The sequence below is a fragment of the Azospirillum terrae genome (genome assembly GCF_053470425.1).
This window is the reverse complement of sequence record NZ_JBPXMR010000005.1, coordinates 273,678-326,306: the sequence shown is the minus strand read 5'-3', so window position 1 is coordinate 326,306 and position 52,629 is coordinate 273,678. Positions and strand designations below refer to the sequence as shown.

The 52,629-nt window shown below is 68.9% G+C and carries 62 protein-coding genes (2 of these 62 running past the window's edge); 26 read left to right on the top strand and 36 right to left on the bottom strand.

The genetic code is table 11. The features are described from left to right. Nucleotides 1-24, bottom strand: the beginning of a protein-coding gene (locus ACSVDD_RS16185) for an SH3 domain-containing protein (protein WP_448190400.1). The gene continues 900 nt to the left of window position 1, outside the view; only the first 24 of its 924 coding nucleotides appear in the window; its start codon is at nt 22-24; its stop codon lies beyond the left edge, outside the window. A gap of 67 nt (nt 25-91) precedes the next feature. Continuing rightward, nucleotides 92-949 (bottom strand): LysR substrate-binding domain-containing protein, encoded by an 858-nt coding sequence (locus tag ACSVDD_RS16180; RefSeq protein ID WP_448190399.1) that lies wholly within the window; start codon nt 947-949, stop codon nt 92-94. 132 nt (nt 950-1,081) lie between these two features. On the opposite strand from ACSVDD_RS16180, the gene ACSVDD_RS16175 reads away from it, so the two are divergent. After that, nucleotides 1,082-1,237 carry a hypothetical protein gene (locus tag ACSVDD_RS16175; protein ID WP_448190398.1) on the top strand — a complete coding sequence of 52 codons (156 nt, stop codon included), beginning with the start codon at nt 1,082-1,084 and terminating at the stop codon, nt 1,235-1,237. 265 nt (nt 1,238-1,502) lie between these two features. Continuing rightward, complete coding sequence (locus ACSVDD_RS16170) at nt 1,503-3,122, top strand: calcium-binding protein (protein ID WP_448190397.1); 1,620 nt, start codon at nt 1,503-1,505, stop codon at nt 3,120-3,122. Between the two features lie 89 nt (nt 3,123-3,211). Here ACSVDD_RS16170 and ACSVDD_RS16165 read toward each other — a convergent pair whose 3' ends face one another. From ACSVDD_RS16165 to glgC, 5 genes are all read right to left on the bottom strand, one after another. After that, nucleotides 3,212-3,448 (bottom strand): hypothetical protein, encoded by a 237-nt coding sequence (locus tag ACSVDD_RS16165; RefSeq protein ID WP_448190396.1) that lies wholly within the window; start codon nt 3,446-3,448, stop codon nt 3,212-3,214. Next, nucleotides 3,438-3,674: a colicin E3/pyocin S6 family cytotoxin gene (locus tag ACSVDD_RS16160; protein WP_448190395.1), complete on the bottom strand. Its 237-nt coding sequence runs from the start codon at nt 3,672-3,674 to the stop codon at nt 3,438-3,440. Before ACSVDD_RS16160 ends, ACSVDD_RS16165 begins: the two co-directional genes overlap by 11 nt. Nucleotides 3,675-3,768: 94 nt before the next feature. Next, nucleotides 3,769-5,571, bottom strand: a complete 1,803-nt coding sequence (lepA, locus tag ACSVDD_RS16155; protein WP_448190394.1) for a translation elongation factor 4 — start codon at nt 5,569-5,571, stop codon at nt 3,769-3,771. A 207-nt stretch (nt 5,572-5,778) separates the two neighbouring features. Continuing rightward, nucleotides 5,779-7,245, bottom strand: a complete 1,467-nt coding sequence (gene glgA / locus ACSVDD_RS16150) for a glycogen synthase GlgA (RefSeq protein WP_448190393.1) — start codon at nt 7,243-7,245, stop codon at nt 5,779-5,781. Between the two features lie 5 nt (nt 7,246-7,250). Continuing rightward, on the bottom strand, nt 7,251-8,516 hold the full coding sequence (glgC, locus tag ACSVDD_RS16145; protein ID WP_448190392.1) for a glucose-1-phosphate adenylyltransferase: 1,266 nt from the start codon (nt 8,514-8,516) through the stop codon (nt 7,251-7,253). A 467-nt stretch (nt 8,517-8,983) separates the two neighbouring features. On the opposite strand from glgC, the gene ACSVDD_RS16140 reads away from it, so the two are divergent. Beyond that, entirely contained in the window at nt 8,984-10,426 is a 1,443-nt protein-coding gene (locus ACSVDD_RS16140; protein WP_448190391.1) for an ammonium transporter, read from the top strand. 75 nt (nt 10,427-10,501) lie between these two features. On the opposite strand, the gene ACSVDD_RS16135 is transcribed toward ACSVDD_RS16140, so the two are convergent. Beyond that, the gene (locus ACSVDD_RS16135) at nt 10,502-11,740 is read right to left on the bottom strand and encodes a class I SAM-dependent methyltransferase (protein ID WP_448190390.1); all 1,239 of its coding nucleotides are present in this window, start codon (nt 11,738-11,740) and stop codon (nt 10,502-10,504) included. A gap of 67 nt (nt 11,741-11,807) precedes the next feature. Next, nucleotides 11,808-12,905 carry an asparaginase gene (locus ACSVDD_RS16130; RefSeq protein WP_448190389.1) on the bottom strand — a complete coding sequence of 366 codons (1,098 nt, stop codon included), beginning with the start codon at nt 12,903-12,905 and terminating at the stop codon, nt 11,808-11,810. Nucleotides 12,906-12,981: 76 nt separating this feature from the next. Between ACSVDD_RS16130 and ACSVDD_RS16125 the strand changes: the two genes are divergently transcribed. Continuing rightward, nucleotides 12,982-13,581 (top strand): RNA methyltransferase, encoded by a 600-nt coding sequence (locus tag ACSVDD_RS16125; RefSeq protein ID WP_448190388.1) that lies wholly within the window; start codon nt 12,982-12,984, stop codon nt 13,579-13,581. On the opposite strand, the gene ACSVDD_RS16120 is transcribed toward ACSVDD_RS16125, so the two are convergent. The 3 genes from ACSVDD_RS16120 to ACSVDD_RS16110 are packed head-to-tail and all read right to left on the bottom strand — an operon-like array spanning nt 13,578 to nt 15,689. Continuing rightward, nucleotides 13,578-14,495: a queuosine salvage family protein gene (locus tag ACSVDD_RS16120; RefSeq protein WP_448190387.1), complete on the bottom strand. Its 918-nt coding sequence runs from the start codon at nt 14,493-14,495 to the stop codon at nt 13,578-13,580. The two genes, ACSVDD_RS16125 and ACSVDD_RS16120, sit on opposite strands and share 4 nt — an antisense overlap. Nucleotides 14,496-14,499: 4 nt before the next feature. Further along, nucleotides 14,500-15,153 carry a ChrR family anti-sigma-E factor gene (locus ACSVDD_RS16115; RefSeq protein WP_448190386.1) on the bottom strand — a complete coding sequence of 218 codons (654 nt, stop codon included), beginning with the start codon at nt 15,151-15,153 and terminating at the stop codon, nt 14,500-14,502. Next, nucleotides 15,150-15,689 carry a sigma-70 family RNA polymerase sigma factor gene (locus ACSVDD_RS16110; protein WP_448190385.1) on the bottom strand — a complete coding sequence of 180 codons (540 nt, stop codon included), beginning with the start codon at nt 15,687-15,689 and terminating at the stop codon, nt 15,150-15,152. Before ACSVDD_RS16110 ends, ACSVDD_RS16115 begins: the two co-directional genes overlap by 4 nt. A 282-nt stretch (nt 15,690-15,971) precedes the next feature. Between ACSVDD_RS16110 and ACSVDD_RS16105 the strand changes: the two genes are divergently transcribed. Both ACSVDD_RS16105 and rlmN read left to right on the top strand, forming a co-directional pair. After that, nucleotides 15,972-16,520 (top strand): invasion associated locus B family protein, encoded by a 549-nt coding sequence (locus tag ACSVDD_RS16105; RefSeq protein ID WP_448190384.1) that lies wholly within the window; start codon nt 15,972-15,974, stop codon nt 16,518-16,520. A gap of 144 nt (nt 16,521-16,664) precedes the next feature. Next, nucleotides 16,665-17,834 (top strand): dual-specificity RNA methyltransferase RlmN, encoded by a 1,170-nt coding sequence (rlmN, locus tag ACSVDD_RS16100; protein WP_448190383.1) that lies wholly within the window; start codon nt 16,665-16,667, stop codon nt 17,832-17,834. Nucleotides 17,835-17,838: 4 nt separating this feature from the next. Here rlmN and ACSVDD_RS16095 read toward each other — a convergent pair whose 3' ends face one another. The 3 genes from ACSVDD_RS16095 to ACSVDD_RS16085 are packed head-to-tail and all read right to left on the bottom strand — an operon-like array spanning nt 17,839 to nt 21,463. Continuing rightward, a complete protein-coding gene (locus ACSVDD_RS16095) occupies nt 17,839-18,255 on the bottom strand; it encodes a type II toxin-antitoxin system VapC family toxin (protein WP_448190382.1) in 417 nt (138 codons plus the stop codon). Then, entirely contained in the window at nt 18,252-18,485 is a 234-nt protein-coding gene (locus ACSVDD_RS16090; protein WP_448190381.1) for a FitA-like ribbon-helix-helix domain-containing protein, read from the bottom strand. Before ACSVDD_RS16090 ends, ACSVDD_RS16095 begins: the two co-directional genes overlap by 4 nt. Before the next feature lie 29 nt (nt 18,486-18,514). Further along, nucleotides 18,515-21,463 (bottom strand): PAS domain S-box protein, encoded by a 2,949-nt coding sequence (locus tag ACSVDD_RS16085; RefSeq protein ID WP_448190380.1) that lies wholly within the window; start codon nt 21,461-21,463, stop codon nt 18,515-18,517. Between the two features lie 294 nt (nt 21,464-21,757). Here ACSVDD_RS16085 and ACSVDD_RS16080 point away from each other — a divergent pair, with 294 nt between their 5' ends. From ACSVDD_RS16080 to ACSVDD_RS16070, 3 genes are all read left to right on the top strand, one after another. Next, nucleotides 21,758-21,991, top strand: coding sequence for a hypothetical protein (locus ACSVDD_RS16080; RefSeq protein ID WP_448190379.1), 234 nt, complete (start codon nt 21,758-21,760; stop codon nt 21,989-21,991). Beyond that, the gene (locus ACSVDD_RS16075) at nt 21,988-22,233 is read left to right on the top strand and encodes a hypothetical protein (RefSeq protein ID WP_448190378.1); all 246 of its coding nucleotides are present in this window, start codon (nt 21,988-21,990) and stop codon (nt 22,231-22,233) included. The genes ACSVDD_RS16080 and ACSVDD_RS16075 overlap by 4 nt, the downstream gene beginning before the upstream one ends. A 64-nt stretch (nt 22,234-22,297) precedes the next feature. Next, nucleotides 22,298-23,533 carry an argininosuccinate synthase gene (locus ACSVDD_RS16070; protein ID WP_448190377.1) on the top strand — a complete coding sequence of 412 codons (1,236 nt, stop codon included), beginning with the start codon at nt 22,298-22,300 and terminating at the stop codon, nt 23,531-23,533. Between the two features lie 305 nt (nt 23,534-23,838). On the opposite strand, the gene ACSVDD_RS16065 is transcribed toward ACSVDD_RS16070, so the two are convergent. Then, the gene (locus ACSVDD_RS16065; protein ID WP_448190376.1) at nt 23,839-24,243 is read right to left on the bottom strand and encodes an antitoxin Xre/MbcA/ParS toxin-binding domain-containing protein; all 405 of its coding nucleotides are present in this window, start codon (nt 24,241-24,243) and stop codon (nt 23,839-23,841) included. A 92-nt stretch (nt 24,244-24,335) separates the two neighbouring features. Then, entirely contained in the window at nt 24,336-25,097 is a 762-nt protein-coding gene (locus tag ACSVDD_RS16060) for an SDR family NAD(P)-dependent oxidoreductase (protein ID WP_448190375.1), read from the bottom strand. A 177-nt stretch (nt 25,098-25,274) separates the two neighbouring features. On the opposite strand from ACSVDD_RS16060, the gene ACSVDD_RS16055 reads away from it, so the two are divergent. Continuing rightward, nucleotides 25,275-25,721, top strand: coding sequence for a hypothetical protein (locus ACSVDD_RS16055; protein WP_448190374.1), 447 nt, complete (start codon nt 25,275-25,277; stop codon nt 25,719-25,721). A gap of 3 nt (nt 25,722-25,724) precedes the next feature. On the opposite strand, the gene ACSVDD_RS16050 is transcribed toward ACSVDD_RS16055, so the two are convergent. The 9 genes from ACSVDD_RS16050 to ACSVDD_RS16010 form a co-directional block, all read right to left on the bottom strand. Then, complete coding sequence (locus tag ACSVDD_RS16050; RefSeq protein WP_448190373.1) at nt 25,725-26,006, bottom strand: GNAT family N-acetyltransferase; 282 nt, start codon at nt 26,004-26,006, stop codon at nt 25,725-25,727. Beyond that, nucleotides 26,003-26,269, bottom strand: coding sequence for a hypothetical protein (locus ACSVDD_RS16045; protein ID WP_448190372.1), 267 nt, complete (start codon nt 26,267-26,269; stop codon nt 26,003-26,005). Before ACSVDD_RS16045 ends, ACSVDD_RS16050 begins: the two co-directional genes overlap by 4 nt. Before the next feature lie 116 nt (nt 26,270-26,385). After that, nucleotides 26,386-27,780, bottom strand: coding sequence for a c-type cytochrome biogenesis protein CcmI (gene ccmI, locus ACSVDD_RS16040; RefSeq protein WP_448190371.1), 1,395 nt, complete (start codon nt 27,778-27,780; stop codon nt 26,386-26,388). After that, on the bottom strand, nt 27,780-28,253 hold the full coding sequence (locus tag ACSVDD_RS16035) for a cytochrome c-type biogenesis protein (RefSeq protein WP_448190370.1): 474 nt from the start codon (nt 28,251-28,253) through the stop codon (nt 27,780-27,782). Before ACSVDD_RS16035 ends, ccmI begins: the two co-directional genes overlap by 1 nt. Then, nucleotides 28,250-28,783, bottom strand: coding sequence for a DsbE family thiol:disulfide interchange protein (locus ACSVDD_RS16030; protein WP_448190369.1), 534 nt, complete (start codon nt 28,781-28,783; stop codon nt 28,250-28,252). The genes ACSVDD_RS16035 and ACSVDD_RS16030 overlap by 4 nt, the downstream gene beginning before the upstream one ends. A 16-nt stretch (nt 28,784-28,799) precedes the next feature. After that, nucleotides 28,800-30,785, bottom strand: a complete 1,986-nt coding sequence (locus tag ACSVDD_RS16025) for a heme lyase CcmF/NrfE family subunit (RefSeq protein ID WP_448190368.1) — start codon at nt 30,783-30,785, stop codon at nt 28,800-28,802. 7 nt (nt 30,786-30,792) lie between these two features. Then, the gene (ccmE, locus tag ACSVDD_RS16020) at nt 30,793-31,251 is read right to left on the bottom strand and encodes a cytochrome c maturation protein CcmE (RefSeq protein WP_448190367.1); all 459 of its coding nucleotides are present in this window, start codon (nt 31,249-31,251) and stop codon (nt 30,793-30,795) included. After that, complete coding sequence (ccmD, locus tag ACSVDD_RS16015) at nt 31,248-31,466, bottom strand: heme exporter protein CcmD (protein ID WP_448190366.1); 219 nt, start codon at nt 31,464-31,466, stop codon at nt 31,248-31,250. The genes ccmE and ccmD overlap by 4 nt, the downstream gene beginning before the upstream one ends. A 100-nt stretch (nt 31,467-31,566) precedes the next feature. After that, complete coding sequence (locus ACSVDD_RS16010) at nt 31,567-32,286, bottom strand: heme ABC transporter permease (protein WP_448190365.1); 720 nt, start codon at nt 32,284-32,286, stop codon at nt 31,567-31,569. Nucleotides 32,287-32,436: 150 nt separating this feature from the next. Between ACSVDD_RS16010 and ACSVDD_RS16005 the strand changes: the two genes are divergently transcribed. Continuing rightward, the gene (locus ACSVDD_RS16005; RefSeq protein WP_448190364.1) at nt 32,437-32,703 is read left to right on the top strand and encodes a FitA-like ribbon-helix-helix domain-containing protein; all 267 of its coding nucleotides are present in this window, start codon (nt 32,437-32,439) and stop codon (nt 32,701-32,703) included. Continuing rightward, nucleotides 32,700-33,134 (top strand): type II toxin-antitoxin system VapC family toxin, encoded by a 435-nt coding sequence (locus tag ACSVDD_RS16000; RefSeq protein ID WP_448190363.1) that lies wholly within the window; start codon nt 32,700-32,702, stop codon nt 33,132-33,134. Before ACSVDD_RS16005 ends, ACSVDD_RS16000 begins: the two co-directional genes overlap by 4 nt. 4 nt (nt 33,135-33,138) lie before the next feature. On the opposite strand, the gene ccmB is transcribed toward ACSVDD_RS16000, so the two are convergent. Then, nucleotides 33,139-33,804 carry a heme exporter protein CcmB gene (gene ccmB / locus ACSVDD_RS15995; RefSeq protein ID WP_448190362.1) on the bottom strand — a complete coding sequence of 222 codons (666 nt, stop codon included), beginning with the start codon at nt 33,802-33,804 and terminating at the stop codon, nt 33,139-33,141. Next, complete coding sequence (gene ccmA, locus ACSVDD_RS15990; RefSeq protein WP_448190361.1) at nt 33,801-34,493, bottom strand: heme ABC exporter ATP-binding protein CcmA; 693 nt, start codon at nt 34,491-34,493, stop codon at nt 33,801-33,803. The genes ccmB and ccmA overlap by 4 nt, the downstream gene beginning before the upstream one ends. 153 nt (nt 34,494-34,646) lie before the next feature. Between ccmA and ACSVDD_RS15985 the strand changes: the two genes are divergently transcribed. The 8 genes from ACSVDD_RS15985 to ACSVDD_RS15950 all read left to right on the top strand — a co-directional run bounded on the left by ACSVDD_RS15985 (nt 34,647) and on the right by ACSVDD_RS15950 (nt 43,161). Beyond that, on the top strand, nt 34,647-35,081 hold the full coding sequence (locus ACSVDD_RS15985; RefSeq protein ID WP_448190360.1) for an SH3 domain-containing protein: 435 nt from the start codon (nt 34,647-34,649) through the stop codon (nt 35,079-35,081). A gap of 339 nt (nt 35,082-35,420) precedes the next feature. Further along, nucleotides 35,421-37,091, top strand: coding sequence for a putative transporter (locus ACSVDD_RS15980; RefSeq protein ID WP_448190359.1), 1,671 nt, complete (start codon nt 35,421-35,423; stop codon nt 37,089-37,091). Between the two features lie 136 nt (nt 37,092-37,227). Continuing rightward, a complete protein-coding gene (locus tag ACSVDD_RS15975) occupies nt 37,228-38,910 on the top strand; it encodes a putative transporter (RefSeq protein WP_448190358.1) in 1,683 nt (560 codons plus the stop codon). 74 nt (nt 38,911-38,984) lie between these two features. Further along, a complete protein-coding gene (locus tag ACSVDD_RS15970) occupies nt 38,985-39,791 on the top strand; it encodes an ABC transporter ATP-binding protein (RefSeq protein WP_448190357.1) in 807 nt (268 codons plus the stop codon). Nucleotides 39,792-39,869: 78 nt separating this feature from the next. Continuing rightward, nucleotides 39,870-40,703: a lysine/arginine/ornithine ABC transporter substrate-binding protein gene (locus tag ACSVDD_RS15965; RefSeq protein ID WP_448190356.1), complete on the top strand. Its 834-nt coding sequence runs from the start codon at nt 39,870-39,872 to the stop codon at nt 40,701-40,703. Between the two features lie 59 nt (nt 40,704-40,762). Next, the gene (locus ACSVDD_RS15960) at nt 40,763-41,467 is read left to right on the top strand and encodes an ABC transporter permease (RefSeq protein ID WP_448190355.1); all 705 of its coding nucleotides are present in this window, start codon (nt 40,763-40,765) and stop codon (nt 41,465-41,467) included. Nucleotide 41,468: 1 nt separating this feature from the next. Further along, entirely contained in the window at nt 41,469-42,158 is a 690-nt protein-coding gene (locus ACSVDD_RS15955; protein WP_448190354.1) for an ABC transporter permease, read from the top strand. A 91-nt stretch (nt 42,159-42,249) separates the two neighbouring features. Next, on the top strand, nt 42,250-43,161 hold the full coding sequence (locus tag ACSVDD_RS15950) for a sensor histidine kinase (protein ID WP_448190353.1): 912 nt from the start codon (nt 42,250-42,252) through the stop codon (nt 43,159-43,161). Nucleotides 43,162-43,164: 3 nt separating this feature from the next. On the opposite strand, the gene ACSVDD_RS15945 is transcribed toward ACSVDD_RS15950, so the two are convergent. The 4 genes from ACSVDD_RS15945 to ACSVDD_RS15930 form a co-directional block, all read right to left on the bottom strand. Then, entirely contained in the window at nt 43,165-43,893 is a 729-nt protein-coding gene (locus ACSVDD_RS15945) for a metallophosphoesterase family protein (RefSeq protein WP_448190352.1), read from the bottom strand. Continuing rightward, nucleotides 43,886-44,650, bottom strand: coding sequence for a nucleotidyltransferase family protein (locus ACSVDD_RS15940; RefSeq protein WP_448190351.1), 765 nt, complete (start codon nt 44,648-44,650; stop codon nt 43,886-43,888). The genes ACSVDD_RS15945 and ACSVDD_RS15940 overlap by 8 nt, the downstream gene beginning before the upstream one ends. A gap of 69 nt (nt 44,651-44,719) precedes the next feature. After that, on the bottom strand, nt 44,720-44,911 hold the full coding sequence (locus tag ACSVDD_RS15935; protein ID WP_448190350.1) for a YbdD/YjiX family protein: 192 nt from the start codon (nt 44,909-44,911) through the stop codon (nt 44,720-44,722). A gap of 5 nt (nt 44,912-44,916) precedes the next feature. Beyond that, complete coding sequence (locus ACSVDD_RS15930) at nt 44,917-46,998, bottom strand: carbon starvation CstA family protein (RefSeq protein WP_448190349.1); 2,082 nt, start codon at nt 46,996-46,998, stop codon at nt 44,917-44,919. A gap of 147 nt (nt 46,999-47,145) precedes the next feature. Here ACSVDD_RS15930 and ACSVDD_RS15925 point away from each other — a divergent pair, with 147 nt between their 5' ends. The 3 genes from ACSVDD_RS15925 (at nt 47,146) to ACSVDD_RS15915 (ending at nt 48,673) form a co-directional block, all read left to right on the top strand. Further along, nucleotides 47,146-47,673, top strand: coding sequence for a hypothetical protein (locus ACSVDD_RS15925; protein ID WP_448190348.1), 528 nt, complete (start codon nt 47,146-47,148; stop codon nt 47,671-47,673). Between the two features lie 14 nt (nt 47,674-47,687). Next, on the top strand, nt 47,688-47,861 hold the full coding sequence (locus ACSVDD_RS15920; protein ID WP_448190347.1) for a hypothetical protein: 174 nt from the start codon (nt 47,688-47,690) through the stop codon (nt 47,859-47,861). Between the two features lie 74 nt (nt 47,862-47,935). Then, nucleotides 47,936-48,673, top strand: coding sequence for a cold-shock protein (locus ACSVDD_RS15915; protein WP_448190346.1), 738 nt, complete (start codon nt 47,936-47,938; stop codon nt 48,671-48,673). 13 nt (nt 48,674-48,686) lie between these two features. On the opposite strand, the gene ACSVDD_RS15910 is transcribed toward ACSVDD_RS15915, so the two are convergent. Beyond that, complete coding sequence (locus tag ACSVDD_RS15910) at nt 48,687-48,899, bottom strand: hypothetical protein (RefSeq protein ID WP_448190345.1); 213 nt, start codon at nt 48,897-48,899, stop codon at nt 48,687-48,689. Nucleotides 48,900-49,131: 232 nt separating this feature from the next. Beyond that, a complete protein-coding gene (locus tag ACSVDD_RS15905; RefSeq protein WP_448190344.1) occupies nt 49,132-49,446 on the bottom strand; it encodes a hypothetical protein in 315 nt (104 codons plus the stop codon). A gap of 288 nt (nt 49,447-49,734) precedes the next feature. On the opposite strand from ACSVDD_RS15905, the gene ACSVDD_RS15900 reads away from it, so the two are divergent. Both ACSVDD_RS15900 and ACSVDD_RS15895 read left to right on the top strand, forming a co-directional pair. Next, nucleotides 49,735-49,968, top strand: coding sequence for a hypothetical protein (locus ACSVDD_RS15900; RefSeq protein WP_448190343.1), 234 nt, complete (start codon nt 49,735-49,737; stop codon nt 49,966-49,968). Between the two features lie 158 nt (nt 49,969-50,126). Continuing rightward, the gene (locus ACSVDD_RS15895) at nt 50,127-50,360 is read left to right on the top strand and encodes a YMGG-like glycine zipper-containing protein (RefSeq protein WP_448190342.1); all 234 of its coding nucleotides are present in this window, start codon (nt 50,127-50,129) and stop codon (nt 50,358-50,360) included. Here ACSVDD_RS15895 and ACSVDD_RS15890 read toward each other — a convergent pair. Together ACSVDD_RS15890 and ACSVDD_RS15885 are read right to left on the bottom strand one after the other, a co-directional pair. Further along, nucleotides 50,357-51,175 (bottom strand): hypothetical protein, encoded by an 819-nt coding sequence (locus ACSVDD_RS15890; protein WP_448190341.1) that lies wholly within the window; start codon nt 51,173-51,175, stop codon nt 50,357-50,359. The two genes, ACSVDD_RS15895 and ACSVDD_RS15890, sit on opposite strands and share 4 nt — an antisense overlap. A 20-nt stretch (nt 51,176-51,195) precedes the next feature. Beyond that, nucleotides 51,196-52,272 (bottom strand): Do family serine endopeptidase, encoded by a 1,077-nt coding sequence (locus ACSVDD_RS15885; RefSeq protein ID WP_448190340.1) that lies wholly within the window; start codon nt 52,270-52,272, stop codon nt 51,196-51,198. A 120-nt stretch (nt 52,273-52,392) separates the two neighbouring features. On the opposite strand from ACSVDD_RS15885, the gene ACSVDD_RS15880 reads away from it, so the two are divergent. Beyond that, nucleotides 52,393-52,629 carry the 5' portion of a hypothetical protein gene (locus ACSVDD_RS15880; protein WP_448190339.1) on the top strand. Its footprint extends 75 nt past the window's final position, so 237 of the gene's 312 nt are visible here — the first part of the coding sequence; the start codon lies at nt 52,393-52,395; its stop codon lies off the right edge, out of view.

Sequence of the window (52,629 nt, the reverse complement as noted above, 5' to 3'; positions counted from 1 at the left end):
CACCGCGAAACGCCCGACCGCCATGCCTGATCCCCTTGGAACGCGGCGGCCATTCTGCCCCGCTTCGGTCGGTTGGGGCAACCCGTACGGGTTATCCGGCGCGCAGCAAATCGTGGATGGCCTCGGCCAGCGTGCGCACGGGGGCCGACGTGGCGCCGGGCGCCCGGTGCAGCGCGATGTCCACCGGCGGCAACTCGGGGAAGCCGTCGGCGGGGGTGAGCAGGCGCAACGCCGGCGGCACGGTGCACGCCTCCATGGCGGTGACGCCGAGGCCACCGAGGACGGCGCCGTGCACGGCGACGACGCTTTTGGAGGTGAAGGCGACGCGCCACGCCCGGCCCTTGCCCTCAAGCGCCGCGACCGCGAGGTCGCGCACCACGCAGCCCTTGGGGAACAGGGCGAGCGGCAGCGGGTCCAGCCTCTCGACGGCGCTGTTGGGCGGGGCGACCCACTGCACCGGCTCGCACCGCACCTGCTCGCCGGCCGGGTCGTCCGGGTGGCGGGTGACCAGGGCGAGGTCGTAGCGGCCCTTCTCGATCTCGGCGACGAGGTCGGGGCTGTTGTCGCAGACCACCTCCACCGCGATGTCGGGATAGGCCTGGGCGAAACGCGCCAGGATTTCGGGCAGCAGCATGGTGGCGTAGTCGTCCGGCGTGCCGATGCGCACCGAGGCCGGCGCCGGGCCGTGCCGCATGGTTGCCATCGCCTCGTCGTTGAGGGTGAGCATGCGGCGCGCGTAGGCCAGCAGAACCTCGCCGTCATCGGTCAGCCGCACGCCCTTGGTGTCGCGCTCGAACACGCGCTTCCCGACGACGTCCTCCAGGCGCTTGACCTGCTGGCTGACGGCGGCCTGCGTGCGGAACAGCGCATCGGCGGCGCGGGTGAAGCTGCGCGCGTCGGCGACGGCGACGAAGGCGCGCAACAGGTCGGTGTCGAGGTTGGAGGCCATGGCCCGCATTGAAGCAGAGCGGAGACGTGGCGGCAATGGCATCACGGAACGTGATGCGGTCATAAAGCCTATTCGTTTCAAACGGATCGCGCGCGGGAGCAGGCTGGCTGCCGATGATGGAGGGTGGATGTCATGGGCGTGTTCGAGGCAATGACGAATGTGGTGCTGGAGGCCGGGCGCCTGGACCGGCCGGCGCGACGGGAGCATGGGCGCTTTTGGCCAAGGTTGCGGTTGGCCTGGGTGCCGGCGCTGCCGGCGGTGGCGATGCTGTTGCTGGGGAAGCTGTAGGCGCCCGGCGGCGCGCGAAGCTGGTTAAAATGTGAGTTGGCTCACATGTTTCTCCAAGCCGGCCTCCTATGCTGGCTGTGACGCTTTCGCACCTGACCTCACCCAACGGGCTCGGCCCAGGTCTTCACGAGCACAACGCCCATCCGGATGGAGCGGGCCCGCCCGGAACACAGGGCGGCGGTTCACGCACCGGGTCACGGTGAGGGGGCATCGACGGACGAACGTCGTTGCGAAGCTCCGCACCCGAACCCGTAAGAGGCCAAACATGTCTTCGACGTTCACCTTCAAAGACTGGACCGTCTACGAGCTGTCCGACGCAACCGCGCCGCCCGCTTTTGATGCGGCGTCGAACACGCTGACCCTGTCCCCATCCCTCACCGATACGGCGCCGATCGTCTACCAATTCTACGACAACCTGTTCGACATCGGCACGCCCAGCGGTCAGGTGCGGAACGACCTCCGCTTCGACTTGAACCTGAACATCGCCAACAACACCAACACCGACGCCGCCTATTCGGACGTCATTGTCGATGCCGTCACGATGGACCCGGTGAATGTCGTGGGGAACGATGCCCATCCGACGCTGGCGCACTTTCACCCATCGGCGGCGGCGACGCCGGGCAGCCTGACGCAATCCGACGCGTACCGGATGGATAAGGGGGAGGCCTACGCGACCCATCTCCAGAGCCTGAACGGCGCAACCCGCGTGCACCTTTCCGGCAATCAGATCGATCCCGGTGAAACCGCCACCTGGACGGCGGCCAAGGTGCATCATTGGGACGGTGTCTTCTCCTTGGTCGTCACGCCCGTCACGGCGTCCGTTTACAACGCGCCGTACGGCGACGTCGGCAACCGCCTGCAAGGGCTGAGCGCCAGCACCCCGACCGACGGTTCGCAGTTCGCATACGAAAACGTCGTGAACCAGCACTTCACGCCCGAGGTCGCCGGCACGGACCTCAACGACCTGCTCGTCGGGTCTGACGACGACAGCAACATCACCGGCGGCAATGGCCGCGACACCGCTCTGGGGCGCGGCGGCAACGATTCGCTGTCCGGCGGCCTCGACAACGACTTCCTGTACGGCCAGGGCGGCCTGGACACGCTGCTGGGCGGAGACGGCAATGACATCGTCGATGGCGGTGCCGACGCCGACTGGGTCGATGGCGGGCTCCTCGACGATCTCGTCCTCGGCGGCAGCGGCAACGACACGGTGCTGGGCGGCGACGGCGACGACACGGTCGACGGCGGGCTCGACGAAGACACGGTCGATGGCGGCTACGGCAACGACCTCCTGATCGGCGGCTACGGCAACGACCTGATGACCGGTGGTTACGGCAACGACCAACTGCGCGGCGGCTTCGGCCACGACACGCTGTCCGGCGGCTTCGGCGACGACACGCTGTCGGGGGGCGAAAACAACGACCAACTCAACGGCGATGAGGGCAACGATGTTCTGGCGGGCGGATTCAGTGCGGACACGCTCGACGGCGGGGCCGGAGACGACACGCTGGACGGCGGCCCCGATGCCGACGTCGTCAGGGGCGGCGCCGGCCAGGACCACTTGACGGGCGGCGAGGGCGCCGACCGGTTCGACTTCAACAGCATCACCGAGAGCAGCGTCGGCGCCGGCCACGACATCATCGAAGACTTTTCGCACGACGCCGGCGACAAGTTCGACGTCGTCACCATCGACGCACAGCAATCCATCGGAACGAGCAACGACGCCTTCACCTACATCGGCTCCGCCGACTTCAGCGGCGTAGCCGGACAACTCCGCTATGCCGGCGGTCTCGTCCAGGCCGACTGGAACGGCGACCGCGTCGCCGATTTCGAGGTCCAACTCGCCGGTGCCCCGGTGTTGCAGGCCGGCGATTTCTATCTATGACGAGGCGGCGGCCGGGGGCACCAGCGATCCGGCCGCCGAACTTCTGCCTCCGGCCGTTCCGGAGGTCCGTTGCCGGCTCGGCCGGCGCGTCAGCGGATCATCATGCGCCGTGTGGTGGACGCGTCGCGCCGCTGGTCCACAATATCGTCAATAGCGTCGGGCTCTTCCACCCAGCGGCCGTATTCCTCATGCGTCAGGCCGAGGAAGTCCCAGACGTCCTTCTTGGACGCGCCTGCGTGCCACGCTTCGACGAAGTCATCGATGTCGACCGGCCGCACCTTGCCGGCGAGGCAGAGGTCAACGAAGCTTCCGGCATCACTGTACATTCAGGCGCCTCCCTTGCACCGGCCCCTTGAGAAACCGGCCGTTTACGGGATCAACCGAGCCCAGATGATAACCGCGGCGGTCGAACACCTCAACTTCGCCATGAAGCGAGTCCCAGGAGTAATATCGGGTGCCGGCGGGATTCCGCCAAATCTTCCGCCCTTCGACGACCTTAAGGACGTCGAAGAGATCCAGGATCGACGGTTTGGGAATTGAATGCCGAACCATGCACCAGAGCCGAAAATGCGAATTTCCAGCACGGTATCACACGTTCGCATGACCTGGGTCCAGGGCCTATGGCCCTGGACGGGGGAAGCACCCCCTACTCATCCCCCATCTTCAGCGCAGCGATGAACGCGCTCTGCGGGATCTCGACCTGCCCGAACTGGCGCATGCGCTTCTTGCCTTCCTTCTGCTTGTCCAGCAGCTTGCGCTTGCGGCTGATGTCGCCGCCGTAGCACTTGGCGGTCACGTCCTTGCGCATGGCGCTGATGCTCTCGCGGGCGATGATCTTGCCGCCGATGGCCGCCTGCACGGCGATCTTGAAGAGTTGGCGCGGGATCAGGTCCTTCAGGCGCTCGCACAGCATGCGGCCGCGGCGCTCCGACTGGCCGCGGTGCACGATCATCGACAGCGCGTCCACCACCTCGGCGTTCACCAGGATCGACATCTTGACGAGGTCGCCTTCCTCGTAGCCGTCCATCTGGTAGTCGAAGCTGGCGTAGCCGCGGCTGATCGACTTCAGGCGGTCGTAGAAGTCGAACACCACCTCGTTCAGCGGCAGCCGGTAGACCAGCATGGCGCGCGCACCGGCGTAGGTCAGCTCGATCTGCACGCCGCGCCGCTCGGTGCACAGCTGGAGGACGCCGCCCAGGTATTCGTCGGGCAACATGATGGTGGCCTTGATCCACGGCTCCTCGATGTGATCGATCTTCATCACGTCGGGCATGTCGGCCGGGTTGTGCAGATCGATCACGCTGCCGTTGGTCATGGTCAGCTTGTAGACCACCGAGGGCGCGGTGGTGATCAGGTCCAGGTTGAACTCGCGCTCCAGGCGCTCCTGGATGATCTCCAGATGCAGCAGGCCCAGAAAGCCGCAGCGGAAGCCGAAGCCCAGCGCCGCCGAGGTCTCCGCCTCGTAATGGAAGCTGGCGTCGTTGAGCTTCAGCTTGCCGAGTGAGTCGCGCAGGCGCTCGAAGTCGGCGGCGTCCACCGGGAACAGGCCGCACCACACCACGGGGATGGACGGCTTGAAGCCGGCCAGCGGGGCCGCGGCGGGGCGGCGCTCCTCGGTGATGGTGTCGCCGACCTTGGTCTGCGTGATGTCCTTGATGGCGGCGGTGATGAAGCCCATCTCGCCGGGGCCCAGTTCGCCGGTCAGCAGCGCCTTGGGCGTGAACACGCCGACGCGCTCGACCTCGTGCGAGCTGCCGGCGGCCATGAAGCGGACCTTCTGGTTGACCTTCAGGCGGCCGTCCACCACGCGCACCAGGATGACCACGCCCAGGTACGGGTCGTACCAGGAATCCACCAGCAGCGCCTTCAGCTCGCTGTCGGCGTTGCCCTTGGGCGGCGGCAGGCGGGTGACCACCGCCTCCAGCACCGCATCGACGTTGAGGCCGGACTTGGCGGAGATCTCCACCGCGTCGGTGGCGTCCAGGCCGATGACGTCCTCGATCTGCTGCTTGATGCGGTCGGGCTCGGCCGCCGGCAGGTCGATCTTGTTGAGGACGGGGATGATCTCGTGGTTGTTGTCGATGGCCTGATAGACGTTGGCCAGCGTCTGCGCCTCGACGCCCTGGGAGGCGTCCACCACCAGGATCGAGCCCTCGCACGCCGCCAGCGACCGGCTGACCTCGTAGGCGAAGTCGACGTGGCCGGGCGTGTCCATCAGGTTCAGCGTGTACTGGATGCCGTCCTTGGCCTTGTAGAGCAGGCGGACGGTCTGCGCCTTGATGGTGATGCCGCGCTCGCGCTCGATGTCCATGCTGTCGAGCACCTGCTCGCGCATCTCGCGCGCGTCCAGGCCGCCGCAGAGCTGGATCAACCGGTCGGCAAGCGTCGACTTGCCGTGGTCGATGTGCGCGATGATGGAGAAATTGCGGATGTGCGAGAGATCGGTCATCGGAACCCGGAAGCGCTGAATTTGCGCCCGGAACATAGGGCGTACGGGGTGGGGAAGCAACGATGGTGTGGGTCTCAACCCTCTCCCGTCCCGGGAGAGGGTGGCCGCGTAGCGGCCGGGTGAGGGTAAAGTCAAGAATCCTTGCGCGCACCCTCACCCTCCCGCTCTTCGAGCGGGTCCCTCCCTCTCCCGGGGCGGGAGAGGGAATTAAGCCCCAATCCCCTCGTAAAGCTCCAGATACTCCCGCGCCGGGCGTTCCCAGCCGAAGTCGCGGGTCATGGCGCGGTGCTGCATGGCCTGCCAGCGCTCGGGCTTGCGGAAAATCCCCATGGCGCGCCGCAACGCGAAGCCCAACTCCTGTGCGGTGGCATTCATGAACGCGAAGCCCGTCGCCGCACCGTCGTTCAGCGCCGCGGGGGTGGCGTCGATCACCGTGTCGGCGAGGCCGCCGGTGCGGCGGACCAGCGGCAGCGTGCCGTACTTCATGGCGTACATCTGCGTCAGCCCGCAGGGCTCGGAGCGCGAGGGCACCAGCAGCAGGTCGCTGCCGGCCTGGATGCGGTGCGACAGCGCCTCGTCATAGCCGATGCGCACGCCGACGCTGCCGGGGTAGAAGTCGGCGAGGTGGCGGAAACCCGCCTCCATCCACGGCTCGCCGGTGCCCAGCACGACGAACTGGCCGCCCGCCGCCACCCACGACGCGGCGTTCTCCAGCACCATGTCCAGGCCCTTGTGCCAGGTCAGGCGGCTGATGATGCCGGCGATGGGACGGTCGGGCGTGCGCTCCAGGCCGAAGGCGATTTGCAGCTCGGTCTTGCACACCGCCTTGCCGGACGGGTTGTCGGCGCTGTAGCGGGCGGGGATGTGTGGGTCGGTCTCCGGGTCCCAGACGTCGTAATCGACGCCGTTGACGATGCCGCTCAGCACGTCGGTGCGGTGCGACAGAAGGCCTTGCAGGCCCATGCCCTGCTCGTCGGTCTGGATCTCGTGCGCGTAGGTGTGGCTGACCGTGGTCAGGCGGTCGGCGTGCTGGCAGCCGGCCTTCAGATAGCCGATGCCGCCGTAATACTCGACGCCGTCCATGCTGTAGGCCGAGGCCGGCAGGCCGATGGCGCCCAGCAGGTGCGGGCTGAACTGGCCCTGGTAGGCGATGTTGTGGATGGTCATCACCGTGCCCGGCCGGAACGGGCCGGCGAAGCGGTCGGGGCGCAGGCGCAGATAGGCCGGCATCAGCCCGGTCTGCCAGTCGTGCCCGTGCAGCACGTCCGGCCGCCACCAGGGATCGTAGGACTGGTGCGCGGCGAAGCCGCACGCCGCCCAGGACAGCGCCGCGAAGCGCTCGGCGTTGTCCGGCCAGTCCTTGCCGTCCGGCCCCAGGTACGGGTTGCCGGGCCGGGCGAACAGCGCCGGGGCGTCGAGCGCGTAGGCCATCGTGCCGTCGGGCATGCGCCCCAGCACGAGGCGGGCGCGCTCGGTGCCCGGCAGGTCGGTGATCAGGTCGCCGACCTCGTGCATGTTGGCCAGCCCCTCCAGCACCGCCGGGTAGCCGGGCAGCAGAAGCCGCACATCCACGCCGATCTTCGTCAGCGCGTGGGGCAGGGCGGCGCTGACGTCGGCGAGCCCGCCGGTCTTGACCAGCGGGTAACATTCCGGCGTGACGAAGAGGACGCGCATGCGCTTCAGGCCTTCAAACGGTCGATCATGTCGCGGGTGATGAGGCAGACGCCGCCCTCGGACCGGAAGAAGCGCTGGGCGTCCAGCTCCGCGTCCTCGCCGACGACGAGCCCCTCGGGGATCTCGACGCCATGGTCTATGACGACCTTGGTCAACCGGCAATGCCGGCCGATGTCGCACTCCGGCAGCACCACGCACTCGTTCAGTTCGGAATAGGAGTTCACCCGGACCGAGGAGAACAGCAGCGACTGCCGCACCACCGAACCGGAGATGATGCAGCCGCCCGACACCACGCTGTCCACCGCCATGCCGCGGCGGTCCTCGTCGTCGAAGACGAACTTGGCCGGCGGCAACTGCTCCTGATAGGTGAAGATCGGCCAGGTGCGGTCGTACATGTTCAGCGACGGGGTGACGCGGGTGAGGTCGATGTTGGCCTCCCAGTACGCGTCGATGGTGCCGACGTCGCGCCAGTACGGCGGCTCGCCCGGCACGCCGGCGATGCAGGACTCGGCGAAATCGTGCGCCATCACCCGCGCCCGCGGCACCAGATGCGGGATGATGTCCTTACCGAAGTCGCGGGTCGAGCCGGGCTCGTGGAAGTCGCGCTCCAACTGCTCGTACAGGAACTCGGCGTTGAAGACGTAGACGCCCATGCTGGCCAGCGCGCGGTCCGGCTTGCCGGGGATGCAGGGCGGGTCGGCGGGCTTCTCGACGAAGTCGATGACGCGCTGCTCGTCGTCGATGTGCATGACGCCGAAGCCGGTGGCCTCGTGGCGCGGCACGTCGATGCAGGCGACCGTCAGGTCGGCCTTCCTGGCGATGTGGTCGAGCAGCAGCGCGCCGTAGTCCATCTTGTAGATGTGGTCGCCGGCCAGGATCAGGATGTGCTCCGGCCCGTGCGCGCGGATGATGTCGAGGTTCTGGTACACGGCGTCGGCGGTACCCTGATACCAGCTGGTCTCGTCGATGCGCTGCTGGGCGGGCAGCAGGTCGACGAACTCGTTCATCTCGCCGCGCAGGAAGCCCCAGCCGCGCTGCAAATGGCGCAAGAGGCTGTGCGACTTGTACTGCGTCATCACGCCGATGCGGCGGAAGCCCGAGTTGATGCAGTTGGACAGCGCGAAGTCGATGATGCGGAACTTGCCGCCGAAATAGACGGCCGGCTTGGCCCGCCGGTCGGTGAGCTGCTTGAGGCGGCTGCCGCGTCCGCCGGCCAGCACCAGAGCCAGCGCGCGCCGCGGCGCCAGACGCAGATCCCGCTTGTCGGACATGGGCAGGGGTCCTTTTTTGGTTCGTTGGTCTTCTTGTCTGGCCGCGCCGGTCAGCCTGAGCGTGACCGTGACACAAATTCGCCCGCCCGGCCATAGGCGCCAAGGACGCACCCAGGCATGCGCCGGGGCCGCCTGCGTGCAGATTGCTGCACAAAAAAGCAGCAGTCATCCGGTGCGCCGGCCGGCACCGCCGCGCATGGCCGCACCGCCTACTCCCTTCGGCGCGGAATCCCCAAGCGTGGCAAGGCCTCCGTGCTGCACCAAAGATGCTCAATGTTTGTGCAGAGATGGGCGGAAAGGGTGGATCTGCCAGGGCCGCGGCGTGCCGACCGTTTGTGCAGAGTCGAGTGAATCCGCCGTGTTTGCGATTGGCACGGAACTTGTAATTGGAGGGGCGAGCTTAGCCCCGCCCGACGCACCGAAGGGATCGACCGGGGCGGAGCGATTTGTAAGAGAGAGGAGCCTCGATGAGCCGTCTGACACTTCTCGCTGCACCGATCATGGCGGTGACTCTGGGCTTGGCCGGTCTGCCTGGCGAAGCCCTTGCGCAGGACGCGGCCGCGGCCGCAGCGGCTGCTGCCGCAGCAGCGGCTGCCGCGGCGGCCGCCGTTCCCGCGGCTGCCCCGACGGTCAACAACGGCGACACCGCCTGGATGCTGACCTCGACCGCGCTGGTCCTGCTGATGACCATCCCCGGCCTGGCGCTGTTCTACGGCGGCATGGTCCGCAAGATGAACGTGCTCGCCACGGTGATGCAGAGCTTCGCCATCACCGCGCTGATCACCGTCCTGTGGTTCGTCATCGGCTACAGCCTGGCCTTCACCAACGGCAGCACCTACATCGGCGGTCTCGATCGCCTGCTGTTGCACGGCATGGACTTCGTCAAGCCCTTCGTCATCGGCGAGGGCCTGGAGGCCGCGGTCACGAACACCATCCCCGAGCCGGTGTTCTTCATGTTCCAGATGACGTTCGCGATCATCACCCCGGCGCTGATCGCCGGTGCGTTCGCGGACCGCATGAAGTTCTCGGCCATGCTGCTGTTCATGGGCCTGTGGTCGCTGGTGGTATACGCCCCGATCGCCCACTGGGTCTGGCAGCCGAACGGCTTCCTGTTCAGCCTGGGCGTGCTCGACTTCGCCGGCGGCACGGTGGTGCACATCAACGCGGGCGTGGCCGGTCTGGTCGCCGCGCTGGTGATCGGCAAGCGCAAGGGCTATCCGAACGAGAACTTCATGCCGCACAACCTGGTGCTGTCGCTGATCGGCGCCTCGCTGCTGTGGGTGGGCTGGTTCGGCTTCAACGCCGGCTCGGCGCTGACCGCGGGGCCTCGCGCCGGCCTCGCCATGATGGTCACGCAGATCGCCACCGGCGGCGCCGCCCTGGCCTGGGTGTTCGCGGAGTGGATCGCCAAGGGCAAGCCGTCGGTCCTCGGCATCATCTCGGGTGCGGTTGCCGGTCTGGTCGCCATCACCCCGGCTTCGGGCTTCGTGGACGGCTCGGGCGCCCTGGTCATCGGCGTGGTTGCCGGCGTGGTCTGCTTCTGGTCGGCCACCAGCCTGAAGCGCATGATGGGCTATGACGACGCGCTGGACGCCTTCGGCGTGCACGGTGTCGGCGGCTTCATCGGCGCCCTGCTGACCGGTGTGTTCGCCAAGATGTCGGTCGCCAACGTCGAGGGTGCGTTCGCCTCGGTCCTGAAGACCGATCCGACCACCACGCTGGGCCTGCTCGAGGGCAACGGTTCGGCGGTGCTGATCCAGCTTCAGGGCATCGGCTGGACCGTGGGCTGGTGCGCCATCGTCACCTTCGTCCTGCTGAAGGTCATCGACGTGGTGATCGGCCTGCGTGTCGACGAGGACATCGAGCGCGACGGTCTCGACCTCGCCCTGCACGGCGAGACCATCCACTAAGCCTGCTTCTGGTGTGTTTCCTCCTTCCTGACTTTCCGCCGCCGGGCCCCACCCGGCGGCGGTTTTTATTTTGGGTCAGGCGGGAGGCCGCCGCAGAAGCATCTTGCCGATGCCGTTCAGCGCAGCGAAGAGCTGGTCGAACTGCGCCTTGAACGTCTCCCACGCCAAGGTGCCGCCGGTGGCCTCGGCCACGGCTTTGTGCAGGTCTCCCAGCGACATCCGGCCGTCGATGCGCGCCAGCATCGGCCCGGCCAGCCGCGGCAGCGGCAGCGGCACCGTGGCGCCCGCCAGTTCCGCCTCCAGCACGCCGCCGGGCGGCATCCCCTTCGCCATCGTCGGGCCGTCCAGGTCGCGCAGCACCGGCACCACCTCCGGCCCGTCCGGCCGCGCCACCGCGCCGTCCAGCGTGTCGGGGCGCACGAGGTAGGCGATGTGCTTGGTCATGCTGCCGCAGATCTGCTCGGCCCAGGCGGCGCGCTCCAGCCAGGACAGGGTGTCCAGCCGCTTCAGCACGCGCGGGTCCTTGACCCAGGTGGCGGGCTGGTAGCGCGCCGGCTCGATCAGGGCCGCCACCGTGAGGCCGGCCGTTCCCGCCAGCTCGGCCAACTCCGGTACCGTGTAGGGCCGGTCGCAGGAGTGCAGCAGCAGATCGTACAGATTGGCGTCGGAGGTCTGGTGGTCGCTGAGGAACGGGTTGCGCTTCAGCCAGTTGGTGTCGGGAAGCTGGCCGATCAGCCGGCGCGCCAGCGCCACCTGCTCCGGTGGGGTCAGGCCGGCGGTCATGCTGCGCAACGCCGCCTGAAGCGGGTAGACGCCGGTGCGCCCGAGCGGCGCGTAGACCATGATGCCCACGCCGCCGCCGGGCTTCAGCGCGCGCTCCAGCGAGGCGAGCCCGGCCGGCGGGCTGTCGAGGTGGTGCAGAACGCCGCAGCAGTCGATGTAGTCGAACCGTCCCAGCCCCTCCAGTTCCAGCAGCGAGCCGCGCAGGAAGCGCACGTTGGTCAGCCCCCGCGCCTTGGCGCGCGCCTCGGCGACGGCGCGGGACGCGTCGGACAGGTCGAGATACGTGACGCTGCCCGGATTGCCGGCGGCGGCCATCTGCTGGGCGATCATGATTGTCCCGTCGCCGGTGCCGCCGCCGGCCACCAGCACGTCGAGCGGCTTGGCAAAGTCCAGCCGGCCGCCGAACACGAAGTGGTTCACCTCGTCCAGATGGCTGGGCGAGCCGGTGATCAGGCGCTTTTTCTCGTCCGCCGGGTCGCGCGCCGGGTAGGGATAGGCCTCGTACTGGGCGCGCAGGTCGTCGATGCTCATCGGTCGATGCTCTCGGGGGGGGGGCTCGGGAGGCCGGGTGGATCGGTGGACCGACCCTACAGACCTCTCACGCCTGAGGCCACCCCGCGGCCGGCCGCACCTCACCGACATGCGCCCCGTTGCGGTTGGTGACCGGCTCGGCCAGCAGCGTTTCCGCCCCGGCCCACTGCGCGTCGGTCAGCGCGTTGGTGGCGCGGATCAGCGCCGCCTGGGCGATCTCGCGAGCCCGGTGGGCGCCGTCTTCGATCTTCAGCGCGATGCCGATGCCTTGGCCGGGGATCACGGCGCAGCCCACCCCCTCGGCACCGCCCTTGACCAGCACGGCGCCTTCCGCCGCCTGCATCATCCGCGTGTCGAAGCCGGTGCGGCCGGAGATCAGGTAGGGGTGCTTGGCCCAGGCGGCGCGGATGCGCGTCACCGCCTCGGCCCGGCGGTCGGGCAGGTCCTGCGGGTCGGCGACGCGCGCCATGGCGTAGGCCAGCGCCCCCAGCGGAATGCCGATGGTCGGGATCGCGCAGCCGTCGATCCCCCACGGCGCGCGCGACAGATCCTGCGCGGTCATCTGCTCCAGCACGCCCAGGATGCGCTGCTGCACCGGGTGCTGGTAGCGCACATAGCCCTTCAGCGGCTCGCCCTTGTGCCGCGCCGTTGTCAGGAAGCCGGCGTGCTTGCCCGAGCAGTTGTTGTGCAGCGCCGTAGCCGGCTCGCCGCGGCGGAGCAGGGCGTGCGCGGTCGCCTCGTCGCTGGGCAGGTGGGCGCCGCACTCGTAGTCGTCCACGGTGCAGCCGATGCGGTCCAGCCAGCGCGCCGCCAGGTCTGTGTGCACCGGCTCGCCGTGGTGCGAGGAGCAGGCGAGCGCCAGTTCCTCCTCGCCCAGGCCGAAGGCGTCGAAGGCGCCGGTCTCGATCAGCGGGATCGCCTGCAACGCCTTGATGGCGGAGCGCGCGTAGATCGGCGCGTCGATGTCGCCCCAGCGCGCCAGCACCCGGCCGCCGGCATCGACGATGACGGCGTGGGCGCGGTGCCGGGATTCGACCATGCCGCCGCGCGTCACCTCCACGGCGACCGGCGCCTCGGCCGGGCCGGAGAGGTCGGCGCTGCCCTGGGCGGGGGTATGGTCATGGTCGTGGCCGCCGCAGCAGCCGTCGTGTTTATCGTGGGTCATGGGCGAGAACTTGCCTCCGCGCACGGTCCGGTGCAAGGTGCCGCCCGGAATTTCGGCCTTCAGCGTTGGCAGAATCATGGACCCCGCAAGCACCGCCCGCGGCTACTTCGCCATCGGCGTCGAGAACATCAGCAAGCCGGGCAACGTCGGCAACCTGATCCGCTCGGCGCACGCCTTCGGCGCGTCGTTCTTCTTCGCCATCGAGCCGGCGCCGGACATCCGCGAGATGAAGTACGTCGATACCTCCGGCGCGCCGGAGCATCTGCCGTTCTACATCTACGACGGGCTGGCCGACCTGAAGCTGCCGCGCGACTGCATGCTGGTCGGCGTCGAGCTGACCGACGACGCCATCGAACTGCCGAGCTTCCGCCACCCGCTGCGCGCCGCCTACGTGCTCGGCCCGGAGCGCGGCAGCCTGTCGCCGGACTTGCAGGAGCGTTGCGACTTCATCATCAAGATCCCGATGAAGTTCTGCGTGAACGTCGGCGTCGCCGGGGCGCTGGTGATGTACGACCGGATGATCAGCCTGGGCCGCTTCGCCGAGCGCCCGGTGCGCACCGGCGGCCCGACCGAGGGGCCGTCCACGCACAAGCGCGGCAACCAGAAGATCCGCAGCCGGGCGGAACGGCGGCGGCGGGCGGCGACGCTGGGGCGCGGCGAGATCCCGGTGGATTAATAAAACGCCGTCTTGGTCCGGTGGCGCGGCTTGGCGCGGTATTCGGGCTGTTGGCCGCGGTGCCAGAGCACGCGGTCGACCAGCACCGCCGGCACGCCGAGCGCCGCCGACAGCAGTTCCACCGCGTGCACGGAGGCCGCGCGCAGTTCGGTTTCCTCGCGGCTGCCGGCGGGGATGAACTCCCCGCGGTCGATGCGCTCCGCCAGTTCCGGCGCGACGGTCAGGATCTCGTCGTGGCGCAGCACGTGCGGCAGCAGATTGTCGGCGAAGGCGGTCAGGCGGGCGAGGTCAGTGAACCCCGCCACGCCCGCCAAGACCAGATCCGCCGCCGCGATCTGCGCGCGCTTGTAGAAGGGCGAGTCCTCGAACAGCGGCATGCGCCAGAGGATGGTGGCCAACCGTTCAGCCGATCCTTCCGCTGCCGCCACCAGATCGAGGAATCGGCCGCCGTACGTCTCCCCCACAAAATGGCCGAGGTCGCCCAGCGCCGACGCGTACAGCCCGGCCAGCTCGACCGCCGCGGGGTTCGCCGGGTCGAGGCCGAACAGCGCCAGCACGCTATCGGTGTCGAGCGCCGCCAGCCGCTCCGCCGACAGCGCGCCGTGCTGGCGGATATGTCCGCTCAGCCGGCCGGCGGTCGCCGCGTAGCCCGACGCCGTCGGGCCGAAGATGTCCGGGAACCAGCCGGAGCCGAAATTCACCGAATCCAGCGTCAGCACGAAGGCCGCCGTGCCCTCCGGGTCGCGCTCCGGCTCGACGTAGTGCATGTCGGGGTCGAGCGTCAGTGGCGTGCTGGCGAAGGAAGGGGCAAGCGTACGGGCGTACGTCTCGATCCGGTCGGCCTCGACGCGCACGTACAGGGCCTGCCCGGCGATGCGGGCGCAGGCGCCGCGGACGATGTTGAAGAAGCTCACCGGGTCACAGCCGCAGGAAGGGGTTGAGGAATCGCCCGATCGCGCCGGTCAGGCGCAGCCGGCCGAGCGTCACCGACAGGCAGACGCAGCCTTCCGGGTCGGCCACCGGCTTGTGGTCGATGGAGCCGTCGCCGACAGCCACGTCGCCGCGCACGAAGTGCCCGAGGGAGTCGCTGAAGCCGCCGTGCAGGACGATGGCCAACTCCAGCCCGTCGTGGCTGTGCTGCGGCACCGAGGCGCCGCCCTTCATGCGCACCAGCCGTGCCCGCTCGCCGCGGCTCAGGCGGATGTCGCTGCACTGGAAGCCCGGCGCCATCATCCGCCAGCGCACCTGCGACAGATCGCAGCCGACATAGCTGCGCAGCGGTTCCGGCAGCACCAGCGCGCCGGGCGGCGGGGGCATCCGGTGGGGCGGCGCCGGCTCGTCCGGTTCGTCGAGGCGAGTGAGCAGCGCGTCCAGCGCGCCGGGGGAGAGCGTGTCGGGCTCCAACCCGTCGAGCAGCGCGCCGCCGACCGCTTCCAGCTCGTTCACCGCGTGGCGGCAGCCGGGGCACAGCGCCAGATGCGTGGCGACGACCAGCCCGCCGGCCTCGCCCAGGCCGCCGCCGGCGTAGTCCATCAGCAACGCGTCGCCGGGGTGATGGGTGGGAAGGCTCATGACGGGTCTCTCAGGGCCTTGCGCAGGCGGTCCAGGGCCAGACGCAATCTGGACTTCACCGTGCCGAGGGGAAGCCCGCGCTCGGCCGCGATGGCGCTGTGCGGCTTGTCCTCGAAGTAGGCGAGTCGCAGCAGATCGGCCTGTTCCGCCGGCAGTTCCTTCAGCGCCGCCTGCAAGCGGCTGTTGGCTTGGGCCACCTCCAGTGCGCGGTCGGCCGGCTCGACCGGGTCGGGGACCAGCGCGGGGTCGTCGGGGTCGATCTCCGGCCGCTGCTCGCGCCGCAGCGCGTCGATGCGCCGGTTGCGGGCGATGGTGAACACCCAGGTGCTGGCCGAAGCCTGGGCGGGGTCGAAGGTCTCGGCACGGCGCCAGACCAACAGCATCACCTCCTGCACCAATTCCTCAGCCGCCTGGGCGTCGGACCCCAGGCGGCGCAGATAGGCCTTGAGCCGCGGGGCGAAGTGGCCGAACAGCGCGGCGAACGCCGCCCGGTCGCGCGCGCGACCCACCGCGAGCAGCAGATCGTCGGGCGACATGTCCGCCGCGGCCGGAGGAGAAGGTTCCTGCATGTCTGCATTGAAGGCGAAGGCGGGCGCGCGCACAAGCCGCTCGTGCCGTCCCGGACACGGAAAAAAGGATGAGAAGATGTGCCGAGGGGCATGTTGCATGAACGCTTTGTACGCAGGACACCGTCCGTCGGATCACGAGCTTGTCCATTGGGTGCGGCGTCTTCGGCAAATCGCCGGGAGCCTCTTCAAACCGAGGCCGAATTCGGATAGTGTCCGCCTCACCCGAAACCATTTCGCAGTCGCACAACGATGTTGCCCTTCCGCACCGTTCGTGGCGCCGCCGTCGCGGCCCTGGCGCTCACCGCTTTCACCTCCTTCGGCGCCCCCCATGGCGCTCTGGCGGACGAGCCAAAGGTCCTTGGCTCGTTCAAGGACTGGAGCGCGTTCGCCTTCGACGAGGGCGGGCACAAGGTCTGCTACATGTCCAGCCAGCCCAAGAAGAAGGAGCCGGCCGGCGCCAAGCGCGGCGACATCTACGTGCTGGTCACCCACCGTCCGGGCGAGAAGAGCTTCGACGTGGTGAGCTTCATCGCCGGCTACTCCTTCAAGAAGGAGAGCGAGTCGGTGGTGGAACTGGGCGGCAAGACGATCAAGCTGTTCACCGACGGCGAAACCGCCTGGGCGCGCGACGCCGACACCGACAAGGCGCTGGTCGCCGCCATGAAGGACGCCAAGGGCAAGCCCATGGTGATGAAGGGTGTCTCGGGCCGCGGCACCAGGACCACCGACACCTACAGCCTGGACGGCGTGACCGAGGCGTACAACGCCATCAACGTGGCGTGCGGTGTGAAGAAGTAAGAGGTTTTTCTTTTCCCTCAGACGGCGGGCGGGGCCATCCGGCCCCTTGCCTTCGCGGCCATGAGGCCGCGGGGCCGCCGTCGCGGCCCTTTTTCTCCTGCGCCACTTTGACTCTGATGGCGTCAGGGCCTATGTAAATCGGCCATGAACGCCATCAGCACCGCTGCCCTGAGCCCCCTTCCGCACGCTGATGCGGACGGGCGCAAGAACCTCGTCGGCCTCTCCCGTGAAGAGCTGGAGGCCGAGATGCTCGGCTTCGGCCTGGAGAAGTTCCGCGCCCGTCAGCTCTGGCACTGGATCTACCACCGCGGCGCCACCGACTTCGCGGTGATGAGCACGCTCGCCAAGCCGGTGCGCGAGAAGCTGGCCGAGGCCTACGCGGTGCTGCGCCCGACCGTGGTGCGCGACCTGAAGTCCACGGACGGCACCCGCAAATGGCTGCTGCGCATGCCCGACGGCCAGGAGGTGGAGAGCGTCCACATCCCCGAGGAGGACCGCGGCACGCTGTGCGTCTCCTCCCAGGTCGGCTGCACGCTGACCTGCCGCTTCTGCCACACCGGCACCCAGCGCCTTGTGCGCAACCTGGATGCGGCGGAGATCGTCGCGCAGATCATGCTGGCGCGCGACGCGCTGGAGGAATGGCCGGCGCCGCCCGACGGGCGGATGATCTCCAACGTCGTCATGATGGGCATGGGCGAGCCGCTGTTCAATTACGAGAACGTCGCCAAGGCGCTGAAGATCGTCATGGACGGCGACGGCATCTCGATCTCCAAGCGGCGCATCACGCTGTCCACCTCGGGCGTGGTGCCGATGATGAAGCGCTGCGGCGAGGAGCTGAACGTCAACCTCGCGGTCAGCCTGCACGCCGTCACCGACGAACTGCGCGACATCATCATGCCGATCAACCGCAAATACCCGCTGAAGCAGCTGATCGACGCCTGCCGGAACTACCCCGGCGTCAACAACGCGCGGCGCATCACCTTCGAGTACGTGATGCTGAAGGGCCTGAACGACAGCCCGGCCGACGCGCGCGCGCTGGTCAATTTGCTGCGGGGCATTCCGGCGAAGATCAACCTGATCCCGTTCAACCCGTGGCCGGGCGCGCCGTACGAGCGCTCGACCGACCGGGCGATCCAGGTGTTCGGCGACATCGTCAACAACGCCGGCTACGCCAGCCCGGTCCGCACTCCGCGCGGCGAGGACATCATGGCCGCCTGTGGCCAGCTGAAGAGCGACTCGTTGCGGCTGAGCGCTGCGGATCGCGCGGCGATCCAGAAGGTGATCGAGGAGAAGGACGCCGAACTGGCGGGGTGAGGCGTCACGCCAACTGTGAGAGATGCACCATGCGGCTCTCGAACCGTGTGCCGGTCGCCGTCTTCAGGAATCTCTGGTCCAGCGTAACCACGGTGGCATCCTGCGCCTCTGCAACGGCAAGGTAGAGGCAATCGTACACGGGGTGCCGCAATTCTGCGGCAATGTGGCCAGCCGTTGCTATCAACGGCATTGTCGCCGACCACCGCACGGGAACCTGTCGGATGGCGGCGAACACACCGGTGTCCCCGGGGCGCGCATTGGGGTCCCGTTGCAAGCGCTTCCATAAGACATTCGCCAACTCGACGGCCATGAAGTCGGGCGCCGACAAGTCGTGATGTTTGGGCAGTTCGGCCGCGCGGTCGCTCAATGGCTCGCCGAGAAACCAAAGCACCGCAACGCTTGCGTCCACCACGAGCCTCACCGGTCACGATCCTCCCGGACCGCCTCGACGACGTCGAAGTTCGGCAGCGGCGTGAAACGGGCTCGCCACGCCGCCGATACAGCCTGAAAATCGTCAGGCTCAGGCATGGCCGCTTCCGTCAGGATGCGGCGGACCTCCTGCTCCAGCGACAGTCCCGCCGACTGCGCGCGCGTTTCCAAACGGTCGACCACCGTCTCTTCCAGGTCCCGGATCAGCAGTTGCCGTCCCATGCCGTGCCTCCGACCGTTCCAGGGAAAGGTTAGGCTGGGCCGCTCGCCGCTTCAAGGGGCTGACCACCCGCCACCCTCTCCCTGGGGAAGCGGACGGTGACGGTGGTGCCGCGGCCGACGGTGCTGGCGATGCTCAGCGTGCCGCCGTGCAGTTCCATCAAGTTGCAGCTGATCGCCAAGCCCAGCCCCGTCCCGCCGAAGCGGCGGCTGATGGTGTTGTCGGCCTGCTGGAACGGCTTGGCGATGGTCTGGAGCGCCGCCGGGTCGATGCCGATGCCGGTGTCGGCCACCACGATCTCCAGCGCCCCATCCGCCGCCAAGCCCGCCGACAGCGTGACGCGGCCGCCGGCCGGGGTGAACTTCACCGCGTTCGACAGCAGGTTCAACACCACCTGACGCACCGCGCGCTCGTCGGCGCGCAGGCGCGGCAGCGTCGCAAGGGCCGCCCGCTCCAGCGTCACGCCGTTGGATTCCGCCGGCAGCGCGCTGACCGTCAGGCAGGAGTCCAGCAGTTCCTCCAGCTTGATCTCGCGCTCCTCGATGATGTAGCGCCCGGCTTCCAGCTTCGACATGTCCAGCACGTCGTTGATCAGGTCCAGGAGGTGCATGCCGCTTTGCTGGATATGGTGGGCGTATTCGGCGTAGCGCGCGCTGCCGATCGGCCCGAACACCTGATGCACCATGATCTCCGAGAAGCCGATGATGGCGTTCAAGGGCGTGCGCAGTTCGTGGCTCATGGTGGCGAGGAAGTTGCTCTTGATGCGGTTGGCGCTTTCCGCCTGCTCCTTGGCCTGGGCCAGCCGCTCGGCCGCCTCCACCCGTTCGGTGACGTCGCGGGCCAGCACCAGCACCATGGGCGTCGGGGCGAAATCGGCCGGCAGCGCCGTGGTGCGCGCCTCGAACCAGCGCCGGCCGGCGGGCACTATCAGCGGGTATTCCATAGTCTGCGGTCCGTCACCGCGCAGCGTCCGGGTGATCGCGTCGGTCATCCGCGCAGCGATGTCGGGCGGCAGCACCTCGCCGATGTGGCGGTCGATCACCGCGTCGGCCGGGGCCACCATCAGGTCGGCGCGTGGGGCCAGTATCTCGCGGTAGCGGCCGGCGGCGTCCATGATGAAGGAAATGTCCGGCAGCGCTTCGATCAGCGCCCCCAGGCGCGCCGTGCTGGTGCGCAGCGCCTCCTCGGCGTGGCGACGCTCGGTCACGTCGCGGATGACGCCCAGGTTGCGGTCGGGGCCGAGGCGCACGGCGTTGATCTCGACCAGAAGGACTTCGCCGTCCTTGCGCCGCAGGGCCGCCTCGCCGCGAAATTCGCCGGTGAGCAGCAGCGTGGCGTAGCACTCGGGAAACCGGCCGGTCAGCCGGTCGGTGTCCGACACCACGTCCGGCACGCCCCGCGACAGCAGCTCGTCGCGCGTGTAGCCCAGCATCTGGCAGGCCGCCGGGTTGGCGTCCACGTAACGCCCGCCGCCATCGGTGACGACGATCCCCTCCATGGCGGCGTCGAGGTAGGAGCGCAGCCGCGCCTCGCTCTCCCGCAGGCTGTCCTCGATGCGCTTGCGCTCGGTGATGTCGCGCGCCTCGGCGACCAGCAGGACGACGCGTCCGCTGCAGTCGCGCACCGGCTTGACCGAGCAGTCCACCGTGTGCGGGCCGCCGGTGCCGTCCAGGTCGGCCTCGAAGCGGACCAGGGTGCCGGCCGCCGCCCGCTCCACCGCCGCGCGCATGCGCTCGGCCGACTCGGGCCGGCGCCGCCACGCGCGCATCTTCCAGGCCGGGCAGCCGATGGCGCCGGCCGCTTCCGCGTCGCCAAAGCGGCGGTTGCCGAATTCCAGACCGGCCCGGTTGATCGCCAGCATCCGGCCGTCCGGTTCCAGCAGCGCCATGTACTGGAACGAGCTGTCGAAGATCGCCCGCGCCCGCCGCTCGCTGTCCCGCAACGCCCGCGCCGTGGCCTCCAGGCGCGTGAGATAGCGCAGCAGCAGCACGGTCAGCAGCGCGATCACCACCATCTCGCCGGTCAGTTCCATGAGCTGCTGGCTGGTGGTGGCGCGCCAGCCGGCGAGATAGTCCGGCTCCGCCATTCGTACCGAGACGTAGAGCGGCAGCCCCTCCACCGCGCGGAAGGCGACGATCCGTGGGGTCCCGTCGACGACCGAGCGGCCGGTCAGCGTGCCCTCGCGCTGGTCCTTGCGCTGCTCGCGGATGGCGGCGGCCAGTTGCGCCGGCGTGGCCGACGTGTCGGCTTCGCGGGGGTGGCGGGCCAGCCTGTAGCCGTCCGGCGTCCACAGCGTGACGCTGCCCTGCGGCCCGACGTCCAGCGAGGCGTAGAAACGCTCGATCCGCTCCAGGTCGATGGTCGCCCACACCACGCCGCCGAAATTGCCCTGGGAATCGCCGACGCGCCGGCTGATCACCATGACCCAGCCGCGGTTGGCCCGGCTGAGCAGCGGAGCGGAGATGAAGCTGCCGCGGTCTTCGGCTCCCTGGTGTGCTCTGAAATATTCGCGGTCGGCAACCCTCAGGCCGTTGGCCTGTCCGAGCGCGTCCATCCGCACCCAGCCATCGGCGTTGGCCACCGCCAGCGTGCGGAAGGCGCCGCTGGCCGTCAGCAGCCGGTCCAACAGGCGTTTCAGCTCCTCGTCGCCCAGCGGCGTGGCGCCGGCCCGCTGGGTCAGCGCCTCGGCCACCGCGGCGGCGGCCAGATCGGCGGTGCGGAAGATGCCCTGGGCGTGCAACTCCAGCGTCTTGACGAGGTTCTGCGCCTGACGGGTCGCGTCCTGCTCCGCGCGCTCGCGGTCGCGCAGGATCTCGGTGACGGTGACCGCCGCCAGCCCGCCGGCCACCAGCAGAATCAAGCCCAGCAGGCCCCTGCGGAAGCGGGTGAAGACGGTCGTGCCCGGCGGTTCGCCCAGGGCATTTGCGGCGGTTGCATTCGCGGCGGTGGGGGAGGGCGGGGACTCGGAAGGGGCGGTCACGATGGTGGCGCGGGGGCATGCGGGCGGGGGTAGTCCGGCCCATCGTAGCATTACGGCGGATGGCGATGCACGGCCGGCGCGCAGCCGCCCCAACTTCGTTCTCGACAAGCGAGGCCGGCGCGGGGCATGTAAGACCGAAGGCGCTTGATGTCTTCCATCAAGCGCCTTCGGTTTAAACCCGACAGCTCAATGCGTAGCATTGAGCTGAAGGGGCATACGGCCGGCCGATCATGAAGCATTCATGCTCCGGCCGTTTGACCCGCCATTCCGATCAAGCGCACCGGGAGGGCCGCCATGCAGGACCTCATCCACCATCCCGCCTTCGGGATGATCCTGTTCAACCTGCTCATCGTCTGGCCGCTGTGGCGGATCTTCCGCCGCACCGGGCTCGATCCGCGCTGGGCGCTGCTGCTGTTCGTGCCCATGCTGGGGCCGCTGCTGGTGCTGATGGTGCTGGGTCACCGCAAATGGCCGGCGCTGCCCGCGCGCGCGCCGCGCCCGGCGCCCAAGGCCAGGAGGTCGGCATGAGCATCGAAAGCGTCTTCGGGCTGTCGCCGTGGATCGGCCTGAGCCTCATCTCGGTGGTGCTGGTCTATGCCATCGTGCTCGGCGGCTGGGTGTTGGCGAAGGCCGGGCGCAGCCCGTTGTGGGTGCTGCTGCTGCTGATCCCGTACGTCAACGTGCTGGCCGTCTGGGCGTTCGCCTATGCGCGCTGGCCGTTCGTGGACGGAGCCAATGCCGTCCCGGGACCATCCCAGGACACCGATTGATTCGCGCGGGCGGCGGGGCTACTGTCCGGCAGCGTTATTCCTTCCCTTCCGCATGAGCCTTCCCATGACCGTTGCGCCCGGCAAAGAGATCAAGAAAGTCGTGCTCGCCTATTCCGGCGGCCTGGACACCTCGGTGATCCTGAAGTGGCTGCAGGAGACCTACCGCTGCGAGGTGGTGACCTTCACCGCCGACCTCGGCCAGGGCGAGGAGCTGGAGCCCGCGCGCAAGAAGGCCGAGTTGCTCGGCATCAAGCCCGAGAACATCTTCATCGACGACCTGCGTGAAGAGTTCGTGCGCGACTTCGTCTTCCCGATGTTCCGCGCCAACACGGTGTACGAGGGGGTGTACCTGCTCGGCACCTCGATCGCCCGGCCGCTGATCGCCAAGCGCCAGATCGAGATCGCCAACATGGTCGGCGCCGACGCGGTCGCCCACGGCGCCACCGGCAAGGGCAACGATCAGGTCCGCTTCGAGCTGGGCTATTACGCGCTGCGCCCGGACATCAAGATCATCGCGCCGTGGCGCGAGTGGAACCTGAACAGCCGCACCACGCTGATCGACTACGCCGAGAAGAACCAGATCCCCATCGCCAAGGACAAGCGCGGCGAGGCCCCGTATTCCACCGACGCCAACCTCCTGCACATCTCGTACGAGGGCAAGGCGCTGGAGAACCCGTGGGTCGAGGCCGACGAGGACATGTACACCCGCTCGGTCTCCCCGGAGAACGCGCCGAACACGCCCACTTATATCGAAGTCGAGTTCAAGCGCGGCGACGCGGTGGCGATCAACGGCAAGGCGCTGTCGCCGATGAACCTGCTGACCGAGCTGAACCGCCTGGGCGGCGAGAACGGCATCGGCCGCCTGGATCTGGTGGAGAACCGCTACGTCGGCATGAAGTCGCGCGGCGTCTACGAGACGCCCGGCGGCACCATCCTGCTGGCGGCGCACCGCGGCATCGAGAGCATCACGCTGGACCGGGGTGCCGCGCACCTCAAGGACGAGCTGATGCCGCGCTACGCCGAGCTGATCTACTGCGGCTACTGGTGGAGCCCGGAGCGTCTGGCGCTCCAGGCGCTGATCGACCAGACGCAGGAGGTGGTGAACGGCACGGTGCGGCTGAAGCTGTTCAAGGGCAGCGTCTCGGTGGTCGGCCGCCAGTCGCCGAACTCGCTGTACCGCCTGGACTACGTGACCTTCGAGGAAGACAGCGTCTACAACCAGAAGGACGCAGAAGGCTTCATCAAGCTGAACGCCCTGCGTCTCCGGTTGGGGGCGATGGCGAAGGCGAACGTGAAGTAAGGACTGTGCGGGAGGGCTGCGGCCCTCCCGCCGCCATGCAAAACGCGGCCTCGCGGGAGCGGGGCCGCGTTTTTTATGGGGGAATTGGTTCGGCTCGGATTTCACGACGGCCTGAACTCTCTCACACCGTCATCCCCGCGCAGGCGGGGATCCATGGCTTCGCAACGAAGCGCCTGAGCCGGCCTGGATCCCCGCCTCTCGCGCTGGCGCAGCCAGCGCTGGCGGCAGGCGGGTCCTGTGGACCCGCTGAGAGCCTGCGCGGGGATGACGGAAAAGGAAAAGTTCAATCCGTTCAGGAAGACCGCTCAGAAAATCGGCTTCGGCGCGTCCAAATAGTCGATGGCTTCCACCAAGCCGGTGATGGTCTGCACCGTTTCCATGGGCGTGCCGTCCAGCACCGGGTTGTGGTGGTTCATCCACTCCCGCGCCGCCTTGGCGTCGCCGTCGACGATGGCGTCCAGCGAGCGCCAGAGGCGGGTGAACAAGATGGCCAGTTCCTGCGCCTTGCCGTCCTCGGGCAGCGCCTCGCCGTTGCGCAGGCGCGCCAGCAGCGCCTCAGGCACGCCAAGTATGCGCCCCATCACCCGGTCGGGCATGGCGAGCTGGTCGGCGGCGCGCAGCAGCGCCTGGGTGACGGCGAGCGCTTCGGGAGAGGCGCTGGCGGCCTTGGGGGAGGCGCTGGCGGCCTTTCGCAAGGGCTTGGGCGGCATGGCGGTTCTTTCGTCAAAGGGGCGGGAGAGCCTCGGCCCTCCCGCGGGTGCATCATCGCGGCTTGGTCATCGCGGATCAATCACTCGATCACTCACTGCGGTGCCATGCGAATGGCGCCGTCCAGGCGGATCACGTCGCCGTTCAACATCTCGTTCTCGACGATGTGCTGGACGAGGCGGGCGTACTCCTCCGGGCGGCCGAAGCGCTTGGGGAAGGGCACGGTGGCCGCGAGGCTGTCCTGCACCTCCTGCGGCATGTTCAGCAGCATCGGCGTGCCGATCAGGCCCGGCGCGATGGTCATCACGCGGATGGCGTTGCGGGCGAGGTCGCGCGCGGCGCAGATGGTCAGCGCCACGATGCCGCCCTTCGACGACGCGTAGGCGGCCTGGCCGATCTGCCCCTCGTAGGCGGCGACCGAGGCGGTGTTGACGATCACGCCGCGCTCGCCGCTGTCCAGCGGGTCGAGCTTTGCCATGTCGGCGGCGGCAAGGCGCAGGATGTTGAAGGTGCCGATCAGGTTGACCTCGATCACCTTGCGGAACGCCTCCAGCGGCATGGCGCCGTCGCGGCCGACGATGCGCTGGGCCGGCGCGATGCCGGCGCAGTTGACGGCGATGCGGGCGGGACCGTGCGCGGCGCTGGCCTGTTCGAAGGCACGCTCGGCGGAGGCCGAATCGGTGACGTCGCAGACCATGCCAAGGCCGCCGATCTCGTGCGCGACCTTCAGCACCGCGTCCTCGTTGACGTCGAGCACGGTGACCTTGGCGCCGTTCTTCGCGAGGTGACGGGCCGTCTCGGCGCCCATACCCGAGCCGCCGCCGGTGACGATGGCCGAAAGTCCTTGGATCTGCATGTGGTTTCCTCCCCTGCCTTCCGATTTATTACTCTATGTAGCAGGGCCGGGCGGTGGGCGGAACCCGCCTGAGGGGGGAGCGACACCCCGTCGCTTGCGGCGCCGTGATCGACGGCCCATCATCGGCGGCCCAGGTGGCATGTCGGGATGGGTGCGGTGCAGCCAGCGGAGTGGAGCATGGTGGCGAGGGGTCTCTTGACGGCGTTCCTGCTGGCCGGCGCGGCATCGGCTTCGGCTGCGGCCGGACCGGCACGCGAATGGTCGCTCAACACCGCGAGCGCCGATGTCGGCGCCTCGCTGGAGCGGGAGGGCAACCGCGAGTCGCTGGTGCTGCACGTGCATCCGCACGACGGCGTGCGGATCGAGCCGCCTGTGCTGCGGGTGGACGCCCCGGCGCTGATGCGCTCGCACATCGCCGTGAAGTTCCCGACCACCGTGCGCGCCGAGGGCAAGGGCCGGGCGGCGACGATCCGCGCGGCGCTGCCGCTGGACGGGCCGGGCAAGGTGCACTTCGCCGACGCCGACCGCAACGACGGCGCGCTGCGCATCGAGTACCGCTACTGCACGGCCAAGACGGACTGCGCGGTCGAGAGCGTGGACATCGCCCTGCGCGCGGGGCCGTGAAGACTACGAACCGGCCAGCAGATCCTGGTATTCGGGATGCTTCTGGATGAAGTCGGCGATGAAGCGGCAGCGGGCCACCACCGGCATGCCGCGGGCGCGGGCGGCGTCCAGCGCGCCGCGCGCCAGCGTCGAACCGACGCCGTGCCCGGACAGGCTGTCCGGCACCTCCGTGTGGGTGAACACCAGTTGCCCGTTCTCAATGCGATAGGCGGCGAAGGCCGTGGCGCCGTCCATGGTCAGCTCGAACCGGTTGCGGGCGGGGTTGTCGGTGACCGCGCCGGTCATCGGTGCGGCACGGTGGGGTGCGGCACGGCGGGCTTGGACTCCGACTCAGGCTCAGCGGTGGCGTCGTCGGGGGAGCCGCGGCCGCTGTTCGGCTCGTCGGCCAGCGCGCGGTTGAACTGCATGGCCTTCTCGATGCCGTCGAACCAGAAGGTCCGGCCCTCGCAGACGAAGTCGCTGCCGGCCACAAAGCCGATGTCGCGCGCCACCGCCATCCCCTGCGCTTCGGGGACGTTGATGGGCCATTGGAATTTCGAGTCCGCCATGACGCGCCTCCCGGTTTGCCTCATCTGCGACAACGGAAAGCCGGGGCCGGCGTTCCCCGGCGCGTCCTTCTGGCGAGGTCGCCCTTCCCCTTTGGGGCAGGGCGCCTCGGGCGTGGTTACCCGCCCGTCTTGAGGGCGGATATCCGCTGGCGGACGGCGTCGCGGTCGGGGTCCTTGGGGTCCATCTGCACCAGCAGGCGGTTCCACAGCTCGGCCGCCTCGTCGCGCCGGCCGGCGCTGGCGGCGTCCAGGCCGAGCAGCCACAGCGCCTCCTTGTTGGCGGGGTCGAGGGCGACCACCTCGCGCAGCGCCGCGACCGCCGTGGGCGGGATCGGGCCGTCCTCCGGCGCCTGGGCCAGCAGCGCGTCGGCGTAGGCGATGCGGGTGTCGACGCGCTGCGGCGCGCGGTCCACCGCGTGCTTGGCGGCGGCGATGGCCTTGTCGTGTTCGGCCAGCACCGTGTAGGAGCGGGCCAGCTTCAGCCAGCCGTCCACGTCGTCGGGCCGGTCCTGCATCTTGGCGGCGAGCTGCGCCACCATGTCGCGGATCATCCGCTGCTGGTCGGCGTCCTGACCGCCGATCTGTCCGCCGTTCTGGCCGCCGGCATCGGGGTGCCCCTCCGGCGGCAGCGGCTTCGGCATGACGCTGGCGACGTCCAGCTTCAGGATGTCGGCGGTCTCCTTGATGCGGGCCTGCACCATCGGCAGCCACGGCGCGTCGGCCGGCGTGTCGGCGACCAGGGCGGCCCAGCCCTCCAGCGCACCGCGGGTGTCGCCGGCCTGGAGCTGCGCCAGCGCCAGGAAGAAGCGGCCACGGGCGTCCTTGGGGTCCTTGACCAGAATCGCCTGGAAGACGCGCTTAGATTCCTCGGTGAGGGTGCCGCCGTTGGCGGCGGTGGACATCTCGGCGTAGGCGGCCTTGGCGTCCAGATCGTCGGGCTGGAGATCGGAGGCGCGCTTCAGCGCGTCCGCCGCCTGCTCGTAACGGCCGATCTTGCCGTAGGTCTGGCCCATCAGAGCCCAGGCTCGGGCGTCGTTGGGGTTCTCTTCCAGATGCTTCTTCAGCTTCTGCATCGCCTCCATGACCTGGGGGGGCGGGCCGCTCTGGCTCTGCTCCTTGGCGAGGTCGCGGGACGCCAGCGGCATGGCCGGCAGGTCCGGCCGGCCGAGCGGCAGATAGACGGCCAGCGCGCCCAGCGGAATGGCGACCGTCAGCAGCGCCGCCACCGCCTTGGCGCGGGTGACGCCGGTGCGCGGCGCGGTCTTGGCCTCGTCGGCCAGCGCCAGCATGCGCCGGGCGATCTCCGCCTTGGCGGCGCCCATCTGGGCGTCGGTGATCAGGCCGCGGGTGCGGTCGCGCTCCAGTTCGGCCAGCTGGTCGCGGTAGACCTCCAGGTCGTAGGCGCCGCGGGTGGGGGCGTCGGCGTCGGTGCGCGTGGCCTTCAGCAGCGGCGGCACGATGATCAGCACGACGACGGCCGTCAGCGCCGCCGCGAGAATCCAGAACAGCATCAGATCCCGTCCTTGCGGAGAAGCGCGTCCAGGCGCCGGCGCTCGTCATCGGTCAGCGGCGCGGTGTCGCCCGCCGGCCCGCCGGCCCGCCGGCGGTTGCGCAGATAGGCCACGGTGGCCAAGCCGCCGAACGCCAGGATGGCGAACGGCCCGACCCACAGCACCAGCGTCGTCGCCTTGAAGGGAGGGCGCAGCAGCACGTAGTCGCCGTAACGGTCGGTGATGTATTGCAGCACCTGATCGTTCGAGTCGCCCTTCTTCAGGCGCTCGCGCACGATGACGCGGAGGTCGCGCGCCAAGTCGGCGTTGGAGTCGTCGATGGACTGGTTCTGGCAGACCAGACAGCGCAGATCCTTGCTGAGGTCCCGCGCGCGCTCTTCCAACTTCGGGTCGGACAGCACCTCGTCGGGCAGCACGGCCAAAGCCGGCAGGCTGGAAACCGACAGCAGGAGAGCCAGCAGAAGCGCCCTCATTCCGACCTCAGCTTTGCGATGAGTGGGAGGATTTCCGTCTCCACAATGGCCGGGCTCAGCGGGCCGGGGACCTTGTAGCGGATGCGGCCCTGACGATCGATCAGGAAGGTCTCCGGCACGCCGTAGACGCCCCAGTCGATGGCCGTCCGGCCGTCGCGGTCGGCGCCGATGGCCGTGTACGGATCGCCATTGCGGGCGAGCCAGCCCAGCGCATCGTCCGGCGCATCCTTGTAGTTGATGGCGCGCACGGGGATCCGCTCGTGCTCGGCCAGCCGGCTGACGATGGGGTGCTCGGCCCGGCAGGGGATACACCACGAGGCGAAGACGTTGACCAGCTGCACGTCGCCCTTCAGGTCGGTCGAGGCGACGCCCCGGTCGCGGCCGGGCAGCGGCGGGAGCGTGAACTCCGGCACCGGCTTGTCGATCAGCGCCGAGGGGATCTCGCGCGGGTCGCGGTCGAAGCCGCGCAGGAACGCCACGCCAAGCCCGAGAAAGAGCAGCAGCGGCAGGATGTACATCAGGCGGCGCATGGTGTCGTCCAGTTCCTCACTCGGCCGGTTGCACGACGGCACCGGCGCCGTTGCGGCGGCGCTCCGGCGCACCGACGCGGTAGCGGCGGTCGGACAGCGACACCAGCCCACCGAACACCAGACCCAGCGCGCCGATCCAGATCCACGGCAGCAGCGGGTGGTGGTACATGCGCACTACCCACAGCCCCTGCGCGTCCGGGTCGCCCAGCGCCACGTAGACGTCCGACGTCCACGTGGTGTGGATGGCGGTTTCCGAGGTGGTCTGGCGCGACACCGGGTAGTTGCGGCGCTCCGGCTCCAGCGTGGTGACCACCGCGCCGTCTCGTTTCAGCGTGAAGGTGCCGATGTCGGCGCGGTAGTTCTCGCCCGCACCCTGGCGCACGCCGTCGAAGGTCAGCGTGTAGCCGGCGATCTGCGCGGTGTCGCCGGGCTTCATGCCCTTGATCAGCTCGGCGTTCCACGACGAGGTGGCAGTCATGCCCAGGATGCCGACGCCCATGAAGGCGTGCGCGATGGTCATGCCCCAGGCGCTGCGCGGCAGATTGACGGCGCGGCTCCAGCTCTCGGCCGGCGGGACGCGGAACAGGCGGATGCGCTCGGCGAACTCGACCAGCGATCCGACGAAGGCCCAGGCACCCATGGCGACGCCGACCAGCGCCATCACCGGGCCGCCCACCGCCCACACCGTGAGCAGCACCGCCGCCGCGGTCGCCACGATCGCCACCCACAGCCGGCCCAGCGCGCCGGGCAGGTCGCCGCGCTTCCACGACAGCAGCGGGCCGACGGTCAGGGCCGCGACCAGCGGAATCATCAGCGGCACGAAGGTCGAATTGAAGAACGGCGCCCCCACCGACACCTTGCCGAGCTGGAGCACGTCGAGGAACAGCGGGTACAGCGTGCCGATGAACACCGTGGCGGTCGCGGTGGACAGCAGCAGATTGTTCAGCACCAGGGCGCCCTCGCGGCTGACCGGGGCGAACATGCCGCCGGCCTTCAGCGTCGGTGCGCGCAGGCTGAACAGCAGCAGCGATCCACCGGTGGCGATGGCGAGCAGCACCAGGATGAAGATGCCGCGCGCCGGATCGACGGCGAAGGCGTGCACCGAGGTGAGGATGCCCGAGCGCACCAGGAAGGTGCCCATCAGCGACAGCGAGAAGGTGATGATCGCCAGCAGGATGGTCCAGGTCTTCAGCGCGTCGCGCTTCTCCACCACGGTGGCGGAGTGCAGCAGCGCGGTGCCAGCCAGCCAGGGCATGAACGAGGCGTTCTCGACCGGGTCCCAGTACCACCAGCCGCCCCAGCCCAGCTCGTAATACGCCCACCACGAGCCCAGCGCGATGCCGGCGGTCAGGCAGCTCCACGCGGCCAGCGTCCACGGCCGCACCCAGCGCGCCCAAGCCGGATCGACGCGGCCCTCGATCAGCGCGGCGACGGCGAAGGAGAACGCCATGGAGAAGCCGACGTAGCCCGCGTAGAGGAACGGCGGGTGGAAGGCGAGGCCGGGGTCCTGAAGCAGCGGGTTCAGATCGTGGCCGTCCAGCGGCGGCGGCATCACGCGGATGAACGGGTTCGACGTGATCAGGATGAACAGCAGGAAGCCGACGGCGATGATCCCCTGCACCGCCAGCACGCGGGCGTGGAGGGTGGGCGGCAGGTTGCGGCCGAACAGCGCGACCGCGGCGCCGAACACCGCCAGCATGACCACCCAGAGGACCATCGAGCCCTCGTGGTTGCCCCACACGCCGCTGACCTTGTAGAGCATCGGCTTCAGCGAGTGGCTGTTGTTCACCACGTTCAGCACGCTGAAATCGGACACCACGTGTGCCCAGGTCAGCGCCGCGTAGGCGACGCCGATCATCGCCACCTGCGCGAAGGCAGCGGGGCGCGCCACGTTCATCCACGTGGTGTTGCCGGTGGCGGCGCCCACCATGGGCAGGGTGGACTGGACCAGCGCCACGAACAGCGTCAGAACCAGGGCGTAATGGCCGAGTTCGGGGATCACAGGACCCTCACTGCTTCAGCGTCTTTGCGGTGTCTTTGAAGTGCTCGGCGCGCTTCAGCGCGTCGGTCACCTCGGGCGGCATGTACTTCTCGTCGTGCTTGGCGAGCACCTCGCGCGCCAGGAAGACGCCATCGGGGCGCAGCTTGCCCTCGGCGACGACGCCCTGACCCTCGCGGAACAGGTCGGGCAGCTGGCCGCGGTAGGCGACCGGCACGCCGGCCACGCCGTCGGTGACGCGGAACTCCACCGACACGCCGTCGGGCAGGCGCTTGACCGTGCCCTGCTCGACCAGCCCGCCCAGGCGGAAGCTGCGGTCCTTCACCTCGGCCGTCCTCGTCTGCAAGTCCGAGGGGCTGAAGAAGAACACCAGATTGTCCTGGAACGCGGTGAGCGTCAGCGCGGTCGCCGTGCCCAGCCCCAGCAGGGCCAGCAGCAGCATGTACAGACGGCGTTTCTTGCGAGTCATCCTTCACCCATCTCCGCCGCCGCGCCTGGGCCGGCAGCCTCGCGCCGGGAGCGGCGGCGCGGTGGCCGGCTCCCTTCCAGCGCCTTCAACGTCGCCTCGCGGTCGCGCAGGCCCTTGATCGACGCCACCAGAAGCCCGAGCAACACCAGCGCCGCCATCCCGTAGGCGGGCCAGACGTACGCGGCATAGCCGCCCATCGCAAAGAATTCAGCCATGGCACTTCAAGTGGTCGTGTCCATTCAACGGTTCGGATCATGCCCAAGCGTATGGCGCTTTCAAGGCGTTCGCTTTGATCGAAAACAAACTGCGCCGCGTTCAGCCATGCGCCTCGCTGAAGCGGAGCGTCTGCACCTTGCGGGCGATGATCTCGCTCTTCACACGCAGCAGCACCACCGTAACAAAATACGCGGTAAATGCCATCGCCATGACGAACAGGGGCCACAGCATGGAACCGGCGATGGCCGGGCCGCCCATCTTGATGACGCTGGCGGGCTGGTGCAGCGTGTTCCACCAGTCGACCGAGAACTTGATGATCGGCACGTTGACGATGCCGACCAGCAGCAGCACGTTGCCGGCCTTCACCCCGCGCTCGGGATCGTCGAAGGCGTTCACCAGCGCCATGTAGCCGATGTACAGGAAGAACAGGATCAGCACGCTGGTCAGTCGCGCGTCCCACACCCACCAGGTGCCCCACATCGGTGCGCCCCACAAGGACCCGGTGAACAGGCACACGAAGGTGAAGCCGGCGCCGATGGGGGCGGCGGCCTTGGCGAACAGGTCGGCCAGCGGGTGCTTCCACACCAAGCCCACCGCGGCGGCGATGGCCATGTTGGTGTAGACGAACAGGCTCATCCAGGCGGCCGGCACGTGGATGTACATGATGCGCACCGTCTCGCCCTGCTGGTAGTCGGGCGGCGAGCCGAACAGGCTGAGGTACAAGCCCAGCACCAGCAGAATGACGGTCAGCCCGGCGCTCCACGGCAGCAGCACGGCCGCGATGCGCAGAAAACGGGCGGGATTGGCGAAACGGTGCATGGGAACCTGTCTGTTCGGCCGACTGTCGGACGATATAGTCTCACAGTGGCGCCGACGCGAGGGGTCTGCCTTGACCTTTGTCAGTTTTAGCAACGGTTGACCGCGCGGGAACGGCGCGCGACATTGCTCATGCGTGGTAGGGAGGCTCCGGTGGGCGATATCACGATCCGCAACATCGACGACTCGCTCCTGCAAGCGCTGGAGGAGCGCGCCTCCGCGGCCGGCCGGTCGCTGGAGGACGAGGCGCGGCAGATCCTCGCCCAGACGGTGCGGACCGATCCGCCTGAAGATCCCAAGGAGTTCTGGGAGAGGGTAAGGCAGTTTCGGGAAAGCTTCGGGGACAAGGTCTTCTCCGACAGCGGCGAGATCGCCAGCGAGATGCGCCAGCAGCGCTCAAACGAAGTCGGTGGACCGTGAAGCGGTTGCCGTTATCCATCGTCGTCGATTCGAGTGTGGCGGTGAAATGGTGGATCGCTGAAGCCGACAGCGTGCTGGCAACGTCCTTGACGCAAGGGCGGACGCTCGTCGCCCCGGATTTCCAGTCCGTGGAATGTGCCAACATACTCTGGAAGCATGTGCGACGTGGTGAGATCACCCAAGCGACGGCCACTGCCGCTTTAATGATGCTGCAAGCAGCTCCCATCTCCCGCACCCGCGATACGGATTTGGTTTCAGACGCACAGCGGCTGTCCGCTGATCTGGACCATCCCGTCTATGATTGCCTGTATCTCGCGCTGGCTCTCCGGCATGGCATCCCGGTCGTCACCGCCGACCGCCGCTTCGCGGCGCTTGCGGAACGCTCCCACGTGCTCCAGGGCGCGCTCGTCCTGTTGAGCGCGCTGGCCTGACCGCCTACTCCAGCGCCTGCCGCAGCGCAGCCGCGCCCGCCCACGGCGCCAGCGGCAGGCAGCCGGCGAGGATGCCGGTCAGCAGCAGCAGGTGCGGGCGGGGCGTCAGGCCGGTGACGGCGGCGTCGATGGCGCCCGCCCCGAAGATCAGCACCGGGATGTAGAGCGGCAGGATTAGCAGCGAAATCAACACGCCGCCGCGCCGCGCCCCCAGCGTCAGCGCCGCGCCGATGGAACCGATCAGGCTGAGGATCGGCGTGCCGATGGCGAGCGTCAGCACCAGCACGCCGAAGCCGCCGGCCTCCATGTTCAGCAGAACCGCCAGCAGCGGCGCCGCCACCAGCAGCGGCACGCCGGTGACCAGCCAGTGCGCCAGCGTCTTCGCCAGCACGACCGCCTCCAGCGGCAGCGCGGTGAGCGACAGCAACTCCAGCGAGCCGTCCTCGTAGTCGTTCTGGAACAGACGCTCCAGCGACAGCAAGGACGCCAGCAGCGCCGCCACCCAGATCACCCCGGCGGCGATGCGCGCGAGGATGTTGGGCTCCGGCCCGACGCCGAAGGGGAACAGCACCACGCACAGCACGAAGAACATCACCGCGATGGAGGCGTCCGAGCCCTGGCGCAGCGCCAGACGCAGGTCGCGCCGGACAAGGGTGAGGAAGCGGTTCATGCGGCGTGCTCCCCGTCTTCGGTCACGTGCTCATCCTCGTCCTCGTACGCGTCGTCGTGCGCCACGGGCGTGAAGTCGTCGAGTTGGAGGACGCGGTGACCGGGCAGGTCGATGTCGGCGTGGGTGGACAGCACCACCATGCCACCGGCGGCGCGATGCTCGGCGATGATGCCCTCCAGGAGGCGGACGGCGGCGCGGTCGAGCGCCACGGTGGGCTCGTCCAGCAGCCACAGCGGCGCCGGGGCGGCGAGGATGCGCGACAGGTTGAGGCGGCGCTTCTGCCCGGCCGACAGGTAGCGGCCCGGCACCGGCGCGATGTGCGGCACCCCGAAACGCCCGAGCGCCTGGAGTGCCTGCGCCTGCGGGTCCGCGGCGCCGCCCAGGCGCGCCCAGAACTCCAGGTTCTCGGCGGCGCTCAGGACCGGCTTCACGGCGTCGAGGTGGCCGACGTAGTGGACGCGGCGGCGGTGTTGGTCCGGCTCCTCGCGGACGTCCAGATCGTCCCAGGCGAGCTTGCCGCGGAAGGGCCTGAGCAGGCCGGCGAGGATGCGCAGCAGGCTCGACTTGCCGCTGCCGTTCGGGCCGAGCAGCATCAGCGCCTCGCCCGGTTCGAGGCGGAAGTCCAACTCGGTGAAGACGAGCCGGTCGCCGCGCAGGCACGTCAGCTCGATTCCGGCGAAGGCAGGCATGGGCGGGGCAAGGTCCTGGAAGGGCAGGCGGCTTTGGAGCGGAGCTATAGCACAGCCCCGGCGCGCCACAAAAAAATATGGCGAAACGCCGACTTCACCGGGCGGGCCGGCGTGCTAAACAAGGGTCCCCATCCGCGGACCCCTAACGGACGCATGCGCACCCGTCGATTTTCCCTGGCTTTGGCCCTGACCCTGCTGCTGGCCTCCTGCGCCCCGCAGACCCGCTCGCCGCCTCCCTTGCCGCCCCAGGCGCCGGCCACCGGATTCGAACCGATGGGCGGCAAGTGGGACGCCGGCACCGACGCGTCGCTGCGCTCGGCACCCACCGAGGGCGCGCCGGTGATCGGCAAACTGCGCGCCGGTCAGCCGGTGAACGCGCTGGGCCGGGTGCGCAATTCGGACTGGGTGGCGGTGCCTTACGGTGGTGCTACGGGCTATGTGCGCCTGCACCTGCTGCGCCTGCACGACACGGCGGCGGTGACGGTGAAGGGCAGCTCGACTGTGGTTCCCAAGCCTGTGGACAATGCCGGCCCCAAGGTCAACGCCGCGCCGCGCGGGAAAATCCAGGCGGCGCCGATCACGCCGTAGCGCCCCAACTTCCTTCATTGGGCCATTGAAACCCCGCGCGCGCATGCGCGCGAAGGCAAGGCGCGGATCCGCCGAGAGCCGTCTGAGAAAATGCAAAAAGAAACGGCCACCGCAGGGGGCTCTGGCGGTGGCCGCGGGGTCCAACCGGGGCTGGCTGGGGGACGCCGGGGTCAGCGTCCGAGTAGGGGGTCGTCGAACCGCCTTGCGGCGTTCCGTGGCGCACAATGACCGCGCGCTGGGTTATGGGGTACGACAAGAAAGTGGCGAAATTTTGATTTTTTCGCCGGAGCGCGTCATTGATGTCCTCCGCACGCCGCCACAACCGTCCGGATCGCCTCCATGCTCGACCTCTTCCAGGGATTGTCCGACATCGCCCGCGTCATGCTGACGTTGAGCGCCGTGGCGGTGAGCGGGCTGGCGCTCGGCCATCTCAAGGTGCGCGGCATCGGCTTGGGAATCGGCGGCGTGCTGTTCAGCGGCTTGGCGGCCGGACACATCGCGCGGGTGGCCGGCGTCAGCTTCGACCATCACGTCCTGCACTTCCTCCGCGAGTTCGGGCTGATCCTGTTCGTCTACACCATCGGCATTCAGGTCGGACCGGGCTTCTTCGCCGCGCTGAAGCGGTCGGGCCTCGCGCTCAACCTGATGGCGGGGACAATCGTCGTGCTGGGCGTGCTGACGGCGGCGGCGATCCACCTGCTGGCTGGGGTGCCGCTGCCGGCGGTGCTCGGCATCTTCTCGGGCGCCGTCACCAACACGCCGTCGCTGGCCGCCGCGCAGGAGATCCTCGGCGCGGTGGGCGCCCCGGCGGTCGAGCAGGCGATGCCCAGCCTGGGCTATGCGGTGGCCTATCCGTTTGGCATCGCCGGCATCCTGATCGCCATGGCGGTGGTGCGGCAGGTGTTCGGCATCGACCCGGCGGCAGAAGCCGCCGCCTTCGAGAGCCAGCGCCGCGCCCAGCTCGATTCGCTGGAGACGCTGAACGTCGTCATCCGCAACCCCGGTGCGACCGGCCTGTCGATCAAGGAACTCGTCCACTCGGCCGAGCAGGGCGTGGTGGCGTCGCGCATGATGCGTGACGGCCACCTCCAGGTGCCGCACGCCGACACGCTGCTGCTGGCGGGCGACGTGCTGCACCTCGTCGGGCCGCGCCCCAAGCTGGAGCGGCTCAGGGCCTATCTCGGCCAGGAAGCGGAGGTGACGCTCACCACCCAGGGCACGGACATGCGCTGGGAGCGTCTGGTGGTGACCAGCGACCACGTGCTGGGCAAGAGCATCGCCCAACTGAACCTCGCCAACGCCTACGACGTGGTGGTCAGCCGGGTGAACCGGGCCGGCGTGGAACTGGTGCCGTCGCCGGCCCTGCACCTCCAGTTCGGCGACATCCTGACCGCCATCGGCAAGCCGGCCGATATCCACAAGGTCGCCGCCCTGCTGGGCAACGCGCCGCGCCGGTTGCAGCAGGTGGAGTTCATCCCGGTCTTCATTGGCATTGCGCTGGGCATCCTGCTGGGCTCCATCCCGCTCTATGTGCCGGGGATGCCGGCGCCGATGAAGCTGGGGCTGGCCGGCGGGCCGCTGGTGGCGGCCATCGTGCTGGCGCGGGTCGGGCATTTCGGCCCCCTGGTCTGGTTCATGCCGCCGGCCGCCAATCTGGCGCTGCGCGAAATGGGCATCATCCTGTTCCTGGCGGTGGTCGGGCTGCTGTCCGGCGGCCGGTTCGTCGAGACGCTGCTGTCCGGCGAGGGGCTGGTGTGGATCGCCTGCGGTGCCGTCATCACGCTGGTGCCGCTGCTGACGGTGGGCCTGTTCGCGCGGGGCGCGCGCAAGCTCAACTACCTGTCGTTGTGTGGGCTGCTGTCCGGCAGCATGACCGACCCGCCGGCCCTGGCCTTCGCCAACGCCATGTCGCCGTCCGAGGCGCCGGCCCTGGCCTATGCCACCGTCTACCCGCTGGTCATGTGCCTGCGCATCCTGGCGCCGCAGATCCTCGTGCTCCTGTTGTGGTAGGAGCGTAGCGGAGCCCCTGCCGGGGTGGGGCAGCCAAACGGGTGATTGCCGGCCGCGCGCCGCGCCCAATCCTTGCGTTCGTGCACGTTCCGTCCTAGACGGTCCGCTCCCCTTTACCACAGACGGCCTCCGTCCCATGCACTTCCTCGCCGACGCGTTGCTGGCCATGCCGACCATCGCCCGCGTGGTTCTGGTGCTCGGCCTCGTGTCGGCGGCGGGGCTGGCGCTGGGGCACGTGAAGGTGCGCGGGGTGGGGCTGGGCATCGGCGGCGTGCTGTTCGCCGGGATCGCCGGCGGGCATCTGGCGAAGGAAGCCGGCGTCACCTTCAACCCGGAGATGATGGACTTCATCCGCGACTTCGGGCTGATCCTGTTCGTCTACACCATCGGCATCCAGGTCGGGCCCGGCTTCTTCGCCGCGTTGCGCGCGTCGGGTCTGCGGCTGAACGCGCTGGCGCTGCTGATGGTGGTGCTCAGCGTCGCGGTGACGGCGCTGCTGGCGGTGTCGGGGGTCGTGCCGCTGGGCGCGGCGCTGGGAATCTTCGCCGGAGGGGTGACCAACGCGCCGGCCCTGGCCGCCACGCAGCAGGTGCTGACCGAGGTGCACGCCGACGCCCTGACCATGGCGCTGCCGGGGCTGGCCTTCGCCGTCACCTACCCGTTCGGCATCGCCGGCAATCTGCTGACCATGGCGCTGGTGCGCATCGTCTACCGCATCGACCCGCAGCAGGAGGCCCGCGACTTCGAGGCCGAGCGGCGGCGCGAGGTGGCGGCGCTGCACACGGTGAACGTCGCCATCCGCAATCCCTCCATCCACGGCGTGCGGCTCGGCACGCTGTCCACGCTGCCGAGTCTGGGGGTGGTGGCCTCAAGGCTGCTGCGCGGCGACCGGCTGATGGTGCCGCACCCGGACATCGAGCTGCACGTCGGCGACGTCATCCACCTCGTCGGCCCCAGGCCGAAGCTGGACGAATGCTGCCTGTTCTTCGGCGAACCGGCCGAAGAGGTGACGCTGACCACCCAGGGCACCGACCTGAAGTGGGAGCGCATCGTCGTCACCAGCAACGCCGTCCTGGGCAAATCCATCGCCGCGCTGAACGTGCAGGGCCTGTACGGCGTGGTCATCAGCCGCGTCACCCGCGCGGGTGTCGAGCTGGTGCCGAACGCCGCGCTGAAGCTCCAGTTCGGCGACATCCTGACCGTCATCGGCGCGCCCGACGATCTGAAGGCGGTGGCGCGGCTGATCGGCAATTCCGAGCGCCGGCTCCAGCAGGCGGAAATGGTGCCGATGTTCTTAGGGATCGCGCTCGGCGCCATCGTCGGCTCGATCCCCATCTTCCTGCCCGGCATGCCGGCGCCGCTGCGCCTGGGGCTGGCCGGCGGGCCGCTGATCGTGGCGATCTTGCTGGCGCGACTCGGGCACCTCGGCCCGCTGGTGTGGTTCATGCCGCCGGCCGCCAACCTCGCCCTGCGCGAGATCGGCATCGTGCTGTTCCTGGCGGTGCTCGGCGTCGCCTCGGGTGCGCGCTTCGTCGAGACGCTGGCGAGCGGGGCGGGGCTGCCGTGGGTGGCCTGGGGCGTTCTGGTCACCGCCATTCCGCTGCTGGTGACGGGCCTCGTAGCGCGCGGCGTGCTGAAGCTGAACTTCCTGACCATCTGCGGCATGCTGGCCGGGGCGCAGACCAACCCGCCGGGGCTGGCCTACGCCAACGCCGTCGCGGCGTCCGAGGCCCCGGCGCTGGCCTACGCCACGGTGTACCCGTTGGCGATGTGCCTGCGCATCCTGGCGCCGCAGATCCTCGTGCTGATGCTGTGGTGAGCGAAAATCCACTTTTCCAACGGGAAATAGCGGTCTAGCTTGCGTTGTTCCCGACAACTGGTCACACCACCTCCATGCACCGCCACCCGCCCAGCAACCCGAACGCCCCCGAAGCCGTCGTCGTTCACGACCTGCACAAGCGTTTCGGCAGTCTCGAAGTGCTGAAGGGCGTGTCGCTGACGGCGCACGAGGGCGACGTGATCGCACTGATCGGCTCGTCCGGCTCGGGCAAGAGCACAATGCTCCGCTGCATCAACCTGCTGGAGGTGCCGGACGAGGGGCGCATCGTCATCGCCGGTGAGGAGATCGGCCTGAAAAAGGGGCGCGGCGGGCGCACCGTGCCGGGCGACAGCAAACAGGTGGACCGCATCCGCACGCGGCTCGGCATGGTGTTCCAGAACTTCAATCTGTGGACCCACATGACGATCCTGCAGAACGTCATCGAGGCGCCGGTCCACGTGCTGGGCGTGCCGAAGGCGGAGGCCATCGACCGCGGCCGCCGGCTGCTCGACAAGGTCGGCATCCTCGCCAAGGCCGACGCCTACCCCTCGCAGCTTTCCGGCGGGCAGCAGCAGCGCGCGGCCATCGCGCGCGCGCTCGCCATGCAGCCCAAGGTGATGCTGTTCGACGAGCCGACCTCGGCGCTCGACCCCGAACTGGTGGGCGAGGTGTTGGTGGTGATCCGCCAGCTCGCCGACGAGGGCAGCACCATGATCCTGGTGACGCACGAGATGGACTTCGCCCGCGAGGTGGCGTCCGAGGTGGTGTTCCTCCACCAGGGCCGCATCGAGGAGCAGGGTCCGCCGGACAAGGTTCTGGTGAATCCGGACTCCGATCGGGTGCGCCAGTTCCTCGCCCGGCACCTGTCGAATTCCGCTTGACCGGTCCGCCGGATCGGCAAAGCTGAACCCATGACCCGCGTAAGACGGGCATGCCGTGATACAGAGGAGGCAATTAAGATGAAGAAGATCGTTGCGGCGCTGGCCGTTGGCGCCGCGGTTCTGGCGTGCGGCGTGGCCGAGGCCAAGGATTGGAAGAAGGTGCGCATCGGCACCGAGGGTGCCTACGCCCCGTGGAACGCCACCGACGCGTCGGGCAAGCTGATCGGCTTCGAGATCGACCTGGGCAACGATCTGTGCAAGCGCATGAAGGTCGAGTGCGAGTTCGTGGCGCAGGACTGGGACGGCATCATCCCGGCGCTCCAGCAGGGCAAGTACGACGCCATCATGTCGGCGATGACCATCACCGACGAGCGCCAGAAGATCCTCACCTTCACCGTTCCCTACGTGACCGAGCCGTCGAGCTTCGTCACCGACAAGAAGTCGCCGCTGGCGGCCATGCCGAAGACGGACATCCTCGACATCGAGACGCCGGCCGGCAAGAAGGCCATCGAGGACCTCGCCAAGACGCTGAGCGGCAAGACCATCGGCGTGCAGACCTCGACCACGCAGTCGGCCTTCCTGGAGAAGCACCTGCCGAAGGTCGCCGTGCGCACCTACGACAAGATCGACAACGCCGGCATCGACCTGGGCGCCGGCCGCGTCGACGCGGTGATCGGCGACCGCTCGGTGGTCGAGGGGATCATCAAGGAGGACAAGGCCGGCAACATCGTCATGTTCGGCCCGAACCTCGTGCGCGGCGTGCTGGGCGAGGGCATGGGCCTGGGCCTGCGCAAGCAGGACACGGACCTCAAGGCGATGTTCGACAAGGCGATCGCCGAAGCCAACAAGGACGGCACCATCGGCAAGCTGTCCATGCAGCACTTCGGCTACGACATTTCAATCAAGAAGTAAAAAAACGCCCTCCCCCAGTTCCGCTGGGGGAGGGCTTTCTTGGCTGTTAAAGACACCGCATGCTCGACCTCCTCTCTTTCGGCCCGACCGGCTGGGGTTTGCAGATTCTCGCCGGCACCGGGATGACCGTCGCCGTTGCGGTGTCGGCGTTCGCGCTGGGCGTCGTGCTGGGCTCGCTGGGCGCCGCCGCCAAGCTTGGCGAGAGCCTGATCCTGCGCGCCGTGGCGGAGGTCTACACCACCGTCGTGCGCGGCGTGCCGGAACTGCTGGTCATCTACCTGCTGTTCTTCGGCGGCAACGGCATGGTGGCCGCCGTCGCCCGCGTGTTCGGCTATGACGGCTATGTGGAGCTGAACGCTTTCACCATCGGCGTCGTGGCGGTCGGCCTGATCTCCGGCTCGTACTCCACCGAGGTGATCCGCGGCGCCGTGCAGTCCGTGCCGCACGGCCAGATCGAGGCGGCGCGCGCCTGCGGCATGGCGCGCTGGCTGATCCTGCGCCGCATCCTGGTGCCGCAGACGCTGCGCTACGCGCTGCCCGGCCTGGGCAACGTCTGGCAATTGACGCTGAAGGACACCGCGCTGGTGTCGGTGACGGCGCTGGCCGAGGTCATGCGGGTGGCGCAACTGGGCGCCGGCTCGACCCGGCAACCGTTCCTGTTCTACACGACGGCGGCGGTGGTGTACCTGCTGCTGACCACGGTCTCGACGGCGGCCTTCGACCGCGCCGAGCGCCACACCATGCGCGGCGTGCGGAGGGCGTGAGATGAACTGGCCGCTTATGTGGGACGTGCTGCCCCGGCTGCTGGACGGCGTGCCGCTCACCATCCAGCTCGTGCTGTTCGCCGAGCTGCTGGGCGTGCTGGTGGCGACCGGCACCGCGCTTATGCGGCTGTCCGGCAACCCGGTGCTGGACTGGATCGCGCGGGGCTACGTCTTCATTTTCCGCGGCACGCCGCTGCTGGTGCAGATCTTCCTGATCTACTACGGCCTGGGTCAGTTCGGCGGCGTGCGCGAGAGCGTGCTGTGGCCGATCCTGCGCGAGCCGTACTGGTGCGCCATCCTGGCGATGATGCTCAACACCGGCGCCTATGGCAGCGAGATCCTGCGCGGCGCCATCCAGTCCGTGCCGCACGGGCAGCTGGAGGCGGCGCGGGCCTGCGGCATGGGCCGCTTCCTGACCTTCCGCCGCATCACCGTGCCCATCGCCGTGCGGCAGGCGCTGCCGGCCTACGGCAACGAGGTGATCCTGATGGTCAAGGCCAGCTCGCTGGCCAGCACCATCACGCTCCTGGAGGTCACCGGCATCGCCCGCAAGATCATCGCGCAGACCTTCGCGGTGTTCGAGGTGTTCCTGGTGGCCGGCGCCCTCTATCTGGCGCTGAACTTCACGCTGGCGTGGCTGGTCCGCGCCGCCGAACGCCGCATGAACCCGCACCTGCGCGCGCGTGCCTGACGAATCGTCATAGTTACGAATCTCCATTGTTTGTGCACTGCGGAAAGGTCATCCTTTTCCGGGGCTCAGCGAGCGGAGCGGCAGCGCATCCATGACGACGGAGTTCGTGACCACAGCCGGCGTGCTGGTTGCCGGAATCCTCATCGGCGCCTTGCTGTGGCACGCCGCCACCGCGTGGCGCCGGGAGCAGCGCCACGCGGCACTGCTGCGCGACATCGCGTCGCGCAAGGAGCTGGAGAACAGCCTGCGCGCCGCCAAGGAGACCGCCGAGGTGGCGAGCCGCGCCAAGTCGCAGTTCGTCGCCACCATGAGCCACGAGCTGCGCACGCCGCTGAACGCCATCATCGGCTTCTCGGAGATCATCAAGAATCAGTCGATGGGTCCGATCGGCAACCCGCACTACGCCGAGTACGCAGAGGACATCCACGAGGGCGCCGTCCACCTGCTGGCGGTGATCAACGACATCCTGGACATCGCCAAGGTCGAGTCGGGCCAGATGGCGCTGTCCGAGCGGCCGGTGGCGCCGGGTGCGCTGGTGACGGCCTGCCTGCGCCTGATGCGCGACCGCGCCGAGCGGGCCGGCGTGGCGCTGGTGGACGCGCTGGACGACGCGACACCCGCGGTGCTGGGGGACGAGCGGCTGCTCAAGCAGATGCTGGAGAACCTGCTGTCGAACGCGGTGAAGTTCACCCCGCCCGGCGGCAGCGTCACCGTGCGCGCCACGCCGATGGACGACGGCGGGTTGGCGATTGCGGTGATCGACACCGGGCCGGGCATCGCGCCGGACATCCTGGAGCGGGTGTTCTCGCCCTTCGTGCAGGCCGACGGTCACCTGTCGCGCAGCCACGAGGGCACCGGGCTGGGCCTGCCGCTGACCAAGGCGCTCATCGAGCGCCACGATGGCCGGATCACGCTGGACACCGCGCCGGGGCGGGGAACGGCGGCGACGCTGCTGCTTCCGCCGGGGCGCGTGCTGGCGAGGGAGGCGCAGCCGGTGGGGTGATGTTCACACCTCGATCAGCGCGTAGATCCGCTCGCCGTCCTTCGGGATCGTCTGGGCGCAGTTGTAGACCGGCGTGCCGCGCGGGGTCTTGCCGGTGAAGCGGCCGTGGTGGGCGTGGCCGTGCAGCACCGCCTTCACACGGTCGTGGTAGCGGTCGATGGTCTCGGCCAACCGTGAGGAGCCCAGGAAGGGGAAGATCTCCTTGGGCTCGCCCTCGATGGTCTCGGCGATCGGGGCGTAGTGCAGGATCACCACCGTGCGTTCGGTCTCCAGTTGGCGGAGCGCGCTTTCCAGCTTCATCGCCTCGTTGACCGACTCGTGGACGAACTGCTTGATCGCCGGCTCGCCGAAGGCGTCGAGCATCATGCGCTCGAACCCGCCGCCGAAGCCCTTCACACCGGCGAAGCCGACGCCCCGGAGCTCGAAGGTCGTGTCCTCCAGGAACTGCACGCCGGCCTGCTCCAGGATGCGGCGCACCTCGTCCACGGCGCCGCACTCGTAGTCGTGATTGCCGAGCACAGCCAGGACCGGGATGCCGATGCCGCGGATGTCCTCGGCGAGGATCTCGGCCTCGCGGATCTTGCCGTGGTTGGTCAGGTCGCCGCACAGCGCCAGCACGTCGGCTTCGTCGGCGATCTTGCGGAACAGGTCGCGGTAGGGGTGCACGGCGCTTTCGCCGACATGCACGTCGCCCAGGCCCGCGACGGTGAGGCTGCCGTTTCCTTCAGCCATGCTTCGCCTCCTCGCCGACCACGTCGGCGAAGCCCCATTCGGTCACGTCGATCAGGTAATCCTCGCGCGAGAACAGCCGGCCGCGACAGATGCGGGTCTGCGGGACCGGCAGCTTGGCGCGCTCGTTCAACCGGGTCAGCAGCTCGTCGATCAGCCAGTCGGGGATGGCCTCGCGCTCGGTCGGGTAGATGAAGCGGAAGTTCAGGACGTGCATCAGCAGCACCTCCCAGTACTGCTCCATGTGCGCCAGCAGGCGCTTCCAGTCGATGTCGCCGCGCCGCCGCAGGATCAGGTGCGCCACGTCGGGGCCGTCGTACTTGTGGCGCAGCTGCACGAACGCCTTGGAGAACAGCAGTTCGGTCGGCGGGATGAGCTGCACGTCCATCCCCATGATCCTGGCCGAGTGCCGCTCGCCGAACCACGCGTCGGTGACGGGGTTGATGGCGGCGGCTGAGTTGAAGATCACGTCGAAGAACAGCTCGCCATGGAAGACCTTGCCGATCCAGCGTTCGTCCTCGATCTCGGTGGTGAAGCCGCGGTCCTGGAAATAGGCGAGGATGCGCGGGAAGTCGCCGGCCTTGCAGAACACGTCGATGTCCTTGGTCGGCCGGCTGAGGCCGGTGTAGGCGCAGACCGCGTAGGTGCCGCCCAGCAGGAACGGGACACCGGATTCCTTCAAAAGTTTCAGGCTCTCGGCGTAGAACGCCTCGGCCTCGGCCGAAACGGGGAGCGCAGCCGGAATCTTGGCTTGGGGCATGGTCCTCATCATGGTCGGAGGGAAACCGTGCGCGCCCACGCCGAGGCAGGCGCGCACGGGTGACAACGCTCAGCAGCACCCCACCTTCCCGCTGCGATAACGGCGGTCCTGGCAGTCGCGGAAGAACTCCTCATAGGTCATGACCGGCTCGTCCGGGTGGGTGGTCCGGCGGTGCGCCACGTAGGAGTCATAGTCCGGCACGCCCACCATCAGCCGGGCGGTGCGCTGCATGCGCAGCAACAGGTCGTAAGCTTGCTGCATGGCCGTCACTCCGCTGCCAGCGGACGGCCGGTCGCGGTGGCGCGCACCCCGACGCCCACCTCGTGCGCGGTGACGTTCGGGTTCGCCAGCCCCCGGCGAATCCAGATCACGCCGTAGACCACCATCGCCAGCACCACCAGGATGAACAGGCCGGTCAGCGTCGCGTCCACGTAGTCGTTGACGATGACGCGCTGCATCTCCTCCATGGTCTTGGCCGGGGCGAGGATCTTCCCGCCGGCCGCCGCGTCGGCGAAGAGTTGGGCGTGCGACAGGAACCCGATCTTGACGTCGGGGTGGAACAGCTTCTGCCAGCCGGCGGTCAGCGTGCAGACCAGCAGCCACACGGTCGGCAGGATGGTCACCCAGGCGTGGCTCTGGCGCTTCATCTTGAACAGCACCACCGTGCACAGGATCAGCGCGATGGCCGCCAGCATCTGGTTGGAAATGCCGAACAGCGGCCACAGCGTGTTGATGCCGCCCAGCGGATCGACGACGCCCTGGTACAGGAAATACCCCCACGACCCCACCGCCAGCGAGGTGGCGATCAGGTTGGCGGCCCAGGACTGGGTCTGGCGCATGAAGGGCATGGCCATGCCCGCCAGATCCTGGATCATGAAGCGCAGCACGCGGGTGCCGGCGTCCACCGTGGTCAGGATGAACAGCGCCTCGAACAGGATGGCGAAGTGGTACCAGAACGCCATCAGCGCCTGCCCGCCGATGGCGTTGGACAGGATGTGCGCCATGCCCACGGCCAGGGTCGGCGCACCTCCGGCGCGGGACAGGATGGTGGACTCGCCGACGTCCTTGGCGATGGCGGTCAGCGCGTCGGGGGTGATCGGGAAGCCCCAGCCGGAGATGACCGAGGCCGCGTGCGTCGCGTCGGCGCCGATCAGGCCGGCCGGGCTGTTCATGGCGAAATACACCGCCGGGTCGAGCACGCAGGCGGCGATCAGCGCCATCATCGCCACGAACGATTCGGTCAGCATGCCGCCATAGCCGATCAGGCGGGCCTGCGTTTCGTTCTCCAGCATCTTGGGCGTGGTGCCGGACGAGATCAGCGCGTGGAACCCCGACACCGAGCCGCAGGCGATGGTGATGAACAGGAACGGGAACAGCGAGCCGGAGAACACCGGGCCGCTGCCGTCGATGAACCGGGTCACCGCCGGCATGCGCAGTTCCGGCATCACGAACAGGATGCCGATGGCGAGCGCGATGATGGTGCCGACCTTGAGGAAGGTGGACAGGTAATCGCGCGGCGCCAGCAGCAGCCACACCGGCAGCACCGACGCCACGAAGCCGTAGCCGATGATCATCAGCGCCAGCTGCGTGCCGGTATAGGTGAAGGCCGGCGCCCAGGCCGGGCTCAGGGAGACGCTCTGGCCGCCCATGATGGCGCCCATCAGCAGCACGAAGCCGATCACCGACATCTCGCCGATGCGGCCGGGCCGGATATAGCGGGTGTAGAGGCCCATCAGGATCGCGATAGGGATGGTGGCGAACACCGTGAAGGTGCCCCACGGGCTGCCGACCAGCGCCTTGACCACCACCAGCGCCAGCACGGCGATGAGGATGATCATGATCAGCATGACGCCGATCAGCGCGATGACGCCGGCCACCGGCCCCATTTCGGAGCGCACCATGTCGCCCAGCGTGCGCCCGTCGCGCCGGGTGGAGGCGAACAGCACGACGAAGTCCTGCACCGCTCCGGCCAGCACCACGCCGACCAGAATCCAGAGCGTGCCGGGCAAGTATCCCATCTGCGCCGCCAGCACGGGGCCGACCAGCGGCCCGGCGCCGGCGATGGCGGCGAAGTGGTGGCCGAACAGCACGTACTTGTCCGTCGGCACGTAATCCAGGCCGTCATTGTAGAGCACGGCCGGCGTCGGCCGGTTGGCATCCAGTTGCAGCACGCTCCTGGCGATGTACAGGCTGTAGAAACGGTAGGCGATGGCGTAGACGCACAGCGCCGTCACCACCAGCCACAGCGCGTTGATGGTCTCGCCACGGCTCAGGGCAACGGTGCCGAAGGCGAACACCAGGAGCGCCGTGAGCACCAGCCAGCCAAATCCGTTCATGACACGGGACATGGCGACGTCTCCCCCTAAGGAATTTGTCCGGTGCTCGTCAGCACCGTTTCCGCTGCCTAAACAGGCGATCCCCATGAAACGGCACGGGAACCCGTCGCGCCGCGTCGACGTTTCCGAGGTACCGCGGCCTTGAGGGGACTTCGCACCATGACCAGGATTCTTCGCAGCGCGCTGATGGCGGCCGGGGTGGCCGCGCTGGCGGCGGCGCCCGCGGCGGCGCAGCAGACCTGCCGCGACATGGTCGAGCGCTTCGCCGCGGCCGAGAATCTCTCCGGCAGCAGCCCGCCTGTGGTGTCGCCGCCCGCGGCCGGGAGCACGGCGGACAGTGGCAGTCCGTCCGGTGAAACCATGTCGGACAAGCTCGGCCGCTCGGGCGGCGTGCTGGCGCCGCCGGCCGTTGGCGACACGGCGGTGATCGACCCGCCGCGCAGCGGCACGGAGCGGATGCCGACCGCGCCGCGCGTAGCGCCTGCGCCGGGGGCCGGGGCGGGCTCGTCGGCCGACGCGCCGACCGGCTCCACGCCGGACCGCGCGGCGAAGCGCGCACAGATGGAATCGCTGGTGACCGCCGCCCGCGCCGCCGCCGCGCGCGGCAACGAGCAGCAATGCATGGACAGCCTGTCCAAGGCACGGGCGCTGAGCGAGCATGGCCGCGGCTCGGGCGAGGGCGGCTGATGAGGCGTGGTGTGATGAGGCTGGGTCCGATCCCGCCGACGCCGCCGGTTCCCGGTGGTCCGTCGCCGACGCCGCCCGAGGTGCCCGGCGACCCGTCGCGCCCGCCCATGGGCGAACCGCCGGACCCCATTCCCGTGCCGCCCACCGAACCGCCGCCGGTTCCCGAGCGGTTGTGGGAATCGCCGTAAGCGTGTGCGGCGGAACGCGGCGAACCGTGCTACAAGGGGGGCGTCCTCCCCCTTGGTAAGCACGGCCTGAGATCATGAGCAGAGATGAACCGCCCCGTCACGTCTTCCGTCAGCCGAAGGTCCTGGGGGAGCGCGTGGAAGCCACCGTCAAGTGGTTCGACCCGGTCCGCGGCTTCGGCTTCGTCCAGCCCGGCAACGGCTCGCCCGACGCGCTGATCCCCAACGCGCTGGTGCAGTCCGCCGGCCACGACGGGCTGCCGGACGGCGCCACGGTGGTCGTCGACATCGTCGAGGGCCGCAAGGGCAACCAGGTGAGCGCGCTGCACTCCGTGGACACCTCCAGCGCCAAGCCGGCCCGGCCGCCGCGCGGTGATCGCGGTGGTGAACGGGGCGGCGGGTTTGCGGATCGCGGCGGCGACCGCGGCGGGCGCTTCGGTGATCGTGGCGGCGACCGTGGTGGTGATCGCTTCGGCGACCGCGGCGGCGACCGCTTCGCGGATCGCGGTGGCGACCGCTTCGCCGACCGTGGCCCGCGGCCGGGCGGTCCGCGCCCCAGTGCTCCGCGGCCCGGCGGCCCGCGCCGCGACGCCGATGCCGGCCCGACCACCGAGGCCGAAGGCACGGTGAAGTGGTTCAACGAGACCAAGGGGTTCGGCTTCATCGCGCCGGATGGCGGCAGCCGCGACGTGTTCGTGCACGTCAAGGCGCTGGAGCGCTCGGGCCTGTCCAGCCTCAGCGAGAACCAGCGCGTCCGCCTGACCTTCCGCCAGGGCGAGAAAGGCCCGGAAGCGGTCAGCGTTTCGGAAATCTGAAGCGAGGGGGCGCTCAGCGCCCCTTCATCATGCGCCGCCAGAAGGGAGCGGAGCGTTCCTCCGCCTCCTTCTCGGCCAGCCATTCCTCGGCCAGTTCGCGCACCTGCCAGCCGCCCAGGAAACGATCGCAGTCCACAGCCGTGTACAGCCGCACGCGCTCTTTCCCAAGCCGCTCGAAATACTCCAGCGTCCGTTGCCGGTCGACGTCCTGCATGACTATGCCCATACGGCCTTCACCTCCATAGGGCGCACCCGACACCATATATAGTTTGCCGGGCTCATAATGTAGTGCATCTGAACGCTGCGCCGCAATGAGACTTTTCCGCCGAATGGTCAGTCGGCCTCACCATCACCTGCCTAGCGCTTTTCCGAGGCGGTGGGAAAGGGATCAAAATGGTACACGCGGGCCATGCTGCGGCGTGTTGCCGCAGTCGTCCGCCGGTATGGACGCCCGGATTTCAGGCGTGGGAGCCGGTGCGGATGGTCAGGTCGGACAGCGCGATGCCGGCGTGCTTGACGGCCGCGGTCACGTCGCCCAGCGTGTCCCAGTAGCAGCGCCCGCCGATCTCGGCCAGTTCGCCGCCCAGGCACACCACCCACAGCCCGGTCTTGTCCATGTGCAGCGCGCGGGCCATCCCGCTGGTGCGACCGGCCGCGTGGACCGCGTCGGCGTGGCGCTCGTACACGGGAATGTCGGGATGACCGGCGACGGCCTGCTCGGGGCGGCGGTGGCGGCGGTCGTGGTGCGTGTCGGCGAAGGGCGTGTAGGTCATGGTCCGGCGCTCCCTGGTAGCAGTGTCGCCCGCTGGATGGGGCTTGTTTGTTACGACACTAAACTAGTGCGACACTTACTATCTTGTAAAGCGAAATCTGCGCATTTGCGCGGCAATCGCTCGCTTTTTTTGCTGGGGATTTGGAATAAAACGCAGCGTGATTGAATAGAATTTTATGAGACCGCAAAGGAGTGTGGCGCGGGCGAAGGTGCGCGAGCGACGTATGCAGGAAACTTTGCCGCGGCCATTGGGTTGAGGGCATGCAAAGCCACCAACCAGGAGGATTCCATGGCCGAAAACCGCAACGAAGGCGCCAACGAAGGTGAGGGCAACCGCACCGCCGACCGCCAGTACCGTCGGGGCGTGCAGGATCACGTGCAGCACCACGACGTGCAGGGCGACGCCCAGCGTGCCCGCGACGCCGTCGACGGTCCGGAAGGCAACGAACTCCGCCGCGCGGAGGAAGAGGGCAAGCGCCACTCCAAGGGCGAGGACCCTCAACTGAACAAGAAGAAGCCCTGAGCCGGGTTTCGCGCCCCCTCTCCCGAGGGCTGGGGAGGGGGCGCCGCCCCACTCCGCAGCACTACCCCGAAATCGTCACACCAAAAGGCGTGTCCGAATCCCAATCAATAGGGTGATGCCGACAAACCGCCGGCAGCGCGCCATTGATGGGTAGGATGATGCTGAAGACCATTGCCGTAGTGATTTTGGGAACGGTGCTCGTTTCCGGCTGCTCGAATCTGTCGCAACGCGAGAACCGCGCGCTGACCGGCGCGGCGGTTGGGGCCGCGGGTGGTGCGGCCATCGGCGGCCTGACCGGCGGCAGCGCCGTCTTGGGCGGCTTGATCGGTGGCGCCGGTGGCGCCGCGGTCGGCGCGCTGACCAGCGACGACGGGTCGCGCCGGCGGCGCTAATCCGTGAAGTCGTCCAGCGACAACTCGCGGACTTCCGGCGAGCCGGTCGCTGGCGACTTGGTGGGCCTGGGTTCCTCGTGCGCTTCCTCGAACGGTTCCTCAGGAGTTCCCTCGTACGGCTCCCCGAAAGGCTCTTCCTCAAAGGCCACCGGCGGTGGGGGCGGCGGCGGTGCCGCCACCGGCTTGGGCGGCGGCGGCGCGGGCCTGGGCGGCAGCGGGCGCTTCGGCGCCTTGATGGGCTTGCTGTAGCCGCCCTTGGCGGTGACGCTCGGCAGGTCGCCGAAGTCCGGCAGCGGCGGCGCGCGGTCCATCACCCGGCGCATCTGATCGGCGATGCGGTCGGCGTAGGCGCGCAACGCCCGGCCGCGCTCGCCGTCGTAGCGCGAATCGTCGAGGAACTGGCGAATCGCCAGCAGCCCGCGCAGCTCCAGCCCGCACATCTCGTGCGTGCCGATGGGCAGCTCCTGCACCTTGGCGAAGGCGGCGAAGAACGCGGCGCTGCTCTCGACGAACAGCAGCACCATGCGCGCGTGCATGCGGTCCAGCGCGGTGACCATCTGCGTCACGCCCAGTTCCTCGGGCAGCAGATCCAGCCGCTCCTCCACCAGCGCCGCCAGCGCGAAGAAGTCGCGCACCTTCTTGGTGAAGCGGCGGTAGCGGTTGAGGCCGCCGACGCTCACCTGTTCGCGGGCGGTGGCCGCCAGTTCGGCCGCCTTCTTCAGATGCTCGTCCAGACGCATCAGCATCTTCGCCGCCTCGCGCTGGCGCGCGGCGGGGGAGAGCGGCGGGGCTGAGGTCGGCGGTCGCGGCGGCATGGGCTCGTGCAGGTTGCGGGCTACTTTACGGTGCGGACGCTGATGCTACGCTGCTGACCGTCCCGCAGCAAAGTGATCTGCACCGGCGTGCCCGTGCGGACAAGCCCGATCCGGTTGCGCAGGTCGGTGCCGGAGTGGATCGGCCGCCCGTCCACCGAAGTCACCACGTCGCCGGAGCGCAGGCCGGAGCGGTCGGCGGCCGAGCCCGGCTCGACCTTGGCGATCACCGCGCCCTGGTCGCCGGGGACGTTCAGCGTCTCCGCCAGATCCGGCGTCAAATCCTGGATGGCGACGCCCAGCCGGCCGCGGCGCACCGCGCCGTGCTCGATGAGCTGGTCCATGACCGAGCGGATGATGTTGGTCGGCACCGCGAAGCCGATGCCGACGCTGCCGCCGGCCGGGCCGATGATGGCGGTGTTCATGCCGATCAGCTCGCCGTTGAAGCTGACCAGCGCCCCGCCCGAGTTGCCGGGGTTGATCGAGGCGTCGGTCTGGATGAAGTCCTCGTACCCCTCGACCTTCAGCCCGCTGCGCCCCAGCGCCGAGACGATGCCGGAGGTCACCGTCTGCCCCAGCCCGAACGGGTTGCCGATGGCGACCACGAAGTCGCCGACGCGCAGCCGGTCGGAATCGCCGATGGGCAGTGCCGTCAGCCGCTCCGCCTGGATCTGCAGCAGCGCCACGTCGGTGGCCTCGTCGCTGCCGACCAGCTTGGCGCGGATGCGGCGGCGGTCCTTCAGCGTGACGGCGATCTCCTGCGCGTTGGCGATGACGTGGTGGTTGGTGATGATGTAGCCGCGCTGCGCATCGACGATGACGCCCGACCCCGCGCTCACCTGCGGGCGGGCCTGCGCCTGCTGAAGATCGCCGAAGAAGCGGCGGAAGAACGGGTCGCGCATCAGCGGGTTGTCGGCCGCCTGCGGCGCGCGCGACAGAACGGCGATGTTCACCACCGCGGGCGTGACCTGGTCCAGCATGGGCGCGATAGTCGTCGCCCCGTTCGCCGTCGCCGGCAGTGCCGCCCACGCCGGAGCCGCGCCCGGTCCGCCCGCCAGCGCGCCCAAAACCGCCAGAACCCCTGCAATCTTCATTCTCATGGAAAACCTCACATGCAACCGGCGCCGCAGATTTGGGACAGGTCGCCCGTCCGTTCAAGCCCAAGCTTGATCGCCACGGCGGGGAAGCCATGTACCACCGGGGAGAGGGAGGAAACGCCGATGAACAAGCCTGAACGGACGCCGGACAGGGCGCCCCCCGCGTTGCCGAATCCGGGCCTGATGATGCTCGGTCCGATGACCGCCATGCGTCTGTTGGCCGACTTGAACCGGGCGGTGCCGGCGTCGCTGCTGATCGCCGCCTCGCCGTTCTTCTGGGCACCGCCCTTGTGGATCGGCGCGCTGATGGCCGCACGGGCGGCCGCAGCACACGGTGGTCCCGAGGGTTCGGCCGTCACC

What these genes read in the sequence shown, in the direction of transcription:
- ACSVDD_RS16170 (WP_448190397.1), top strand. Translation starts at nt 1,503, where the DNA reads ATGTCTTCGACGTTCACCTTCAAAGACTGGACCGTCTACGAGCTGTCC.
- ACSVDD_RS16010 (WP_448190365.1), bottom strand. Translation starts at nt 32,286, where the DNA reads ATGCACCGTTTCGCCAATCCCGCCCGTTTTCTGCGCATCGCGGCCGTG.
- ACSVDD_RS16090 (WP_448190381.1), bottom strand. Translation starts at nt 18,485, where the DNA reads ATGGGACGGCAACTGCTGATCCGGGACCTGGAAGAGACGGTGGTCGAC.
- ACSVDD_RS16160 (WP_448190395.1), bottom strand. Translation starts at nt 3,674, where the DNA reads ATGGTTCGGCATTCAATTCCCAAACCGTCGATCCTGGATCTCTTCGAC.
- ACSVDD_RS16080 (WP_448190379.1), top strand. Translation starts at nt 21,758, where the DNA reads ATGCAGGACCTCATCCACCATCCCGCCTTCGGGATGATCCTGTTCAAC.
- ccmE (WP_448190367.1), bottom strand. Translation starts at nt 31,251, where the DNA reads ATGACTCGCAAGAAACGCCGTCTGTACATGCTGCTGCTGGCCCTGCTG.
- ACSVDD_RS15960 (WP_448190355.1), top strand. Translation starts at nt 40,763, where the DNA reads ATGCTCGACCTCCTCTCTTTCGGCCCGACCGGCTGGGGTTTGCAGATT.
- ACSVDD_RS16165 (WP_448190396.1), bottom strand. Translation starts at nt 3,448, where the DNA reads ATGTACAGTGATGCCGGAAGCTTCGTTGACCTCTGCCTCGCCGGCAAG.
- ccmB (WP_448190362.1), bottom strand. Translation starts at nt 33,804, where the DNA reads ATGAACCGCTTCCTCACCCTTGTCCGGCGCGACCTGCGTCTGGCGCTG.
- ACSVDD_RS16180 (WP_448190399.1), bottom strand. Translation starts at nt 949, where the DNA reads ATGGCCTCCAACCTCGACACCGACCTGTTGCGCGCCTTCGTCGCCGTC.
- glgC (WP_448190392.1), bottom strand. Translation starts at nt 8,516, where the DNA reads ATGTCCGACAAGCGGGATCTGCGTCTGGCGCCGCGGCGCGCGCTGGCT.
- ACSVDD_RS15945 (WP_448190352.1), bottom strand. Translation starts at nt 43,893, where the DNA reads ATGGCTGAAGGAAACGGCAGCCTCACCGTCGCGGGCCTGGGCGACGTG.
- ACSVDD_RS15940 (WP_448190351.1), bottom strand. Translation starts at nt 44,650, where the DNA reads ATGCCCCAAGCCAAGATTCCGGCTGCGCTCCCCGTTTCGGCCGAGGCC.
- ACSVDD_RS15910 (WP_448190345.1), bottom strand. Translation starts at nt 48,899, where the DNA reads ATGGGCATAGTCATGCAGGACGTCGACCGGCAACGGACGCTGGAGTAT.
- rlmN (WP_448190383.1), top strand. Translation starts at nt 16,665, where the DNA reads ATGAACGCCATCAGCACCGCTGCCCTGAGCCCCCTTCCGCACGCTGAT.
- ACSVDD_RS16035 (WP_448190370.1), bottom strand. Translation starts at nt 28,253, where the DNA reads ATGAGGGCGCTTCTGCTGGCTCTCCTGCTGTCGGTTTCCAGCCTGCCG.
- ACSVDD_RS16030 (WP_448190369.1), bottom strand. Translation starts at nt 28,783, where the DNA reads ATGCGCCGCCTGATGTACATCCTGCCGCTGCTGCTCTTTCTCGGGCTT.
- ACSVDD_RS16060 (WP_448190375.1), bottom strand. Translation starts at nt 25,097, where the DNA reads ATGCAGATCCAAGGACTTTCGGCCATCGTCACCGGCGGCGGCTCGGGT.
- ccmI (WP_448190371.1), bottom strand. Translation starts at nt 27,780, where the DNA reads ATGCTGTTCTGGATTCTCGCGGCGGCGCTGACGGCCGTCGTCGTGCTG.
- ACSVDD_RS15970 (WP_448190357.1), top strand. Translation starts at nt 38,985, where the DNA reads ATGCACCGCCACCCGCCCAGCAACCCGAACGCCCCCGAAGCCGTCGTC.
- ACSVDD_RS16055 (WP_448190374.1), top strand. Translation starts at nt 25,275, where the DNA reads ATGGTGGCGAGGGGTCTCTTGACGGCGTTCCTGCTGGCCGGCGCGGCA.
- ACSVDD_RS15980 (WP_448190359.1), top strand. Translation starts at nt 35,421, where the DNA reads ATGCTCGACCTCTTCCAGGGATTGTCCGACATCGCCCGCGTCATGCTG.
- ACSVDD_RS16130 (WP_448190389.1), bottom strand. Translation starts at nt 12,905, where the DNA reads ATGACCCACGATAAACACGACGGCTGCTGCGGCGGCCACGACCATGAC.
- ccmD (WP_448190366.1), bottom strand. Translation starts at nt 31,466, where the DNA reads ATGGCTGAATTCTTTGCGATGGGCGGCTATGCCGCGTACGTCTGGCCC.
- ACSVDD_RS15900 (WP_448190343.1), top strand. Translation starts at nt 49,735, where the DNA reads ATGGCCGAAAACCGCAACGAAGGCGCCAACGAAGGTGAGGGCAACCGC.
- ACSVDD_RS15955 (WP_448190354.1), top strand. Translation starts at nt 41,469, where the DNA reads ATGAACTGGCCGCTTATGTGGGACGTGCTGCCCCGGCTGCTGGACGGC.
- ACSVDD_RS15920 (WP_448190347.1), top strand. Translation starts at nt 47,688, where the DNA reads ATGAGGCTGGGTCCGATCCCGCCGACGCCGCCGGTTCCCGGTGGTCCG.
- ACSVDD_RS15975 (WP_448190358.1), top strand. Translation starts at nt 37,228, where the DNA reads ATGCACTTCCTCGCCGACGCGTTGCTGGCCATGCCGACCATCGCCCGC.
- ACSVDD_RS16140 (WP_448190391.1), top strand. Translation starts at nt 8,984, where the DNA reads ATGAGCCGTCTGACACTTCTCGCTGCACCGATCATGGCGGTGACTCTG.
- ACSVDD_RS16070 (WP_448190377.1), top strand. Translation starts at nt 22,298, where the DNA reads ATGACCGTTGCGCCCGGCAAAGAGATCAAGAAAGTCGTGCTCGCCTAT.
- ACSVDD_RS15935 (WP_448190350.1), bottom strand. Translation starts at nt 44,911, where the DNA reads ATGCAGCAAGCTTACGACCTGTTGCTGCGCATGCAGCGCACCGCCCGG.
- ACSVDD_RS16105 (WP_448190384.1), top strand. Translation starts at nt 15,972, where the DNA reads ATGTTGCCCTTCCGCACCGTTCGTGGCGCCGCCGTCGCGGCCCTGGCG.
- ACSVDD_RS15915 (WP_448190346.1), top strand. Translation starts at nt 47,936, where the DNA reads ATGAGCAGAGATGAACCGCCCCGTCACGTCTTCCGTCAGCCGAAGGTC.
- ACSVDD_RS15905 (WP_448190344.1), bottom strand. Translation starts at nt 49,446, where the DNA reads ATGACCTACACGCCCTTCGCCGACACGCACCACGACCGCCGCCACCGC.
- ACSVDD_RS15890 (WP_448190341.1), bottom strand. Translation starts at nt 51,175, where the DNA reads ATGCCGCCGCGACCGCCGACCTCAGCCCCGCCGCTCTCCCCCGCCGCG.
- ACSVDD_RS16050 (WP_448190373.1), bottom strand. Translation starts at nt 26,006, where the DNA reads ATGACCGGCGCGGTCACCGACAACCCCGCCCGCAACCGGTTCGAGCTG.
- ACSVDD_RS16045 (WP_448190372.1), bottom strand. Translation starts at nt 26,269, where the DNA reads ATGGCGGACTCGAAATTCCAATGGCCCATCAACGTCCCCGAAGCGCAG.
- ACSVDD_RS15895 (WP_448190342.1), top strand. Translation starts at nt 50,127, where the DNA reads ATGCTGAAGACCATTGCCGTAGTGATTTTGGGAACGGTGCTCGTTTCC.
- ACSVDD_RS15930 (WP_448190349.1), bottom strand. Translation starts at nt 46,998, where the DNA reads ATGTCCCGTGTCATGAACGGATTTGGCTGGCTGGTGCTCACGGCGCTC.
- ACSVDD_RS15925 (WP_448190348.1), top strand. Translation starts at nt 47,146, where the DNA reads ATGACCAGGATTCTTCGCAGCGCGCTGATGGCGGCCGGGGTGGCCGCG.
- ACSVDD_RS16065 (WP_448190376.1), bottom strand. Translation starts at nt 24,243, where the DNA reads ATGCCGCCCAAGCCCTTGCGAAAGGCCGCCAGCGCCTCCCCCAAGGCC.
- glgA (WP_448190393.1), bottom strand. Translation starts at nt 7,245, where the DNA reads ATGCGCGTCCTCTTCGTCACGCCGGAATGTTACCCGCTGGTCAAGACC.
- lepA (WP_448190394.1), bottom strand. Translation starts at nt 5,571, where the DNA reads ATGACCGATCTCTCGCACATCCGCAATTTCTCCATCATCGCGCACATC.
- ACSVDD_RS15965 (WP_448190356.1), top strand. Translation starts at nt 39,870, where the DNA reads ATGAAGAAGATCGTTGCGGCGCTGGCCGTTGGCGCCGCGGTTCTGGCG.
- ACSVDD_RS15885 (WP_448190340.1), bottom strand. Translation starts at nt 52,272, where the DNA reads ATGAGAATGAAGATTGCAGGGGTTCTGGCGGTTTTGGGCGCGCTGGCG.
- ACSVDD_RS16135 (WP_448190390.1), bottom strand. Translation starts at nt 11,740, where the DNA reads ATGAGCATCGACGACCTGCGCGCCCAGTACGAGGCCTATCCCTACCCG.
- ACSVDD_RS16125 (WP_448190388.1), top strand. Translation starts at nt 12,982, where the DNA reads ATGGACCCCGCAAGCACCGCCCGCGGCTACTTCGCCATCGGCGTCGAG.
- ccmA (WP_448190361.1), bottom strand. Translation starts at nt 34,493, where the DNA reads ATGCCTGCCTTCGCCGGAATCGAGCTGACGTGCCTGCGCGGCGACCGG.
- ACSVDD_RS16115 (WP_448190386.1), bottom strand. Translation starts at nt 15,153, where the DNA reads ATGAGCCTTCCCACCCATCACCCCGGCGACGCGTTGCTGATGGACTAC.
- ACSVDD_RS16175 (WP_448190398.1), top strand. Translation starts at nt 1,082, where the DNA reads ATGGGCGTGTTCGAGGCAATGACGAATGTGGTGCTGGAGGCCGGGCGC.
- ACSVDD_RS15950 (WP_448190353.1), top strand. Translation starts at nt 42,250, where the DNA reads ATGACGACGGAGTTCGTGACCACAGCCGGCGTGCTGGTTGCCGGAATC.
- ACSVDD_RS15985 (WP_448190360.1), top strand. Translation starts at nt 34,647, where the DNA reads ATGCGCACCCGTCGATTTTCCCTGGCTTTGGCCCTGACCCTGCTGCTG.
- ACSVDD_RS16075 (WP_448190378.1), top strand. Translation starts at nt 21,988, where the DNA reads ATGAGCATCGAAAGCGTCTTCGGGCTGTCGCCGTGGATCGGCCTGAGC.
- ACSVDD_RS16110 (WP_448190385.1), bottom strand. Translation starts at nt 15,689, where the DNA reads ATGTCGCCCGACGATCTGCTGCTCGCGGTGGGTCGCGCGCGCGACCGG.